We start from the raw sequence: 55,681 nt of genomic DNA on the forward strand, positions 1-55,681 counted from the left end.
GCGCTTGGGTGAAAGGAGGAGGGTGAAATCTCCCACGGTCTGTACTGCGCTAACAGTCAGAATCGAGCCTTGTCCCTCCTCCTCCCTTCAAGTCCTACCATACAAGCGAGCCTGCTCGCGAAGAGGCCACCGCCTTACCTCAAACCGGCAAGCTTGTGGTGGACTTGATCTCCGACAACGCCACGATCGAATTCACTTCCTGAATCCCCGGCACCAGCGACAGCTTCTCGAAGAAGAACCGCTCATACGCCTCGATGTCCGCCGCGACAATCCGCAACAGAAAATCCACCGCGCCCATCAGCACATAACACTCCAGCACCTCCGGAAAACCGCGAATCGCCTCGGTGAACTCAGTGAAGTTCGAACGCCCGTGCGCGTTGAGTTTGATCTCGGCGAAGATCTGCGTGTTCAGGCCAATCTTCTTGCGATCGAGCAAGGTCACCTGGCCGCGAATGATCCCCTCCTCCTTCATCCGCTGAATCCGCCGCCAGCACGGCGATTGCGACAGGCCGACCTGCTCGGCGATCTGCGCGCTCGACAGTGAAGCATCCTCTTGCAGCAGGGCGAGAATCTTGCGGTCGTAGCTGTCCAGCTCGCTGTGCATAGAAAAACCTCAATAACAGGATTATGCGAATTGATCTTTGCGATCAGCCGTCATTAACGCCGATCATAGCCAAGAAATACCCCGCGCCGAATGTAAAAATTCCTCCAGAGATTTTGGAGACTCGTCATGCCGCACCTCGAAGCCGTAACCACCTCGCCAACGCGCGCCGATGTCTGGAACGTCAGCAACGCCCATTGCCTGGCGCAATATCAAATCCTCGCCGAGGCCGAGCCGGACTTGCTGGTGCGGGTGCTCAACCTGTTCGCCCTGCAATTCCTCACACCCGAGCAGGTCAACGTGCAGCGAATGGATGACTTGATGTCGATCGACATCGTCATCGGCGGTTGCAGTTGGCATCGCGCGCAAGTGATCGCAGAAAAACTTCGTAACCTGATCAGCGTCTGCTCGGTGAACCTGCAAAACGCCGATAGCGTTTGGGATGCGCCGGCACAAGCGGCCGGCTGACAAATCCGGCAACGGCTTCGTCGGGTAGTGGCCCAACGGTCTGCGGGGTCACGACTATTCTTTTGCGCACTGTCGCTCAAAAGGAAGCCCGCATGTCCGTTCAACTCGCCACTCAGGACCGCTGGCTGGAACTCAACGAGGTGTTGCGTGAACTGGTCGCCCAAGGCTTTATCTGCCAGGACTCGGCGGAGCAGGCGCTGAATGCCCGCCGCCGCCATGCAGCACATGGCCAGATGCACCCACTGGAATTTATCGCCAGCCAGCAACTCGACGACCTCAGCCGTCCGGGCAAGCATCTCGACCTGGAAAGTCTGACCCTGTGGCTGGCACAGCAGGCCGGTCAGCCGTATTTGCGCATCGACCCGCTGAAGATCAACGTCGCCGCAATCACGCCATTGATGTCCTACGCCTTCGCACAACGGCACAAGATTCTCGCCGTGGCGGTCGACCGCGATGCGGTGACCGTGGCCAGCGCCCAGCCCTACGTCACCGGCTGGGAAGCCGATCTGACCCACGTGTTGAAACTGCCGATCAAACGGGTGGTGGCCAACCCGGCGGACATCCAGCGCTTCAGTGTCGAGTTTTTCCGCTTGGCCAAATCAGTGAGCGGCGCCAGCAATGCCGACGCCCAGAGCGGCAATCTCGGCAACTTCGAACAACTGCTCAACCTCGGCGCCAGCGATCAGGAGCCGGACGCCAACGACGCGCACATCGTCAACATCGTCGACTGGCTGTTCCAGTACGCCTTTCAGCAGCGCGCCAGTGATATCCACATCGAGCCACGGCGTGAACAAGGCACCGTGCGCTTTCGCATCGACGGCGTGCTGCACAACGTCTATCAATTTCCCCCGCAGGTGACCATGGCGATTGTCAGTCGCCTGAAAAGCCTCGGGCGGATGAACGTCGCCGAAAAGCGCAAACCCCAGGACGGCCGGGTCAAGACCAAGACCCCGGATGGCGGCGAAGTGGAGCTACGGCTTTCAACGCTGCCCACCGCGTTCGGCGAAAAAATGGTCATGCGGATTTTCGACCCGGAAGTGCTGCTCAAGGATTTCGACCAGTTGGGTTTCAGCGCTGACGATTTGCGCCGCTGGCAGGACATGACCCGCCAGCCCAACGGCATCATTCTGGTCACCGGGCCGACTGGTTCGGGCAAGACCACCACGCTGTACACCACGCTGAAGAAACTGGCGACGCCGGAAGTGAACCTCTGCACCATCGAAGACCCGATCGAAATGGTCGAGCCGGCGTTCAACCAGATGCAGGTGCAGCACAACATCGACCTGAGCTTCGCCGCCGGCGTGCGTGCACTGATGCGGCAAGACCCGGACATCATCATGATCGGCGAGATCCGTGATCTGGAAACCGCTGAAATGGCGATTCAGGCGGCGCTCACCGGACACTTGGTGCTGTCGACCCTGCACACCAACGACGCGCCCAGTGCGATCAGTCGTCTGCTCGAACTCGGCGTGCCGCATTACCTGATCAAAGCCACCGTGCTCGGGGTCATGGCCCAACGACTGGTGCGCACCTTGTGCCCGCATTGCAAGGCGCCGCTGACGCTGGCAGAGGAAGACTGGCAAACCCTGACCCGCCCGTGGCAGGCGCCGTTGCCGAGCAACGCACAACGCGCCATCGGCTGCGTGGAATGCCGCGACACCGGCTATCGCGGCCGCGCCGGGGTCTACGAAATCATGCAACTGAGCGATAGCCTCAAGGCTTTTATCACCCCGGACACCGACCTCACGGCGATTCGCCGCCAGGCATTCAAGGAAGGCATGCGCAGTTTGCGTCTGTCCGGTGCGCAGAAAGTCGCGGCGGGGTTGACCACGGTTGAAGAGGTATTGCGCGTGACGCCGCAGAGCGAGCTCAAATGAGCAAATTGCCATCAATCTGTTTTTAACCCCGGGCCACGCCGTTACACTTGCGCCACTGATCTATCCAACAAGGAATCGTTATGCAGACCGGAAGTGTACTTTTACTGTTTGTGGCCCTGGCCGTCGCCATCCTGTTCATGGGCTTCAAAGTCGTGCCGCAAGGCTTCGAGTGGACGGTCGAGCGCTTCGGTCGCTACACCAACACCCTCAAGCCTGGGCTGAACATCATCATTCCGGTGATGGACCGGATCGGGCGCAAGATCAACGTGATGGAAAGCGTGCTGGATATCCCGCCGCAGGAAGTCATCACCGCCGACAACGCCACGGTGCAGATCGATGCGGTGTGCTTTTTCCAGGTAGTGAATACCGCCCAGGCCGCGTACGAGGTGAACAACCTTGAGCACGCCATTCGTAATCTGCTGCAAACCAACATCCGCACCGTGCTCGGCTCGATGGAACTCGATGCGATGCTCAGCCAGCGTGACAACATCAACGAACGTCTGCTGCGCACCGTCGACGAAGCCACCGCGCCGTGGGGCATCAAGATCACCCGAATCGAAATCAAAGACATCAGCCCGCCTGCCGATCTGATGGCGGCGATGTCCGGGCAGATGAAAGCCGAGCGGATCAAACGCGCGCAAATCCTCGAGGCCGAAGGCTTGCGCGCCTCGGCGATCCTCACCGCCGAGGGCAAGAAGCAGGCACAGATTCTCGAAGCCGAAGGGAGTCGTCAGGCCGCATTCCTCGAGTCGGAAGCCCGTGAGCGTCAGGCCGAAGCCGAAGCTCAGGCGACCAAAGTGGTGTCTGAGGCCATCGCTGGCGGTAACGTTCAGGCGGTCAACTATTTCGTTGCACAGAAATACATCGACGCGCTGGGCAAACTGGCGTCGGCCAACAACAGCAAAGTGATCCTGATGCCGCTGGAAGCCAGTTCGATGATCGGCGCCGTGGGCGGGATCGGCGAAATCGTCAAGGCGACCTTCGACGGCAAGAAGGCCTGAGTCATGCCCACCGAACTGTTCACCTTCTGGAGCTGGCTGGGGCTGGGCACCGTGTTGCTGATCCTCGAAGTGTTCGGGGCGGGCGGCTACCTGTTGTGGATTGGCATGGCAGCGGCCGCTGTCGGCGTCACCACGTTCGTGTTGCCAACCCTGCCGTGGGAGATTCAACTGCTGCTGTTTGCCGTGTTTTCGATTCTCACGGCGCTGTATTGGTGGCGCCGCCAGCGCACGGCAGTGCGCAGCAGCGATCAACCACTGCTGAACCTACGCGGTCAGGAATTGATCGGCAAAGTGTTCGTGGTCAGCGAGGCGATTGTCGATGGTCGCGGCAAGATCAAGGTGGCCGATGGCGTGTGGATCGCTCGCGGGCCGGACACAGCGCTCGGCGAACGCGTGCGCGTGACCGGGCAGCAGGGTGCGGTTTTGCTGGTGGAAAGCGCCGAATAGCCGGGTACGGAACTGGATCGTGGAAATGGCGATCCAACGCCGTAGTTAACCCCTAGGAGTCATCTCATCATGCGTCTCAAATTTGCTGTCGCCACTCTGGCCTTGCTGTCCCTTCCCGTTGGTTCGGCCATGGCGGACAGCTTTTGGCGTAACGTCATTTCGTCCGGTGCGACTACCGGTTCGACCTATCTGACCTTCAAGGATCACAAGCTGATCATCGCCGCACAGGACGATGCCGGCAGTTTCGTTGCCAGTGACGGCGGCATTCGTGGGCCGTATCTGGAAGCCGCGATGCAGAAAGTCCGCGCCGACAATCCGGGCCTGCAGGCGACAGACATGGAACTGGCGAATGCGATTCTGGCGAAGAACGCCGTGGCTTCCGAGTAAGCCGTTCGCCGAAGCAAAAATGCCGCTCAATCGAGCGGCATTTTTTTGCCTGTCTTCTGACCCCAGCACAAAACCCTGTGGGAGCGAGCTTGCTCGCGAAGGCAATTTCACATCCGAAATATGCGGCGACTGACACGCCGTCTTCGCGAGCAAGCTCGCTCCCACAAGGACCGCATACAGTCTGAATGTCAGCGGTAATCATCGACCGGGACACAAGCGCAGAACAGATTGCGATCGCCGTAAACGTTATCCACCCGATTCACCGCCGGCCAATACTTGTGCGCCTTGGTGTGCGCATCCGGGGTAATTCCTTGCTCGATGCTGTACGGCCGCTCCCAGACTCCGGTGACATCCGCGAGGGTATGCGGCGCCCGTTTCAGCGGGTTGTCCTCGGCCGCCCAGTTGCCGTTCTGCACTTCGGTGATTTCTGCACGAATGCTCAGCATGGCGCCGATAAACCGATCCAGTTCAGCCTTGGATTCACTTTCGGTCGGCTCGACCATCAAGGTTCCCGGCACCGGGAAGGACATGGTCGGCGCATGGAAACCGTAATCCATCAGGCGCTTGGCGACGTCTTCCTCACTGATTCCGGTCTGCGCCTTCAATGGCCGCAGATCGAGAATGCATTCGTGAGCCACGCGCCCGTTGCGCCCGGTATATAGCACCGGGAAGGCGCCGGATAAATGCTGCGCCAGGTAATTCGCCGCCAGGATCGCCACTTCACTGGCGTCCGCCAGTTGCGGGCCCATCATGGCGATGTACATCCAGCTGATCGGCAAAATGCTCGCGCTGCCCCACGGCGCCGCGCTGACGGCGCCGTTCTGCGCCAACGGCCCATCGATTGGCACCACCGGATGATTGGCGACGAACGGCGCCAGATGCGCGCGAATGCCGATGGGCCCCATGCCCGGGCCGCCACCGCCGTGTGGGATGCAGAAGGTCTTGTGCAAATTCATGTGCGACACGTCGGCGCCGATGTCCGCCGGTCGCGCCAGCCCGACCTGCGCATTGAGGTTGGCGCCGTCCATGTACACCTGACCGCCGTGTTTGTGGATAACTTCGCAGATCTCGCTGATGCCCTCCTCGTACACACCGTGAGTCGACGGATAGGTTGCCATCAGGCACGACAACTTATCCCCAGCTTCGGCGGCTTTCGCTTTCAAATCCTCAAGGTCGACGTTGCCCGCTTCATCGCACTCGACAATCACCACACGCATGCCGGCCATCTGCGCCGAAGCCGGGTTGGTGCCATGGGCCGAGGACGGAATCAGACAGATATCCCGCGCGCCCTGCTGACGGCTCTCGTGATACTTGCGAATCGCCAGCAGCCCGGCGTACTCACCTTGGGCGCCGGAGTTGGGCTGCATGCAGATCGCATCAAACCCGGTGATTGCGCACAGCCAGCGCTCCAGTTCTTCGATCATCAAGGTGTAACCGAGTGCCTGCTCTCTCGGTACGAACGGATGCAGGTTGGCGAACTGCGGCCAGGTGATCGGGATCATTTCGCTGGTGGCATTGAGTTTCATCGTGCACGAGCCCAATGGGATCATTGACTGGTTGAGCGCCAGATCCTTGTTCTCCAGTTGTTTGAGATAGCGCAGCATCTCGGTTTCGCTGTGATGGGCGTTGAATACCGGATGGCGCAAGTAAGGTGTCTTGCGCTGGAGGTTGTCAGGGATACCGGAAACCAGCACTTCGACGTCGAGTTCGTCGACGTTCAATCCATGATCGGCGCCGAGCAGCACATCGAACAGCTTGGCCACGGTGCTCTCATCGCATGTCTCATCGAGACTCAGCCCCACACGACCGCGCCCGAGAATTCTGAGGTTGATCTGTGCGGCTTGAGCGCTTTCAATGATCGCCGTTTGCGCACCGCCGACTTCCAGCGTCAGGGTGTCGAAGAACTGCGCATTGACCCGGCTGATTCCTTTGCGCTCAAGCCCCGCCGCCAGAATGCAGGTCAGCCGATGGACGCGCTGGGCGATACGTTTCAGGCCTTCCGGACCGTGATAGACCGCGTAGCAACTGGCGATGTTGGCCAGCAGCACCTGCGCCGTGCAGATGTTCGAATTGGCCTTCTCGCGGCGGATATGTTGCTCGCGGGTCTGCAACGCCATGCGCAGCGCGACGTTACCCCGGGCGTCTTTCGACACACCAATGATCCGCCCCGGAATCGCCCGTTTGTATTCCTCGCGACTGGCAAAGAACGCTGCGTGTGGCCCGCCGTATCCCATCGGCACGCCGAAGCGCTGGGATGCACCGAACACCACATCGGCACCCAACTCGCCCGGCGGTGTCAGCAATAGCAGACTCAGTAAATCAGTGGCGACGCAGGCCAGCGCTTGCTGCGCATGCAGGTGATCGATCAATGGCCGCAGATCATGAATCTCGCCGTGGGTGTCGGGATACTGCAACAACGCACCGAACACCTGGTGCTGCTTCAAGTTGTCCACCGCGTCGATGATCAACTCGAAACCGAAGCCTTCGGCGCGGGTCTGCACCACCGAAATGGTCTGTGGATGACAGTTCTCATCGACGAAAAACAGATTGCTCTTCGACTTCGCCACACGCTTGGCCAAAGCCATGGCTTCGGCCGCCGCCGTGGCCTCATCGAGCAGCGAAGCGTTGGCCAGTTCGAGGCCGGTGAGGTCGATGGTCAGTTGCTGGAAATTCAGCAGCGCTTCGAGCCGGCCCTGAGCGATCTCGGGCTGATATGGCGTGTACGCGGTGTACCAGCCGGGATTTTCCAGGACGTTGCGCAGGATGACGGTCGGCGTCAGGGTGCCGTGGTAGCCCATGCCGATCAGACTGGTCCAGACCTGATTCTGCTCGGCATAACCGCGCAGTTTGGCCAGTGCTGCTTGTTCATCCAGCGCGGGGGGCAAATCGAGCGCGCGGTTGAAGCGAATGCCCGGCGGCACGGTCTGTTCGATCAGTTCGACGCGGCTGCCGAGGCCGAGGCTGTCGAGCATGGCTTGTTGCTCGGCGGCGTCGGGACCGAGGTGGCGGCGCAGGAAGGCATCGGGGTCGCGTAACTGGCTCAGGGACGGCAACTGGGACATGACGGGCTCTCTCTTGGCTGGCGCTCGGCGTCAATGCAACACGGTCAAACCAGCATAGCAGCCCATGCCAAGGCTAAATTTTCAAGATCAACACTGACCCTGTGGGAGCGAGCTTGCTCGCGAAAGCGGTGTGTCAGTCGCGGAAGATGTTGAATGTAAAACCGCCTTCGCGAGCAAGCTCACTCCTACAGGGGATTTGTGCCGCCCATGAAAAAGCCCCGACGGGTCGGGGCTTTGGGTATTGCTTAACGCTTACTCGCCGATGGCAGCCTTGTAGGCAGCGGCATCGAGCAGCTTGTCCAGCTCAGCCTTGTCGGTTGGCTTGAGCTTGAAGATCCACGCGCCGTACGGGTCGGAGTTCAGCAGTTCAGGCGAACCACCCAGCTCGTCGTTGACGGCAATCACTTCACCGCTGATCGGCGAATAGATGTCCGACGCGGCTTTCACCGACTCAACCACACCGGCCTGATCTTCGGCAGCGAACACCTTGCCTACTTCAGTCAGCTCGACGAACACCACATCGCCCAGCGCTTCCTGCGCGTGATCGCTGATGCCCACGGTGACGGTGCCGTCAGCTTCCAGACGTGCCCATTCATGACTTTCGGCAAAACGCAGTTCAGCGGGGATATTGCTCATCTTCGGTGTCCTCGGGAATTGGGTCAGCGGTCATGCCCGCCAAAAAAGGTTAGATCAAAGTTTTGCCATGGCGTACGAACGTCGGTTTGACCACCCGTACCGGGTACCACTTGCCACGGATTTCCACTTCGGCGCGGTCGGCGGTTGCCATCGGCACACGCGCCAGGGCAATCGATTTGCTTAGCGTAGGAGAGAAACTACCACTGGTGATCTCCCCTTCGCCAACATCAGCGATACGAACCACCTGATGAGCGCGCAAAACACCGCGTTCTTCCAGCACCAGGCCGACCAGTTTGTGCGCAACGCCGGCGGCTTTTTCCGCCTCCAGAGCAGTGCGACCGATGAACTGGCGCGTGGCCGGTTCCCAGGCAATGCTCCAGGCCATATTCGAGGCCAGCGGCGAAACGTCCTGATGAATGTCCTGACCGTAAAGGTTCATCCCGGCTTCGACGCGTAGCGTGTCACGGGCGCCGAGGCCGATCGGGGAAATGCCGGCGCCGACCAGATCGTTGAAGAACCCCGGCGCCTGACTGGCTGGCAGGCAGATTTCCAGACCATCTTCACCGGTATAACCGGTACGGGCGATGAACCAGTCGCCGTCGGTGTAGCCTTCGAAGGGTTTAAGGTGCTGGATCAGCGTGGCGCGCGACTGGGTCACCAGTTCGGCAATCTTGTGCCGGGCCTGCGGGCCTTGAATGGCGAGCATCGCCAGTTCGGCGCGTTCGTGCAGTTGCACGTCGTAACTACCGCGCTGCGCGTTCATCCAGGCCAGATCCTGATCGCGGGTCGAAGCGTTGAACACCAGACGATACGCATCGTCGAGGCGGTAAACGATCATGTCATCGACGATGCCGCCGCGCTCATTGAGCATGGTGCTGTACAACGCACGGCCGGGGCGGTGCAGACGATCAACGTCATTGGCCAGCAAATGCTGCAGCCAGGCCTTGGCCTGGGTACCGGTGACGTCGATTACGGTCATGTGGGAAACATCGAATACCCCGCAATCGCGACGCACCTCGTGGTGCTCCTCGACCTGCGAGCCGTAATGCAGGGGCATGTCCCAACCGCCAAAATCGACCATCTTCGCGCCAAGGGCGAGATGCAGGTCATACAGAGGCGTACGCTGTCCCATGGGTTTCTCCTTCCGGGCGTGGCGAAGGTGCGGACAGTCGCTGCACAGCGTGAAAGCCTCGTAATAGAAGGCTTTCAACCAATTTCAGCGAAAAGATCTGTCAGACGAACCGCACCGAATGCCGCGCATTGTAGCCGCATGATTCAGGACTCACTACTAAGTGTTTCGATGGGCAGAGCGGCGAATCAGGCCGATGACCGGTAACAACCCGACCAGAACCAGGGTCAGCGCCGGCAATGACGCCCGTGCCCATTCGCCTTCGCTGGTCATTTCAAAGATGCGTACGGCCAGCGTGTCCCAGCCAAACGGGCGCATCAGCAGGGTCGCGGGCATTTCCTTGAGCACATCGACGAACACCAGCAGCGCCGCGCTCAGCGTGCCGGGCAGTAACAGCGGCAGATACACTTTGAAAAACAGTCGCGGCCCACTGACACCCAGGCTACGTGCCGCTTCGGGCAAAGATGGCCGTATACGCGCCAGACTGTTTTCCAATGGTCCATAAGCCACGGCAATAAAACGCACCAGATAGGCCATCAACAATGCCGCCAGACTGCCGAGCAGCAACGGCTTGCCGGCGCCGCCAAGCCAAGCGGAGAGCGGAATCACCAGTTCGCGATCCAGATAACTGAACGCCAGCATGATCGACACCGCCAGCACTGAACCCGGCAAGGCGTAGCCAAGATTGGCCAGACCAACTCCAGAGTTGATCGCCCGAGTCGGCGCCAAGCGCCGGGCAAACGCCAGCAGCAGCGCAACGCTTACGGTAATCAGCGCCGCCATGCCGCCCAGATAAAGGGTGTGCAGAATCAGCCCGGCGTAGCGTTCATCGAGATCGAAACGCCCGCGCTGCCAGAACCAGACAACCAGTTGCAGCACCGGAATCACGAAGGCGCAGGCAAACACCATTGCGCACCAGCTCATTGCCGCGAGCGCCTTGAACCCGCGTAAGTGATACAGGGCTTTGACCCGTGGCCGCTCGTTGCTCGCCCGATTGGCGCCACGCGCACGACGCTCGCCATACAGCACCAGTATCACCACCAGCAGCAACAGACTCGCCAGTTGCGCCGCACTCGGCAGGCTGAAAAAGCCGTACCAGGTCTTGTAGATGGCCGTGGTGAAGGTGTCGAAGTTGAACACCGACACTGCGCCGAAATCAGCGAGGGTTTCCATCAGCGCCAGCGCTACGCCGGCGCCAATCGCAGGACGCGCCATTGGCAACGCCACTCGCCAGAAAGCTTGCCACGGCGACTGACCGAGTACTCGCGCGGCTTCCATCAGGCCTTTGCCCTGCGCGAGAAACGCGGTGCGCGCCAGCAGGTAAACGTAGGGATAGAAGACCAGCACCAGCACGATGATCACCCCGCCGGTGGAGCGCACGCGCGGCAGGCGCAGGCCTGTGCCGAACCATTCACGCAGCAGGCTCTGTACGGGACCGGCGAAGTCGAGCAGGCCTACGAAAACGAAGGCCAGCACGTACGCGGGGATGGCGAAGGGCAGCATCAGCGCCCAGTCGAGCCAGCGCCGCCCGGGGAATTCGCAGAGGCTGGTGAGCCAGGCGAGGCTGACGCCGAGCAGTGTCACACCGACACCGACGCCAACGACCAGCGTCAGGGTGTTGCCGAGCAGACGCGGCATCTGGGTTTGCCACAGGTGCGACCAGATTTGTTGGTCGATGGTCTGCCATGAGAGCAGCAGAACGCTCAGCGGCAACAGCACCAGCGCGGCGATGGTGAAGACGATGGGGTACCAGCGGCGTTGGGCGGGGTGGGCCACTTTTGGGTCTCTGGGGGGATTGGGGTGTTCTTGGATGAGGTGTTTCAGGTTGAGATTGCTGCCCTCACCCTAACCCTCTCCCAGAGGGAGAGGGGACTGACCGAGGTGCTCTTTCGATTTACGCCGACCTGAATTATCGAGCCGAACTCAAGTGTCGAAAACAACACAAGTCGACTCCCTCTCCCGTGGGAGAGGGCTGGGGTGAGGGGCTGGTTTTTGAATCAAACAAATCTTTCGAAACGATTCAGTTCCAACCCGCCCGATCCATCATCCGGATCGCCTCGGCCTGACGCTTGCCCGCCACTTCCACCGGCAAGGTATCAGCAATGAACTTGCCCCACGCCGCCACTTCTTCGGAAGGCGCCACCGCCGGGTTGGCCGGGAATTCCTGGTTCACGTCAGCAAAAATCTTCTGCGCCTCAGGCGTGGTCATCCACTCGACCAAAGCCTTGGCCGCTTCCGGGTGTGGCGCATGCTTGGTCAGACCGATGCCCGACAGGTTTACGTGTACGCCACGATCCGCCTGATTCGGCCAGAACAGTTTTACCGGCAGCTCCGGCTTCTGCTTGTGCAGGCGACCGTAGTAGTAAGTGTTGACGATGCCGACGTCGCACTGGCCGGCGTTGATCGCTTCCAGCACCGCTACGTCATCGGAGAACACGTCGGTGGAGAGGTTATTCACCCAGCCCTTGAGGATTTCCTCGGTCTTCGCCGCGCCGTGGACTTCGATCATGGTCGCGGTCAGCGACTGGTTGTAGACCTTCTTCGCCGTGCGCAGGCACAAGCGCCCTTCCCAGTTCTTGTCGGCCAGCGCTTCGTAAGTCGTCAGTTCACCCGGCTTCACCCGTTGAGTCGAATAGGCGATGGTCCGCGCGCGCAGGCTCAGGCCAGTCCAGGCATGAGTCGAAGAGCGATATTGCAGCGGAATGTTGGCGTCGATGGTTTTCGAGGTGAACGGCTGGAGAATGCCCATCTGCTCGGCTTGCCAGAGGTTGCCAGCGTCGACGGTAAGCAGCAGGTCGGCGGTGGCGTTTTCACCTTCGGCCTTGATGCGCTGCATCAGCGGCGCTTCCTTGTCGGTGATGAACTTGATCTTCACCCCGGTCTTGGCGGTGTAGGCATCGAACACCGGTTTGATCAGTTCATCGATGCGCGACGAGTAAACCACCACCTCATCAGCGGCCTGAGCGGTTGTACTGCCGATCAGGGTCAGGGCCAGTGCGGTCAGAAGACGCTTGGGTGCCAACATGGGAGTGGTCTCTCGGTCGGAAAATGTGGGCCAAATGATAAGGACTCACATTTACCACCTCAATCGAACTCTTTTTGAAGGAGTTACCAGATGTTGCACAGCCTGAAATCTTTGGTGTCGGCTCTGGCCCCTTCGCGAGCAAGCTCGCACCCACAGGGTTTGATGTGTTCACAAAATTGATGTTTCACACCGACCACTGTGGGAGCGAGCTTGCTCGCGAAGAGGCCGTCAGCCTCAATACAGATGTCAGGCCTTGGCGAGTGCCGGCAGATCCCCGGTCAACCCCAAAGCCTCCCGCACAAACAGCGCCTTCGCCTCCGGCATCTGCTCCACCAGCTTCAAACCGGCATTCCTCAACCAGCGCACCGGCAACGGATCCGCCTGGAACAACCGCTCAAACCCTTCCATCGCTGCCATCAGCGCCAGGTTATGCGGCATGCGCCGACGTTCGTAACGGCTCAGCACTTTCACATCCGCCAGACGCTCACCGCGCTCCGCAGCCTGCAACAACACTTCGGCCAGCACCGCCGCATCGAGGAAACCAAGGTTCACACCTTGCCCCGCCAACGGGTGAATGGTGTGCGCCGCATCGCCAATCAGCGCCAGACCTTCGGCCACATAACGTTTGGCATGCCGCTGACGCAGCGGCACGCACAGTCGCGGATCGGCACTGATGACTTCGCCGAGACGGCCTTCAAAAGCGCGCTCCAGCTCACGACAGAAATCCGCTTCGTCCAGCGCCATCAAGCGCTCGGCCTCACTCGGCGTGGTCGACCAGACAATCGAGCACCAGTCCTGCTGCCCGTCACGTTCCAGCGGCAGAAACGCCAGCGGCCCGTGATCGGTAAAGCGCTGCCACGCGGTCATCTGGTGCGACTTGCTGCTGCGCACGCTGGTAACGATGGCGTGATGCAGGTAATCCCACTCACGCGTCGCCACACCGGTCAGACGTCGCACTGCCGAGTTGGCACCGTCAGCGGCAATCACCAGCGGCGCGCGCAACTGTCGACCATCGGCCAGCGTCAGCAGCCAGTCATCACCGGAGCGACGCATCTGTTCCAGCCGCGCATTGGCCAGCATGCCCAGATCGCAATCGTGCAAACGGTCGAGCAAGGCATCCTGCACCACACGGTTTTCGACGATGTGGCCAAGCACCTCGGCATGCACGCTGCTCGCCGAAAAGTGAATCTGCCCGGTGCCGCTGCCATCCCACACGTGCATGTCGGTGTACGGGCTGCTGCGGCGTGCGGCGATGCCATCCCACACACCGAGGCGTTCAAGAATGCGCTGGCTCGCCGCTGACAGGGCGCTCACGCGCGGTTCAAACGCAGCTTCAGCGTCGAACGGTTTGACGCTCAGTGGGCTGCCGTCGAGCAGCAGGACTTCGAGCCCGCTGTTCTGCAACGCCAACGCCAGGGCGCTGCCGACCATTCCGGCTCCGACAATCAGCAGATCTGCGCGCATGTCCATGCTTTAAGCCTGTCTCGCTTGCGGCTTGAGCCGCACATAAAGGGTTTTACCGACCCGCGCCACCAGATTGCCGGCGCCGTCATGAATGTCGACCTGCAACTGCGGCAGGTACTTCTCGCCATTGGCGGTTTGCCGGCGAATCTCGGCGAGCAAGGTCTCGTCGATATTGAACCGGGCGAACACCGGGCCTTTGCCCGGTGCAATGAAATCGATGTCGGCAGCCTTGTCCCAGACGATGTACTTCGAGCCAAGGTTTTCCATGAGCATCAGCATGAAGAACGGATCGACCATCGAATACAGACTGCCGCCAAACTGCGTGCCGACGTAGTTGCGGTTGTACCAGCCAAGGCCCATCGACACCTGAACGTCGCGGAAATCATCGCTGATGTGCCGAACGCGTACGCCAGCGCCGAGGTAGGGCGGGTAGAACGTCATCACCCAGCGCATCAACCGCGCCTTGCCGAATTTAGCGGTCAACCACTTAAGCATCCGGACGCGTTCCCAAACCCATGGCCTGACGCGCAAACCAGCGTTTGGCCGGCGGCAACAGGTCGAGACCGAGCAAACCGATGTTGCGGCCCAGCGACACCAATGGCTGCGTGCTGCCGAACAGCCGCGTGACCTGATCGGAGAAACCGACGGTAAGGTCCTGATCAAGACGCTGACGCTCGCGATAAGCCTGCAATGTGGCGAAGTCGCCCAGCGGCTTATCGCTGGCCAGCAGCGCAGCGGCCAAGGCATCGGCGTCACGCAGCGACAGATTGAAACCCTGCCCGGCGATCGGGTGCAGGCTATGCGCGGCATTACCGAGCACGGCCAGATGCGAACGCACTTGCTCTTCGGCCTCGACCAGCGTCAACGGGTACAAATGTCGCGCGCCGACCTGTTTCAGCGTACCGAGGCGATAACCGAATACGCCTTGCAATTCGCTGAGGAAATCGCGCTCGCTCAAATCGGCCAGACGCTGCGCGTCCATACCCAGACGGGTCCAGACCAGAGCGCAGCGGTTCTCCGGCAGCGGCAGCAGCGCCATCGGCCCTTCGTCGGTGAAGCGCTCGAAGGCCATGCCGTTGTGCGCTTCGCTCGGGGTGATGTTGGCGATCAGCGCGCTCTGGTTGTACGGACGCTTGCGCACGTTGATGCCCAGTTGTTCGCGCAGCCCGGAGCGCCCGCCATCGGCAAGTACCGCGAGATCGCATTCAAGCGTGGTTTCATCGTTGAGGGTGAGGCGATAGCCATCGGCCAGCGGCTCCATGCGCGTGACTTCCGCCGGGCAGCGCCAGCTGATCACGTCTTTGTCGATGTGCTGCCAAAGGCACTGGCCGAGCCAGGCGTTTTCCACCACGTAACCGAGTGCCGGCACGCCCTCTTCCATCGCCGACAAACGCGCGGTGGAGAAGCGGCCACGGTCGGAAACGTGAATCTGTTTGATCGGCTCGGCACGGCGGGAGATTTCCTGCCACACGCCCAGCCGTTGATAAATCTGCCGCGAGCCGAAGGACAGCGCCGACGAACGTGCATCGTAGCTCGGCTGCCAGCTGTCGCCGGGGGCGAACGGCTCGATCAGGACGATCTTCCAGCCACGGGACTTGGCCCCGGTCTGCAAGGCCAACGCCAGACTGGCGCCGACCAGACCGCCACCGATGATTGCCAGATTGACTCGACTCATGCCGCGTGTGTCCTTGCTTGCGCCATCAGCGCTTCGATTTCAACGACGGTTTTCGGCACGCCGTGGGTGAGGATTTCACAACCGGTTTTGGTCACCACCACGTCGTCCTCGATGCGCACGCCAATGCCGCGCCATTTCTTCGCGACGTTTTGATTGTCCGGGGCGATGTAGATGCCCGGCTCGACGGTCAGCGCCATGCCGACTTCCAGCACGCGCCATTCGCCGCCGACCTTGTACTCGCCGACGTCATGTACATCCATGCCCAGCCAGTGGCCGGCGCGGTGCATGTAAAACGCCTTATAGGCTTCGCTGGCGATCAATTCGTCGACCTCGCCTTGCAGCAAACCGAGTTTCACCAGCCCCGTGGTAATGACTCGAACCGTGGCTTCGTGCGCCTGATTCCAGTGCTTGTTCGGGGCGATTTCGGCGAACGCTGCTTCCTGCGAGGCCAGGACCAATTCGTAGATCGCTTTCTGCTCGGGCGAAAACTTGCCGTTGACCGGCCAGGTACGAGTGATGTCGCTGGCGTAGCAATCGATCTCGCAACCGGCGTCGATCAACACCAGATCGCCGTCCTTGAGCACCGCGTCATTCTGCTGGTAATGCAGGATGCAGCTGTTGCGCCCGGCGGCGACGATCGAACCGTAAGCCGGCATCTTCGCCCCGCCCTTGCGGAATTCGTAGTCGAGTTCGGCTTCGAGGGTGTATTCGTGGAGCCCGGCCCGACTGGCCTGCATCGCGCGGATGTGGGCTTGCGCCGAGATCCGTGCGGCTTCGCGCATCACCTTCACTTCTGCCGCCGATTTATACAGGCGCATGTCGTGCAGCAGATGATCCAGGGCAACGAATTCGTTCGGCGGCTGGGCGCCGAGGTGCGCCTTGGAGCGGATCACGTTGATCCAGTCCATCAGGTGACGATCAAATTCGGGGTTGCTGCCCATCGCCGAATACACCCGGTCGCGGCCTTCGATCAGGCCCGGGAGGATGTCGTCGATGTCGGTAATCGGAAAGGCGTCGTCGGCACCAAAGTCGCGGATCGCGCCTTCTTGCCCCGCGCGCAGACCGTCCCACAATTCGCGTTCGGCGTTGCGTTCACGGCAGAACAGCACGTATTCGCCATGTTCACGGCCGGGCATCAGGACGATGACAGCCTGCGGCTCGGGAAACCCGCTGAGGTACTGGAAGTCGCTGTCCTGACGATAGACGTGCTCGACGTCGCGATTGCGAATGGCCACCGCGGCGGCGGGCAGGATCGCGATGCTGTTGGGTTCCATCTGCGCCATCAGGGCCTTGCGGCGACGGCTGTATTCCGCTTTCGGGATATGGGTCATGGGCAGATGGCTTTCCCTGGCACGCGATTAATGCAGCGACGGCTTGGCGGCTGGCGGCACGTCGGTTTTCTTGGTTTCCGAGAACAGCAGCAGCGGCGCGACGCGCAGGTACTCCATGACTTCCATGTAGTCGGTTTCGCCGTCTTCGGATTCTTCGAGGGCGTCTTGCACTTGGGAAATGGCGGCCAGATCCTGCAGCACTTCGGTGGCTTCAGTGCTGAGCATGCTGCTGTCGCGGCAGTTCAGGCCGAACCCGCTGAGGAAGCCCTGGCACCACTCGCCCAGTGCAGCGGCGCGGTCGGCCAGCGGCGCGTCATCGGTCGGCAGCAGCAGAACGACAGTGACGTCGTCGCCGGTCAGCTCGCCTTTGACCATCTCTTGCAGGCCGATCAGGGCGTTGCGGACGTTGTCCTGGATGTCGCCTTCGAGCAGTTCGGCGGCGTCGATCAGCCAGCCTTCGTTATCGAAGCCGGCACCGGCGCAACTGCGCCCGAGCAGCACGCCGTGCAGTTCGGCAGGCGAGACGTTGTGGCCGCTGGAGGTCAGCAGGGTGGCAAAGGCTTGGTACGGGGAATTCGCAATGGTCATGGGCAGCTAGGCGCCAGACGGCGCTATGTCTAGAATGAAGGCCTTGTATCCTACATCGACAGACTCGCCAAGACTATTAAAGGCTGTCCGCCAGCTAACCCATCAGACAGTGAAACCAATGGAAGACAACGACCTGCAAGCGCTGATGGCCAGACTCGAACTGCTGATTGGCCGAGTCGAGCAACTAAAGAGTCAAAATGCACTCTTACTAGCTCAGGAAAAGACCTGGCGCGAGGAACGCGCTCACCTCATTGAAAAAAACGAAATCGCCCGGCGTAAGGTCGAATCGATGATTTCGCGCCTCAAGGCCCTGGAGCAAGACTCATGAGTTCAAGCAATAGCGTCACCGTGCAGATCCTCGACAAAGAGTATTCGATCATCTGCCCGCAGGAAGAACGCAGCAATCTGGTCAGTGCCGCGCGTTATCTGGATGGCAAGATGCGCGAGATCCGCAGCAGCGGCAAAGTCATTGGTGCCGATCGTATCGCCGTGATGGCCGCGCTGAACATCACCCATGACCTCTTGCACAAAGAAGAGCGCCCGGACATCCAGGCCAGCGGTTCGACCCGTGAACAGGTGCGTGACTTGCTCGATCGTGTCGATCTGGTGCTCGCCGACGATCCGGACATCAGCAAGGGCTGATTCGCCAGGCCGCTTGAGGTATACTCGCCGCACTCCCTGGGGTGCTTGCCAGTTGACGATGTCCCTGAGCCGATTCGCACTACCCTGGAAGTTGCACGTTGGGCTGGTGTGCATGTCCGCCAGACGGAAAGCCTTAAAGTCTACTGCATCTTCCACCTTGAACTTTCGGGTTCAAGGGCTAAGTTGACAGCGGTTCATCCGGGGAGCCTGATTCGAATCCGATGTCGGTGAATGCCGACATCGGATTTTTTATGCGTACGTTTTCGTCCAACCTGCCGAAGCCGAACCATGACCGAACCCGCGCTGCTGCCCCGCCCGCAACTTCGTCGCCTGCTGCGCAAGGCGCGCCGCGCGCTCACGCCGGGCGAGCAACGCCAAGCGGCCAAAGGCCTGTTCCGGCAATTGGCCCAAGACCCGCACTTTCGTCGGGCGAAACACATTTCCCTGTACCTGCCCACCGACGGTGAAATCGATCCGCGCCTGCTGCTGCGTGAAGCCCAGCGCCGAGGCAAAGCCACGTACCTGCCAGTGCTCAGTGCCTGGCCGCGAACCAAAATGGTCTTCCAGCGCATTCGCCCCGGCGAGAAGCTCAAAGCCAATCGCTTTCGCATTCTTGAGCCGCGGGCCAATCTGGCCAGGCAACGCAAGGTCTGGGCGCTGGATCTGGTGTTGTTACCGCTGGTGGGTTTTGACGACGTCGGCGGACGCCTGGGGATGGGCGGCGGATTTTACGATCGCAGCCTCGCGTATCTGGCCCGGCGCCAGAACTGGCGCAAGCCGACGCTATTAGGGCTGGCTCATGAATGTCAGAAGGTCGAACGCTTGGCGCAAGCAAGCTGGGATGTACCGTTGCAAGGCACGGTCACCGATAAGGCGTGGTATTTCGCGGGATAGGACGCCGCACGGAACAGCGGCGTCGAGAAAGCAGTTTCAGCGCTTGAAAGCGGTCGACTGTTGAACCTGTTGCGCGACTTCAATCGGCGCGTCGGCCTTGTTCGACCACAGGCTCTGCGCGTAACCGGTGGTCACGACACCCAAGCCAAACAAAATTACCAAAGTCCATAGTAAATCCGGTTTGCGTTTCATCGATTGCCCCCCTCAAGGCACATCATCACGATGACAGCAGCGGTTTCCGTTTGTAGGCCGTGCAGCAGCGTCAAGCTTTAAAGGCCGGCATTTTGCGGCAACGTGAACCTGTGCGCAAACGCTGACGTCAACCGACTGTCGGTTTGTCATAAAATTGCCCGACAACCTGCCCAATGACCGTTTCAGGAGCAAAAAACCATGGCCTATTGGCTGATGAAGTCCGAGCCCGACGAACTTTCGATCAAAGGCCTGGAAAAACTTGGCACAGCGCGCTGGGACGGGGTGCGCAACTATCAGGCGCGTAACTTTCTGCGGGCGATGGCGGTGGGCGACGAGTTCTTTTTCTACCATTCCAGCTGCCCGGAGCCGGGAATTGCCGGGATTGGCAAGATTATCGAGGCGGCGTACCCGGATCCCACCGCACTGGAACCGGAGAGCCATTACTTCGATCCCAAGGCTACGCAGGAGAAGAACGCGTGGAGTGCGATTGACGTTGAACACGTCGAGACGTTTGCGCGGGTGTTGAAGCTGGATTATCTGAAGCAGCAGACCACGCTGGCGGAGATGCCGTTGGTACAGAAGGGCTCGCGGCTGTCGGTGATGCCGGTAACGCCGGAGCAGTGGGCGGCGGTGATTGCGCTTAAACCCTGAGGGAAATGTCGCCTGAAACATTGCCATCGCGAGCAGGCTCACTCCTACAGGGGAACGCATTCCAACTGTAGGAGTGAGCCTGCTCGCGAAGAGGCCCGCCCGGACAACAAATGACTTACTGAATGATCAGGTTGTTGAACAACAGATCTTCAACCACCGGCTTGCCGGTCTCGTCATTCATCACTTGCTGGGTCTGCTTCAACGCTTCCTGACGCAGCTTTTCCTTGCCTTCAATGCTACCCATTGCCTCAGTGGTCTGCTGAGTGAACAGCGCTACCAGCTGATTGCGGATCAGTGGTTCGTTGGCCTTGACCAGTTTGCTCGCCTCTTCACCGGTCACACGCAGTGCCACATCGGCCTTGTAGACCTTGAGCTTCGGCGTGCCGTCCAGCCCATAGTTACCCACGAACGGCGGGCTCAGGGTGATGTAGCTTACCTTCGGCGCCTCGCCTTCTTTGGCTTCTTCGGCCAGCGCTGCCACAGGCAGAGACAGGGCCAGCAACAACATGATCCACGCTTTCACAATTCGCTCCTTATCCGGTTTGCGGCCTAGCATAACGACCCGCCGCGCAAGCACAAGCTTATGGCTGACTATCAGGGCCGGGTATGCTCGTTGACCCGTTGACTGACACACCTACACTTATCGGCCATCACTCCCAAAGGAATAGCCCTGATGAAAGCCGTGCTGTGCAAAGCCTTCGGCCCTGCCGAATCGCTGGTGCTGGAAGACGTCGCCAGTCCCGCCCTGAAGAAGAACGAAATCCTCCTGGACGTGCACGCCGCCGGGGTCAACTTCCCGGACACGCTGATCATCGAGGGCAAGTACCAATTCAAGCCGCCCTTTCCGTTTTCACCGGGTGGCGAAGCGGCCGGCGTGGTTCGCGAAGTCGGCGAGAAGGTCAGCCACCTCAAGGTCGGTGACCGGGTCATGGCCCTGACCGGTTGGGGCAGTTTCGCTGAACAGGTCGCGGTGCCGGGCTATAACGTACTGCCGATTCCGCCGTCGATGGATTTCAACATCGCTGCCGCCTTCAGCATGACCTACGGCACCTCGATGCACGCGCTCAAGCAACGCGCCAACCTGCAACCGGGCGAAACCCTGCTGGTGCTCGGTGCGTCCGGCGGTGTCGGCCTGGCCGCCGTGGAGATCGGCAAAGCCATGGGCGCCCGCGTCATCGCTGCTGCCAGCAGCGCGGAGAAACTCGCGGTGGCCAAAGCGGCCGGCGCCGATGAGCTGATCAATTACAGCGAAGCCAGCCTCAAGGACGAAATCAAACGCCTCACCGACGGCCAGGGTGCCGATGTGATTTACGACCCGGTCGGCGGCGACCTGTTCGACCAAGCCATTCGCGCCATCGCCTGGAACGGCCGCCTGCTGGTGGTCGGCTTCGCCAGCGGTCGGATTCCGGAACTGCCGGTCAACCTTGCCCTGCTCAAAGGCGCGGCGGTGCTCGGCGTGTTCTGGGGTTCCTTCGCCCAGCGCCAGCCGCAAGACAACGCGGCGAACTTCCAGCAGTTATTCGGCTGGTTTGCCGAGGGCAAGTTGAAACCGCTGGTGTCGCAGGTCTATCCGCTGAGCAATGTGGCGCAGGCGATCAATGATCTTGGCCAGCGCAAGGCTGTCGGCAAGGTGGTGGTGCAGGTTCGCTGAGACTCTTCAACGACCGGGCGACGCCGCTATGTCGCCCGGCATCAGATGTTCCTGAACCTTTTCGCTCTGTGACTCAACAAGCTTTCCCTTGTCATCGAAGCGCAGAACGATCAGCCAATCGTAAACATCGACCGGCCATTTCGGCTGGCCGATCAGCATCGGGCCATCACCGCCGAAGGCGGCAATCAGTTTGTTGATATGGCTGTGGTGCCATGCAATCAGCACGGTTTTCGCCTGATTGCTCTTGCGCAGCGAACTGACCAGATTGTCGACGTCGTTATTGGCAAACGGCTGTTCGATGGGCAATTGCAGGCGCTGGGACAGCGGAATCAGTGTCTGACGCGGTCGGATGCTTTCCGGGCTGTCGGCGGTAGCGATCAGACGTTGGGGCGTGAGTGCCTGGTCGTCCAGTTGCAACGAGGTGAAATAGTCCGCGTAGGCAACGGCGCGCTGCTCGCCCCGGGCATTGAGTTCACGGCCCACCTCAGGCTTTTCCGCATGGCGGACGATCAATACGGTGACATTGCGCAGGCCTGGCGCTGCAGAACCCTGCGCGAAGCTCAACACCAGCACTGAAGCAGCCACAACAGCAACCATCAACAGTCTGGGCAATAGCCTGCGAACTTTCGGGGTCATCGTTTATCTCGCGAAATCAGTCGATCTGTAGATCGCGAGTCTAAGCCACAACGTCCCGACCGCCACAAAAACGCCCTGTTCTTACAGCTGAGCGACAGGTTCGTAAAGGAACGCGCGACTTCCAACATTTTCCGCTATTTGCTCGATGCGAACCGGTGCTATTTTCGGTAACGAAACTGTAACATTCGCATCCGCAGTCAAAACAAGAAATCTGGAGCTCTTGAATGTTTGCTTTCTTTCGTCCTGCCGCACATCAGGCTCCATTGCCTGAAGAAAAAATAGACAGCACGTACCGACGTCTGCGCTGGCAGATCTTCGCCGGTATTTTCTTTGGCTACGCGGGTTATTACCTGCTGCGCAAAAACTTCTCCCTGGCCATGCCGTACCTGATCGACGAAGGCTACAGCCGCGGCGATCTGGGCCTGGCGATGTCGGCGATCGCCATTGCTTATGGTTTGTCGAAATTCCTCATGGGCCTGGTGTCCGACCGTTCCAACCCGCGCTACTTCCTGCCGTTCGGCCTGCTGGTGTCGGCCGGGGTGATGTTCATTTTCGGTTTCGCACCTTGGGCAACGTCCAGCGTGACCATGATGTTCATTCTGCTGTTCATCAACGGCTGGGCCCAGGGCATGGGCTGGCCGCCAAGTGGCCGGACCATGGTGCACTGGTGGTCGCAGAAGGAACGCGGCGGCGTGGTGTCCGTGTGGAACGTGGCGCATAACGTTGGCGGCGGTCTGATCGGCCCGCTGTTCCTGCTCGGCATGGGCTTGTTCAACGACTGGCATGCAGCGTTCTACGTACCGGCAGCGGTGGCGCTGGGCGTGGCGGTGTTCGCCTTCATCACCATGCGCGACACCCCGCAATCGGTTGGCCTGCCGCCAATCGAGAAATACAAGAACGATTACCCGGAAGGCTACGACGCCAGCCACGAAGACGAATTCAGCGCGAAAGAGATCTTCGTCAAATACGTGCTGCGCAACAAAATGCTCTGGTACATCGCCATGGCCAACGTCTTCGTCTACCTGCTGCGCTACGGCGTGCTCGACTGGGCACCGACCTACCTGAAAGAAGCCAAGGGCTTCACCGTGGATAAAACCTCGTGGGCTTATTTCTTCTACGAGTGGGCGGGGATTCCGGGCACGCTGCTGTGCGGCTGGATGTCGGACAAGATCTTCCGTGGCAACCGTGGCCTGACCGGCATGGTGTTCATGGCGCTGGTGACCGTGGCAACGCTGGTTTACTGGCTGAACCCGGCCGGCAACCCGACCGTCGACATGATCGCGCTGTTCTCGATCGGCTTCCTGATCTACGGCCCGGTGATGCTGATCGGCCTGCAGGCGCTGGAACTGGCACCGAAGAAAGCCGCTGGCACTGCTGCGGGCTTCACCGGTCTGTTCGGTTATCTGGGTGGTTCGGTCGCGGCGAGTGCGGCGATGGGCTACACCGTTGACCATTTCGGCTGGGACGGTGGTTTCGTGCTGCTGGTGGGCGCTTGCCTGCTGGCGATGGCCTTCCTCGCCCCGACGCTATGGCACAAGCAAGTCGCCAGTCAGAGCCGTGAAGCAGTCGCTTGATCGCTTTGTGATTTACAGCGCTTGAGCCGCGCCTCCAGATTACGGTCTGGCATGGCGTGGCTGCGCAGGGCGTGGGCGGTCTGCTCGACATAATCGCGAGTGGTGCCGTAACGCCCGCAAGCGCTTGCGAACACCTGGCTCAGCACGTGATCCGGCAAGTTGCCGGCATAGCTGGGCAGGTGTCGCTCCAAAACGAATCCCAAGGCCTGCACCTGGCTACCGTCGGCAAGACGGCAGTTGAGCCAGTGTGGCCGATAGGATGGCACCGGCATCTCGCGTTTCCACAACGCGTACAGCGCCGCATCGAGATTGTCTTCCGGCAAGCGATAAGCGAAGCCGCTGCACGAACCGCCACGATCCAGACCAAACACCAGTCCCGGCATTTCCGGCGTACCGCGGTGCTCGTGGGACCACAGGTACAAGCCGCGATGGTAGCCATGCACGCGCCCGCGAACCCGCTCCACCGCCGAACATTCCGGGCGCCATATCAGCGAACCGTAGGCGAACAGCCACACCGGCCCGCCCTTGTGGCGCGCCATGGTCGATTGCATGGAAGCGAGAAGTTGTTCATGCGTCAGCTGCGGCCCAAGATCGAGCCGCGGAGGGTAATTCAAATTCAGAAAAGCGTTTTCAATGGCGCTCATGGCGAATAGCGTTCAGCTCCCCGCGGGTGAAGAATTACTTAATAGAACGCACCGCTGTAACAATAAGGCACATATGTTTTAAGGCAATTTGAGTGCCATGGCACAGTTCTTAATTGATTGCCTGATTGATATATAACCTAGCGGTATTTATGCAATTAGATAAATACCGATCGGCTATATAGAGAGTTATAACGAATTCAGGAACGAGGGGCGTACGCGAACACATCGGCGCGCATTTGATGGGCATCCATCCCAGCTTCGACCAAGGCGTCGAGTGTGCCGTAGACCATGGCCGGCGAGCCGCTGGCGTAGACGTGCAGCGGTTTCAGGTCAGGGAAGTCCTCGCAGACCGCCTCGTGCAGCATGCCGCAGCGCCCTTCCCAACCGCATTGATCACTGACGACTTTGTGCAGGAACAGGTTGGGCAACTTCAGCCATTCGTCCCAGTGTTCGATCTCATAGAAATCTTCTGGGCGGCGCACGCCCCAGTACAGATGCACCGGGTGCTTGAAGCCGTTGGCGCGGCAGTGCTCGATCAGGGCGTGAATCTGGCCCATGCCGGTACCGGCGGCGACCAGCACCAGCGGCCCATCCGGCAGCTCGGCCAGATGCGTATCACCGAATGGCAGCTCGACCCGCACCATCGCGTTGCGTTGCAGCTGTTCAATCAGGCTCAGTGCACTGGCTTCGCGCGCCAGTACGTGGATTTCCAGATCACGCCCGCCGTGCGGTGCCGAGGCCATGGAGAATGCTGATTTCTCACCGTTCTCGCGCTCGATCATCAAATACTGCCCGGCGTGATAGCGCGGTGGCTTGCCCGCTGGCGCACGCAGACGCACGCGCCAGGTGTCGCCGCCGACGTCGCGGCATTCGATGACCTGACATGACAGGCTGCGCACCGGCAGTTCTCCCAGCGCGAGCACGCCATCCCACAGCAGGATGCAGTCTTCCAGCGGCTCGGCTATGCAAGTGTAGAACTCGCCGTGGTCATGCACCTTGCCGTCCTGCGCGACACTACCTTCAACCAGCAGCGCCGCACACACATGACAATTGCCGTTGCGGCAGCTTTGCGGGCATTCGTAGCCCAGGCGCCGCGCGCCATCGAGAATCCGCTCACCGGGCTGTATCTCAAGCACTGCTCCGGAGGGCTGCAGGGTTACACGCATCAATCTATTCCTAACTGATTCCAGATGGCATCGATCCGTTGGGTGACGGCGTCGTCCTTGACGATCACACGACCCCACTCGCGAGTGGTTTCGCCCGGCCACTTGTGGGTGGCATCGAGGCCCATTTTCGAACCCAGGCCGGAAATCGGCGAGGCGAAGTCGAGGTAGTCGATCGGCGTGTTATCGATCATCACCGTGTCGCGCTTGGGGTCCATGCGCGTGGTGATGGCCCAGATCACGTCGTTCCAGTCACGGGCGTTGATATCGTCGTCGGTGACGATAACGAACTTGGTGTACATGAACTGTCGCAAAAACGACCAGACACCGAGCATCACGCGCTTGGCATGCCCCGGATACGACTTCTTCATGGTCACGATGGCCATGCGGTACGAGCAGCCTTCCGGCGGCAGGTAGAAATCGGTGATTTCCGGAAACTGCTTCTGCAGGATCGGCACAAACACTTCGTTCAGCGCCACGCCAAGGATCGCTGGCTCATCCGGCGGACGGCCGGTGTAGGTGCTGTGGTAGATCGGCTTGATCCGGTGGGTAATGCGCTCGACGGTGAACACCGGGAAGCTGTCGACTTCGTTGTAATAACCGGTGTGGTCGCCGTACGGGCCTTCATCGGCCATTTCGCCCGGATGGATCACACCTTCGAGAATGATCTCGGCAGTGGCCGGCACTTGCAAGTCGTTGCCCCGGCACTTGACGAGTTCGGTGCGGTTACCGCGCAAGAGGCCCGCGAATGCATATTCGGAGAGGCTGTCCGGCACTGGCGTCACCGCGCCGAGGATGGTCGCCGGATCTGCGCCCAGCGCCACGGACACCGGGAACGGCTGACCCGGATGCTTCTCGCACCATTCGCGATAGTCCAGCGCGCCGCCACGGTGGCTGAGCCAGCGCATGATCACCTTGTTGCGGCCGATCACTTGCTGACGGTAGATGCCGAGGTTCTGGCGTTCTTTATTCGGGCCTTTGGTGACAGTCAGGCCCCAAGTGATCAGCGGACCGACGTCGCCGGGCCAGCAGGTCTGCACCGGCAGCATCGCGAGGTCGACGTCGTCGCCTTCAATGACCACTTCCTGGCAGACCGCGTCTTTGACGACTTTCGGCGCCATCGAAATGATCTTGCGGAAAATCGGCAGTTTCGACCACGCGTCTTTCAAGCCCTTCGGTGGCTCCGGCTCCTTGAGGAAGGCCAACAGCTTGCCGATTTCACGCAGCTCGCTGACCGACTCGGCGCCCATGCCCATGGCCACCCGTTCAGGCGTACCAAACAGGTTGCCGAGCACCGGAATGTCGTAGCCAGTCGGTTTTTCGAACAGCAGCGCCGGGCCCTTGGCCCGCAGCGTGCGGTCGCACACCTCGGTCATCTCCAGCACCGGCGAGACGGGAATCTGGATGCGTTTCAACTCTCCGCGCTGCTCAAGCTGCTGCACGAAATCCCGAAGATCCTTGAATTTCATTGACGATGGCACCCTCAAAATAGGCGTACATCCTACCTGCTCTGACGGGCAAACAGCAGCCCGTCAGGCACCGGCATCGCTCAATTGTGGCTCGTGCCCAGCAGCAGCGGTGCAAACAGCGGGCTCAGTCGGGCACTGCCGGCATCCGACAGGTGATCCTCATCCTTGTACTGCGAATGACCATTGACCTCGATACTGCAGATTCCGTTCGCACACATCAGCGGTGTTGGATCGATCACGTGAACCCCCGGATCGGCGGCGCTCATGGCGTCGAACAAGGTACTGAGGAACTGCTGTCGCGCCAGATGCTCTTCAAGCGGACGGCCCAGCCCTTCGGCCGAACGCCCGATGCGCGCCAGACTGGTCAACCGGTTGATGATGCCTTTACGTTGTAAAGGCACTTCTTTGAACAACCAGACTTGCGCGCCCGCTGCTCTCAGCGCAGCCACTCGCGCCTTGAGTGCTGCGGCCATGCGTTGCTCGGCCTGGGCAGTAGTGTCGTGAGCGTTGAGCAGTACTTTTTTATCGCCGTCTTCACGGCCGTACACATAAAGGCTCCAGTTCGAGGCCAGCACAACGTCCTTGATACCCAGACTGCGCACACGCTCCATGGTTTGTTCGTTGAAGTCTTTGCAACGCTGACGCGGATCATCGCTCAGAATCGGTGGGCAGGCACTCATGCTGTACAGCCACACCGGACGTCCTTCGCGGCGGGCATTGCTTTCGATGGCCGGCAGCAACGCAGCGGTGTGGCTGTCGCCCCAGAACAATTGCGTGGCCGGGACATCCTCGCGACCACCTACCAGGCACGCCTTGTCCAGCGACTTGTCCTGGGTGACCAACATGCACTTCATCTGCCCGGCGCGCCATTCCCTCGACTGTGCATATTCCAGCGCTTTGCCGGTCAGCCGTTGTGGCACACCGTCAGCTGAACGGATCGCCGAGCCCGTCGCCACCAACACGACAATCGCAGCCACAGCCCCAGCCAATATGGCGTTACGCCCGGCCAGCAGGCGTTTTTCCCGAAACGGCAACTCGACATAGCGCAGGCTCAGCCACGCCAGTCCCAGCGCCATGGCCATCCAGGCGAACGCCTCGACAGGCTGAATACCGTCGATGGAAATCGCGTTGGCGTAGACAAAGACCGGCCAATGCCACAGGTACAGCGAATAGGAGAGCAACCCGACCCAGACCAACGGCCGCAGGCTCAAGAGTTGCGCGGTCCAGCTCTGACCCTGCGCGCCCGACCAGATCAATGCCGTGGTACCCAGTACTGGCAGCAACGCCGCCCAGCCCGGAAACACCGTAGATTTGTCGAACGTCAACACCGCAAACAGCACGGCAGCCAGACCCGCGATGCCAACCGTTTGATACAACCACGGGCGCACCGCCTGCTTCGGCGCCGGCGTCACCGCGAGCATCGCGCCGCAGAGCAGCTCCCAGGCCCGGGTCGGCAGCGAGAAAAAGGTGAATTCCGGTTTGTGTTCGATATACGCGATATTCAAGCCAAACGACACCAGCAACACCGCGAACAACATCCAGCGCCAATGCCGGACATAACGGATCAGCACCGCCATCAGCAATGGAAAGAAGATGTAGTACTGCTCTTCTACCGCCAGCGACCAGGTATGCAGCAGCGGCTTCAGATCGGAGGCCGGCTGGAAGTAGCCATCCTCACGCATGAACAGGATGTTGGAGATGAACAATGACTGATAGCGCACTGTTCGCCCAAGCTCGGAGAAATCCTTGGCCGTCAGCAACAGCCAGCCCAGCGCCAACGTGACCAGCATGACCACGCTCAGCGCAGGAATGATGCGACGGGCACGGCGCGCCCAGAAATCAATGAAACTGAAGCGCTGTGCGCTGATTTCACGGAACAGAATGGTGGTGATCAGGAACCCGGAAATGACGAAAAAGACGTCCACCCCGACAAAACCACCACTGAATGTACTGAATCCGAAATGAAACAGTACGACAGGAATAACCGCCAGTGCCCGTAATCCGTCGATATCACGGCGATTGCCAAACGTGTGCATGAAAAACCTTTCTCTTTTTGGATACAGCGTCCCTGGAAAGCGCGAAAGTTATCAGCAGCGTACATTTCAATCCAGACACAAATAATCCGGCGCAAAAAAAAACGCCCCTTTCGGGGCGTTCTTTTTCAAACCGCTTACGTATTACTTGCGCTTCATCGACAAGAAGAACTCGTCGTTGGTCTTGGTCGTTTTCAGCTTGTCGACCAGGAACTCGATGGCCGCCACTTCGTCCATCGGGTGCAGCAGCTTGCGCAGAATCCACATACGCTGCAGTTCGTCGTCAGCAGTCAGCAACTCTTCGCGGCGGGTGCCGGAGCGGTTGATGTTGATGGCAGGGAACACGCGCTTCTCAGCGATCTTGCGATCCAGAGGCAGCTCCATGTTGCCGGTACCCTTGAACTCTTCGTAGATCACTTCGTCCATCTTCGAACCGGTTTCAACCAGCGCGGTGGCGATAATGGTCAGCGAGCCGCCTTCTTCGATGTTACGCGCAGCACCGAAGAAACGCTTTGGCTTCTCCAGGGCGTGGGCATCGACACCACCGGTCAATACCTTGCCTGAGCTCGGGATCACGGTGTTGTAGGCCCGGGCCAGACGGGTGATGGAGTCGAGCAGGATCACCACGTCTTTCTTGTGCTCGACCAGGCGCTTGGCCTTCTCGATCACCATTTCGGCAACCTGCACGTGACGGGTCGGCGGCTCGTCGAAGGTCGAGGCAACCACTTCGCCGCGCACGGTGCGCTGCATTTCGGTCACTTCTTCCGGACGTTCGTCGATCAGCAGCACGATCAGGTGAACTTCAGGGTTGTTACGGGCGATGTTCGCTGCGATGTTTTGCAGCATGATCGTTTTACCGGCTTTCGGCGGTGCAACGATCAGACCACGCTGGCCTTTGCCGATCGGGGCACACAGGTCGATCACACGACCGGTCAAGTCTTCGGTGGAACCGTTGCCGGCTTCCATCTTCATGCGCACGGTCGGGAACAGCGGGGTCAGGTTCTCGAAGAGAATCTTGTTTTTCGCGTTCTCGGGACGATCGAAGTTGATCGTGTCGACCTTGAGCAGGGCGAAATACCGCTCGCCTTCCTTCGGAGGGCGGATCTTGCCAACGATGGTGTCACCGGTGCGCAAGTTGAAGCGGCGGATCTGGCTTGGCGAGACGTAGATATCGTCCGGGCCGGCCAGGTAGGAAGCGTCAGCGGAGCGCAGGAAGCCGAAGCCGTCCTGGAGAATCTCCAGCACGCCATCACCGGAGATTTCCTCGCCGCTTTTCGCGTGCTTTTTCAGCAGGGAGAAAATCACGTCCTGCTTGCGCGAACGGGCCATATTTTCTATGCCCATCTGTTCGGCCAATTCGAGCAGTTCGGTAATCGGCTTTTGCTTGAGTTCAGTCAGATTCATATAGGAATGACGTAATCATTTATGGAGGGGGGGAAATTAAGCTTTTGGCTTAATGAGGCCGCGCCGCAGAGAAGGCGACAGGATCGCGAACTAATTCGAAAAGGAGTGCGTCGGCGACGGCTAGCAGGGGGCAATGGAGAAACCAGTGCGGGGCCGAATGTACCACCTGAGTTTCGGAGCGTCTAGCCCTGAATACGCAAAAAGCCCCGCTAATTGCGGGGCTTTTTTTCAGGCACTTTACAGCGACGCTTAGATGTTGGCGTCGAGGAAAGCAGCCAGTTGCGACTTCGACAGGGCGCCGACTTTGGTCGCTTCAACGTTGCCGTTCTTGAACAGCATCAGCGTCGGGATACCACGCACGCCGTGCTTGGCAGGGGTTTCCTGGTTTTCGTCGATGTTCAGTTTGGCAACGGTCAGCTTGCCTTTGTAAGTCTCGGCAATCTCGTCCAGTACCGGAGCGATCATTTTGCAAGGACCGCACCATTCAGCCCAGTAATCGACCAGGACAGCGCCTTCGGCCTTGAGTACGTCGGCTTCGAAGCTAGCGTCGCTAACGTGTTTGATAAGATCGCTGCTCATGGAATTCTCCAGGTTGTAAGCAAAAAAACGTGGCCCATCATAGCCGCCCTTCCCCTGTTCAGGAAGCCGCAGTTGATTGAGTCTTGCTATGGCACTCGATGAGTTTGGGTATAGCTCAAGTCACGCCGTGGCGGGGGCGATGAAGGAAATTCCGGTACGCAGGGCGGCGTTGCGCACGTGTTCCTGCATGGCTTTTTGCGCCGCACCCGACGCCCGGCGCGCGAGAGCCCGGAGGATCTTGCGGTGTTCCTGCCAGGTTTCCATGGCGCGCTCGGCGCGGATGAACGGTAGTTTCTGGCTCTCCAGGAACATCTCGGCGCTGGCGGTGAGGATGTTCAGCATCGCCTGATTGCCGCTGGCCAACAGAATGCGCCGATGGAATTCGAAGTCGAGTTTCGCCGCTGCTTCAAAGTCACCGACCTTCAATTGCTCGCGCATGGCCGCGACATTGTCTTCCAGCGCATCCAGATCGAAGGTACTCAACGTCACCGCCGCCAGCCCGGCGGCAAACCCTTCGAGCGCATAGCGCAACTGAAAGATATCCAGCGGCGACGCCTGCGCAGCAAATGACCAGCCCGGCGCGCTGTCGCCGCGCGACAACTCCACTGGTGCCTGCACGAACACGCCTTTGCCTGGCTGAATACTGACCACACCCAACGCACTCAGCGACGACAGCGCCTCACGCAACGACGCCCGGCTGACGCCCAGTTGCAACGCCAGATCCCGTTGCGACGGCAAGGCATCGCCCGGACCGAAGCCCTGCTCGGTGATCAGTTTGCGGATCGCTTGCAGCGCCACTTCGGGTACCGCACGGGAAATCGAATTCATGGTTTTTCAGACGCGTCAGGCCAATGTGCGGCTAGTTGTAAAGCTATTCGCCGAGTCCGGCAAGTCGTGCCCCAGCGGGGTTCGGTTCGGCGGGTCGATGCGCGATAGCAGTGCGAAAAACAACCTGACTGTTCAGACCAGTAAGACCGAACAAACCCGCTAAAACCATGGCCTGCCGGGACGAAAACCGCGTATTGGCACGGCCCATGCTCTGTCCGATCGCAGAAATCACTTCCCGCCGATCCGGAGATTGTTCATGACCAAGCGTTACAGCGCCCTCCTCGCCGCCCTGTTTTCTTCTTTGTTGCTCAGCCAGGCTCCCGCTCACGCCGACGGTCTCGACGACGTGGTCAAACGCGGCACGCTGAAAGTCGCTGTACCTCAGGACTTCCCGCCCTTCGGCTCGGTCGGCCCGGACATGAAACCGCGCGGTCTCGATATCGACACGGCAAAACTGCTGGCCGAGCAACTCAAGGTCAAACTCGAGCTGACCCCGGTCAACAGCACCAACCGCATCCCGTTCCTGACCACTGGCAAAGTCGACCTGGTGATTTCCAGCCTCGGCAAAAACCCCGAGCGCGAGAAAGTCATCGACTTCTCCCGCGCCTATGCACCGTTCTACCTCGCCGTGTTCGGCCCGCCAGACGCCGCCATCGCCAGCCTCGACGACCTCAAGGGCAAAACCATCAGCGTCACCCGTGGCGCCATCGAAGACATCGAACTGAGCAAAGTCGCCCCAGAAGGCGTGACCATCAAACGCTTCGAAGACAACAACTCGACCATCGCCGCCTACCTCGCCGGCCAGGTCGACCTGATCGCCAGCGGCAACGTGGTGATGGTCGCGATCAGCGAGAAGAACCCGAAACGTGTGCCCGCGCTGAAAGTGAAGCTCAAGGATTCGCCGGTTTACGTCGGCGTGAACAAGAACGAAGCGGCGCTGCTGGCCAAGGTCAACGACATCCTGACCACCGCCAAGGCTGACGGCGCACTGGAAAAGAACTCGCAGACCTGGCTGAAAGAGCCGCTGCCGGCCGATCTCTGATCGACTGCGCGGGAGATTTTCATGGCTTATCAGTTCGATTTCATGCCGGTGGTGGAAAACACCGACCTGTTGCTGCGCGGGGCACTATTCACCCTTGAGCTGACCGCCATCGGCGCGTTGCTCGGGGTTAGCGTGGGGATTGTCGGGGCGTTGGTGCGGGCGTGGAACATCCGCCCGTTCTCGGCGATCTTCGGCGTCTACGTCGAGTTGATCCGCAACACGCCGTTTCTGGTGCAGTTGTTCTTCATCTTCTTCGGTTTGCCGTCGCTGGGCGTGCAGATTTCCGAGTGGCAGGCGGCGGTGCTGGCGATGGTGATCAACCTTGGCGCCTATTCGACCGAGATCATCCGTGCGGGTATTCAAGCAATCCCGCGCGGACAGCTGGAAGCCGCAGCGGCATTGGCGATGACCCGCTTCGAAGCGTTCCGTCATGTGGTTTTGCTGCCGGCGCTGGGCAAGGTCTGGCCGGCCCTGAGCAGCCAGATCATCATCGTCATGCTCGGTTCGGCGGTGTGTTCGCAGATCGCCACCGAAGAGTTGAGTTTTGCCGCCAACTTCATTCAGTCGCGCAACTTCCGCGCTTTTGAAACCTACGCGCTGACCACGCTGATCTATCTGTGCATGGCGCTGCTGATCCGCCAGTTGCTCAACTGGATCGGTCGCCGCTACATCAGCAGGAGCCGAGCATGAGCGATTTCACCTTCTGGGACATCCTGCGCAACCTGCTCGTCGGCCTGCAATGGACGCTCGCGTTGTCGCTGGTGGCGTTTATTGGCGGCGGGATTGTCGGGCTGCTGATCCTGATCATGCGCATCTCGAAAAACTCTCTGCCAAGCAGCATCGCCCGCACCTGGATCGAACTGTTCCAGGGCACGCCGCTGTTGATGCAGTTGTTTCTGGTGTTCTTCGGCGTGGCCCTGGCCGGGATCGAAATCTCGCCGTGGATGGCCGCAGCGATTGCCCTGACCTTGTTTACCAGTGCCTATCTGGCAGAGATCTGGCGCGGCTGCGTCGATTCGATCGCGCATGGCCAGTGGGAAGCTTCGGCGAGTCTGGCGCTCAATCCGCTGGAGCAACTGCGCTACGTGATCCTGCCGCAAGCGCTGCGCATTGCCGTGGCGCCGACCGTGGGTTTCTCGGTGCAAGTGGTCAAAGGCACCGCCGTGACCTCGATCATCGGCTTCACCGAGCTGACCAAGACCGGCGGCATGCTCGCCAACGCCACATTCGAACCGTTCATGGTCTACGGTCTCGTCGCCCTCGGCTACTTCCTGCTCTGCTACCCCTTGTCCCTCAGTGCGCGCTACCTGGAAAGGAGACTGCATGCCTCTGCTTAGAATTTCCGCCCTGCATAAATACTACGGCGATCACCACGTGCTCAAAGGCATCGACCTCAGCGTCGAGGAAGGCCAGGTCGTGGCGATCATCGGCCGCAGCGGCTCGGGCAAATCCACCCTGCTGCGTACGCTCAATGGTCTGGAGTCAATCAACGACGGCGTGATCGAAGTCGATGGCGAATACCTCGACGCCGCCCGCGCCGATCTGCGCAGCCTGCGGCAGAAAGTCGGCATGGTGTTTCAGCAATTCAACCTGTTCCCGCACCTGACCGTCGGCGAAAACGTGATGCTCGCGCCGCAAGTGGTGCAGAAAGTGCCGAAAGCCAAAGCGGCGGAACTGGCGCGCGAGATGCTCGAGCGCGTGGGTCTTGGGGAAAAGTTTGATGCGTTCCCGGATCGACTCTCTGGCGGTCAGCAGCAGCGCGTGGCGATTGCTCGGGCACTGGCGATGTCGCCGAAGGTTCTGCTCTGCGACGAGATCACCTCGGCGCTCGACCCGGAACTGGTCAATGAAGTGCTCAGCGTGGTGCGGCAATTGGCCAAGGAAGGCATGACGCTGATCATGGTCACCCATGAAATGCGCTTTGCCCGCGAGGTCGGCGACAAACTGGTGTTCATGCACCATGGCAAGGTGCATGAGGTGGGGGATCCGAAGGTGTTGTTTGCCAATCCGCAGACGGCGGAGCTGGCGAACTTTATTGGCACCGTCGAAGCGACAGCCTGAAGATCTTCTGATGCAGTGATGGCCTCTTCGCGAGCAAGCTCGCTCCCACATTGGAATGCGGTCACCTGTGGGAGCGAGCTTGCTCGCGAATGGCCGCGCCGCGATCTCCAGACTTCTGCGCTGAATCAACGGTTTGAACCATGCGCGTTGGCGCCAGCGTTTGATCGTGGCACGATGTCGAGGTTATCGACCGAGACCCCCTGACCATGCCGCAATCCCAAGCCAAGAATCTGTCCCTGATCGCCGCAATCGACCTGGGCTCCAACAGCTTTCACATGGTCGTGGCCAAGGCCCAGAACGGCGAAATCCGCATTCTCGAGCGCCTCGGCGAGAAGGTTCAACTGGCCGCCGGCATCGACGATGAGCGCAAGCTCAACGAAGAATCGATGCAGCGTGGCCTCGATTGCCTCAAGCGCTTTGCCCAACTGATCAACGGTATGCCGCTGGGCGCCGTGCGCATCGTCGGCACCAACGCCCTGCGTGAAGCGCGCAACCGCCTCGAATTCATCCACCGCGCCGAAGAAATCCTCGGCCACCCGGTGGAAGTCATCTCCGGCCGTGAAGAAGCGCGCCTGATTTATCTGGGCGTGTCGCACACCCTCGCCGACACACCGGGCAAACGCCTGGTCGCCGACATCGGCGGCGGCAGTACCGAATTCATCATCGGCCAGCGCTTCGAGCCGCTGCTGCGCGAAAGTCTGCAAATGGGCTGCGTCAGCTTCACCCAGCGTTACTTCAAGGACGGTAAGATCACCCCGGCCCGCTACGCCCAGGCGTACACAGCGGCACGGCTGGAGATCATGAGCATCGAACACGCTCTGCATCGGCTGACCTGGGATGAGGCCATCGGCTCCTCAGGCACCATCCGCGCCATTGGCCTGGCGCTGAAGGCCGGCGGCCACGGCACTGGCGAAGTGAACGCCGAAGGCCTGGCTTGGCTCAAGCGCCGCCTGTTCAAGCTCGGTGACGTCGACAAGATCGATTTCGAAGGCATCAAGCCTGATCGCCGGACCATTTTCCCGGCGGGTCTGGCGATTCTCGAAGCGATTTTCGACGCCCTCGAACTGCAACGCATGGATCACTGCGACGGCGCGCTGCGTGAAGGCGTGCTCTACGACCTGCTCGGCCGCCATCATCACGAAGACGTGCGCGAACGCACCCTGACCTCGCTGATGGAGCGCTACCACGTCGATCTGGAACAGGCCGCGCGAGTTGAACGCAAAGCCTTGCACGCGTTCGATCAGGTCGCGGTGGACTGGGAGCTGGATGACGGCATCTGGCGCGAACTCCTCGGCTGGGCGGCGAAAGTGCACGAAGTCGGCCTCGATATCGCGCACTATCACTACCATAAGCACGGCGCCTACCTGATCGAACACTCGGACCTTGCCGGGTTCTCCCGCGAAGACCAACAGATGCTCGCGCTATTGGTGCGCGGCCACCGCCGCAACATTCCCAAGGACAAGTTTGCCGATTTCGGTGACGACGGCGACAAGCTGATTCGCCTGTGCGTGCTGCTGCGCTTTGCGATCCTGTTCCACCACATTCGTGGGACACAGGCGATGCCGCAGGTGGTGTTGCACGCTAAGGGCAATACTTTGGATGTGGAATTCCCGGAGAACTGGCTGGACGAAAATCAGCTGACTCAGGCGGATTTCGGGCTTGAGGCGGATTGGCTGACGCGGGTGGGGATTGTGCTTACTGTCCACTGATACACCGCAAATCCCCCCTACAAGGAATTTCAGGTACGAAAAAGGCGATCCGCAGGGATCGCCTTTTTTATTGGGTTCGGTTTTGAGATGGGAGGTGGGCCTGCCCCTCACCCCAGCCCTCTCCCGAGGGAGAGGGAGCCGATCTCCGTTGGCTTCGAAGCCTGAGTTCGACTCGATTTCTCAGGTCGACGTAACTCGCCTATCCAACACGGTCAATCCCCTCTCCCTCTGGGAGAGGGCTAGGGTGAGGGGCTTTTGACCTTCAAGGCTTCAACTGCTCACCGGCAAAATCGGGCTACCCAACCGCTCCAGCAACGTCGCCTGCGCACTGCGCGGGTTCTGGTTACCGGTTGGCGTATTGCGAATGTAACGGCCATCCGACTGCAAGCTCCAGCTATGAGTGTTATCAGTCAGATACAGCTCCAGCTCTTTCTTCACCCGGGTCAGCAGCTTCTTGCCTTCCACCGGGAAGCAAGTCTCGACACGCTTGTCGAGGTTGCGCTCCATCCAGTCGGCACTGGAGAGGAACATCTGCTCGTCGCCGCCATTGAGGAAGTAGAACACGCGGGTGTGCTCAAGGAAGCGGCCAATGATCGAGCGCACGTGGATGTTGTGCGAAACCCCGGCAATCCCCGGACGCAGACAGCACATGCCGCGCACCACCAGGTCGATACGCACACCGGACTGGCTGGCCTTGTACAGCGCGCGAATGATCTTCGGATCGGTCAGCGAGTTGAACTTGGCAATGATGTGCGCCGGTTTGCCTTCGACGGCGAACTGGGTCTCGCGGGCAATCATGTCGAGCATGCCCTTTTTCAGGGTAAACGGCGCATGCAGCAGCTTCTTCATGCGCAGGGTTTTACCCATGCCGATCAACTGACTGAACAGTTTGCCGACGTCTTCGCACAAGGCGTCGTCGGAAGTCAGCAAGCTGTAGTCGGTGTACAGCTTGGCGTTACCGGCGTGGTAGTTACCGGTGCCGAGGTGCGCGTAACGCACGATCTCGCCGGCTTCGCGACGCAGGATCAGCATCATCTTGGCGTGGGTCTTGAAGCCAACCACACCGTAAATCACTACCGCACCGGCCGCTTGCAGGCGGCTGGCCAGTTGCAGGTTGGATTCTTCGTCGAACCGCGCACGCAGCTCAATGACCGCCGTCACTTCCTTGCCGTTACGCGCGGCATCCACCAGTGCATCCACGATCTCGGAGTTGGCGCCGGAGCGGTACAGGGTCTGACGCACAGCGAGAACGTGCGGGTCTTTGGCGGCCTGACGCAGCAGGTCGACCACCGGGGTGAACGACTCGAACGGGTGCAGCAGCAGGATGTCCTGCTTGCTGACCACGCTGAAAATGTTTTCGCTGTTCTGCAGCAGTTTCGGAATCTGCGGGGTGAACGGCGTGTATTGCAGCTCCGGATGGCTGTCCAGACCGGTGATGCTGAACAGCCGCGTCAGGTTGACCGGGCCGTTGACCTGATACAGCTCGCTCTCGCTCAGGTTGAACTGCTTGAGCAGGTAGTCCGAGAGGTGTTTCGGGCAGGTGTCAGCGACTTCCAGACGCACCGCATCACCGTAACGACGCGAGAACAACTCGCCACGCAGCGCGCGGGCCAGGTCTTCTACATCTTCGGAGTCGAGCGCCAGGTCAGCGTTTCGGGTCAGACGGAACTGGTAGCAGCCTTTTACCTTCATGCCCTGGAACAGGTCATCGGCGTGGGCGTGGATCATCGACGACAGGAACACATAGTTGTCGCCCGGGCCGCCGACTTCTTCCGGCACCTTGATGATCCGTGGCAGCAAGCGCGGCGCCGGGATGATCGCCAGACCGGAGTCGCGACCGAAGGCGTCGATACCTTCGAGCTCGACAATGAAGTTCAGGCTCTTGTTCACCAGCAACGGGAACGGGTGCGTCGGGTCGAGGCCGATCGGGGTGATGATCGGTGCGATCTCGTCGCGGAAATAGCGGCGCACCCAGGTCTTGAGCTTGACCGTCCAGTTGCGGCGACGGATGAAGCGCACCTGATGCTTTTCCAGCTCCGGCAACAGAATGTCGTTGAGGATCGCGTACTGACGGTCAACATGACCGTGGACCAACTCGCTGATCCGCGCCAGCGCTTGATGCGGTTGCAAACCGTCGGCACCCGCCTGTTCACGGGCGAAGGTGATCTGCTTCTTCAGGCCGGCGACGCGGATTTCAAAAAATTCATCAAGGTTGCTGGAGAAGATCAGCAGGAACTTCAAGCGTTCCAGCAACGGATAGGACTCGTCCAGCGCCTGTTCCAGCACGCGGATATTGAATTGCAGTTGCGAGAGCTCGCGGTGGATGTACAGGCTGCTGTCATCCAGGCCCGGAATGGCAATCGCCGGCACCGCCGCCGCAGGTTCGGCCGCCGGCGCGGGTGGCGCTGGCTCCAGTTCCGGCGGGGTCTCGGTGATTTGCTCGACCACCGGTTGAGCTTCTTTTACTGCAACTTCCGTGAGTCCTTCGGTATTCATTGAATGTTCCTGGGAGGGCTATTTCTGCTCTCGTAACAATTGAGCGGCGCGGACAGCAAAGTAAGTCAGGATGCCATCAGCGCCGGCACGTTTAAAGGCGGTCAGTGATTCGAGAATCACCGCCTCGCTCAACCAGCCATTCTGGATCGCCGCCATGTGCATGGCGTATTCGCCGCTAACCTGATAGACGAAGGTCGGCACTTTGAAGGCATCTTTTATCCGGAAAAGAATGTCCAGGTAGGGCATGCCCGGTTTGACCATGACCATGTCCGCGCCTTCAGACAAGTCCGCACCCACTTCGTGCAGCGCTTCGTCGCTGTTGGCCGGATCCATCTGATAGGAGGCCTTGTTGGCCTTGCCGAGGTTCGACGCCGAGCCGACGGCATCGCGGAACGGGCCGTAATAGGCGCTGGCGTACTTGGCCGAATAAGCCATGATCCGCACGTTGACGTGACCAGCGATTTCCAGCGCTTCGCGAATCGCTTGAATGCGACCGTCCATCATGTCCGACGGCGCCACCACCTGCGCACCGGCTTCGGCATGGGACAGGGCCTGGCGGACCAGCGCGTCGACGGTGATGTCGTTCTGCACGTAGCCTTCTTCGTCGAGAATGCCGTCCTGGCCGTGGGTGGTGAACGGGTCAAGCGCGACGTCGGTAATGACACCCAGTTCCGGGAAACGCTCACGCAGCGCGCGGGTGGCGCGCTGGGCGATGCCTTGAGGATTCCAGGCTTCGGCGGCGTCGAGGGATTTCAGTTCAGGAGGGGTGACCGGGAACAGCGCCAACGCCGGAATCCCCAGCTCGACCCACTTCGCCGCTTCTTCGAGCAGCAGATCGATAGTCAACCGCTCTACCCCGGGCATCGAAGCCACGGCTTCGCGGCGGTTTTCACCGTCGAGCACGAACACCGGCAGGATCAGGTCATCGACCGTCAGCACATTTTCCCGCACCAACCGACGTGAAAAGTCGTCGCGACGATTGCGGCGCAGGCGCGTGGCAGGGAACAGACGGTTGGCTGGGGTAAAGCTCACGGCGGACTCCTGAGCCCGCGCAAACGGGCGAGCGTGACAGTTATAGACGGCCATTATGACCAACAGATGACAGTTGTGTGAGACCTGTGACGCGTAGCCGCATTCCATTCTCAGTGTAGGAATTGTTCACGTCGAGACACATTTGGACACTTTCATGAATGTGTCCGAAGGGTTAGGCTGCGCGTTCATTTCGCCAGCACCCAGACAATGCTCCAACAATTTCTGCATGACTTTGGCTACTTTGCCTTGTTTCTCGGCACGTTCTTCGAAGGCGAAACCATTCTGGTGCTCGCGGGCTTCCTCGCGTTCCGTGGATACATGGACATCAACCTGGTGGTGGTCGTGGCGTTCTTCGGCAGCTATGCCGGCGATCAGCTGTGGTACTTCCTGGGACGCAAGCACGGGCGCAAATTACTCGCGCGCAAACCGCGCTGGCAGCTGATGGGCGACCGCGCGCTGGAGCACATTCGCAAGCATCCGGACATCTGGGTGTTGAGCTTCCGTTTCGTTTACGGTCTGCGCACAGTGATGCCGGTGGCGATCGGCCTGTCGGGGTATCCGCCGGGCCGTTATCTGCTGCTCAACGGCATCGGTGCAGCGATCTGGGCAACCGCACTGGCTGCCGCCGCTTACCACTTCGGCGCGGTGCTGGAAGGCATGCTCGGCAGTATCAAGAAGTACGAGTTGTGGGTACTCGGTGCGCTGCTGATTCTTGGCGTTGGCCTGTGGCTACGCCGCCGCTTCAAGAATGCGCGGCTGGCCAAGCAGGTGTACGCCGACGAGCAAGCCGCGAAAGCTGCATTGCTGAATCAGGCCGAAGCGGCCAAACCTGCCGAACCGAATACGCCAGCCGAGTAACGCGCTGGCGACTGGCGTACAGCCCTGTGCACAGCGCGGGCTGGCGGCCTCTTTCAGTCATTTGCTCCCTCTGCGCTAGCGGACTCCCGTTCGTCAGCGGCGTTCTCACGCCAAAAATAACCCGCTCGTCACGCGACAGACATGCCAAATAATGAACACCCCGCCGTTGTTGCGATCCATGTAGAAAGCGTTCCATGCAGGTGCCGCCACCACTTGAGCCTATGGCAACGCGCGACAATTTAGTGGACATTTAGCGCCATGAATCTGGAGAGAAACCCATGAGCAAAAAAGTTGCAGTGATCCTGTCCGGCAGTGGCGTTTACGACGGCGCCGAGATCCATGAGAGCGTGATCACCCTGCTGCGCCTCGACCAACGCGGCGCCCAGGTACAGTGCTTCGCCCCGAACATCGCGCAATTGCACGTGATCAACCACCTGACCGGCGAAGAAATGCCCGAGTCGCGCAATGTGCTGGTGGAATCGGCGCGCATCGCTCGTGGCAACATCAAGGACATCCGCGAAGCCGACGTCGACGATTTCGATGCGCTGATCGTGCCGGGCGGTTTCGGTGCGGCAAAAAACCTGTCGAACTTCGCGGTCGAAGGCGCTGGCTGCACTGTGCAGCCTGAAGTGCTGGCGCTGGCCGAGGCATTTGCCGAAGCAGGCAAACCCGTCGGTCTGATGTGCATTTCGCCGGCATTGGCCGCGAAGATCTACGGCCCGGGTGTGACCTGTACCATCGGTAACGACGCCGACACTGCCACGGCAATGAACAAGATGGGCGCAACCCATGAAGACTGCGCGGTGACGGAGATTATCGAGGACAAGGCGCGCAAACTGGTGACGACCCCGGCTTACATGCTGGCGCAGAACATCAGTGAAGCGGCTTCGGGGATCAATAAACTGGTCGACCGCGTCCTTGAACTGACTCACGAAAACGACGCCTGATCCCCCGCAGCACACAAAACCCAATGTGGGAGCGAGCTTGCTCGCGAAAGCGGTGTGTCATTCAACACAGCGTTGCCTGATTCGGCGCCTTCGCGCGAGCAGGCTCGCTCCCACAGGGGATTTGTATAGGGCTTAAGGTTTGCGCGTCAGTCGGGTGAGAATCCGGTCCAGCGCATTGGCGAACGCCTGCTTCTCGCGATCGCCAAACGGCGCGGGTCCGCCGCTCATCTGGCCTTGTTCGCGCAGATCGGTGAACAGGTTACGCACGGCCAAGCGTTCGCCCATGTTCTGCGCATCGAACTCCTTGCCACGTGGATCCAGCGCCGCGACGCCCTTCTTCACCAAACGATCGGCCAATGGAATATCGCTGCAAATCACCAGCTCACCCGGTACCGCGTGCTCGACCAGATAATCGTCCGCCGCATCCGGGCCGCTCGGCACCACGATCAACTTGACGATGGCCAGCCCCGGTTTGATCTGCGGCTGCCCGGCCACCAGCACCACTTCGAACTGGCGCTTGAGCGCAAACTTCACCACCAGATCCTTCGCCGCCCTCGGGCAGGCGTCGGCATCGATCCATACACGCATTTTTCTAACCTCCAAAAACAATTCGCGAGCAGGCTCGCTCCCACAGAATACACACCGTCCCTGTGGGAGCGAGCTTGCTCGCGAATGTGAGCGCAGCGAATGCTGTTAAGCGACTACTCGCTTCTTCTCCGCCATCCAACTACGCCCATACAACACAACAATCGCCACAATCGCCACCGCCTGCGCTGTCAGCGAATAGGCATCGGCATGAATCCCCAGCCAGTCGAATTCAAAGAACGCCACCGGCCGCGTGCCGAAGATCCCGGCTTCCTGCAAGGCCTTCACGCCATGCCCGGCAAACACCACCGACAGCGCGCACAGCAGCGCCGCGTTGATGCTGAAGAACAGCGTCAGCGGCAGTTTCGCCGAACCGCGCAGAATCACCCACGCCAGACCCACCAGCAGCACCAGTGCGGTCGCGCCACCGGCGAGCACCGCGTCATGCCCGGCCGGGCCGGCTTGCAGCCACAGGGTTTCGTAGAACAGGATCACTTCGAACAACTCGCGATACACCGAGAAGAACGCGAGGATCGCGAAACCGAAACGTCCGCCGCCACCGACCAGACTGCTCTTGATGTAATCCTGCCAGGCCGCTGCGTGGCGACGATCGTGCATCCACACGCCGAGCCACAAGACCATGACACTGGCGAACAGCGCCGTCGCGCCTTCAAGCAATTCACGCTGCGAGCCGCTGACGTCGATCACATACGCCGCCAGCGCCCAGGTGCCGAGGCCCGCCAGCAGCGCCAGGCCCCAACCGACGTTGACGCTGCGCACCGCCGATTGCTGGCCGGTATTGCGCAGGAAGGCGAGGATCGCCGCCAGCACCAGAATCGCTTCCAGCCCTTCGCGCAGCAGAATCAGCAGACCGGAGATGTAGCTCAGCGACCAGCTCAGACCATCGCTGCCAAGCAGGCCGGCGGACTCTTTCAACTTGGCCTTGGCCGCCTCCAGACGCTGCTCGGCCTGCTCGACCGGCAAGCCGTCCTGCAACGATTGCCGATACGCCATCAGGGATTTTTCGGTGTCCTTGCGCACATTGGCGTCGACGTTATCCAGCGAGCTCTCGACCAGTTCGAAGCCTTCCAGATAGGCCGCGACCGACAGGTCGTACGCCTGATCGTGTTCACCGGCGCGGTAGGCGGCAAGACTCTTGTCCAGGGTTGTCGCGGTGTAGTCGAGCAACTGCGCCGGGCTACGCTTGACCTGCGGCGGCTGCGCGCGTTGCGCACGGAACGTCGCCGCCGCTTGCGGGCCTTCGGCAGCCTGCACTTCGGCCGGGGTCTGGCGCGCCAGATCGGCGATGTTGTAGCTCTTCTCCGACTTGGCCGCCGCCGGATCGGCGCTGAAGCCGGCGATGTAAGTCGCCAGATCCCAGCGCTGACGATCGTCAAGTTGATCGGCAAACGCCGGCATGTCGGTGCCTTCGACGCCTTGGCCGAGGGTGTTGTAGATCGCATAAAGACTCAGGTGATCCAACCGCGCCGCATCCCGCAGATTGGCCGGTGCCGGGGTCATGCCGAGTCCCGCCGGGCCGTCACCGGCGCCGCTGTCACCGTGGCACACCGAGCAATTCTGCGCATAGAGCGGTGCACCCCGGGTTGGGTCAGGCGTGATGATCGGCGCTTGGCTGACTTCATACGCCACCGCCAGTTGCGCGCCCAGTTGCCGCGCCTGACGGGCCACTTCGGCGCCGTCCTGCTTCGCGGTGATCGCTGCCTTCAATGCGCTGACACCTTGCTCCAACGCAGCTTTTTCAGGCTTGGCCGGCATGCCGGCGATCAAGCCTTGCAGCGCTTGGGTGAACTCCAGTTGCTCGCGGTATTCGGAATCATCGACAACCTTGCCCGCCGCTACCGTCGGCGGGTAATCCGCACTGATGTAATCGAGCAGGTGCAGCGCTTGCGGCGCGCCTTCCACGGTATCGGCCAGCAGATTGAAGCTGCTCAGGGCAAACAACGGGAGCACCAGCCAGGCCAGAATTCGGGACGAGGCAGTCATGAACGGATCTCAAATGGAAATGCGAAGTTACATATTGTTCACTTCGAACGCGTTTCCCTCAAGCTTTGTCGGTATTCAGCGCAACGCCGCGGCGTGCAGCGAGCTGATTGAATCGGCTTTGAAGCGTCATCCATATCACCCCGGCAGCTGCAAAGCGCCCGTATAATGCGCCATCATTTCGCCCTCTCCGTTCAAGGAAGAACCCGCTATGCGCCACTGCCTGCTGCCGTCCCTTCTGATCGCTACGCTTGTGCAACTCAGTGGTTGCGCCGCTTACCGTGATTACGACCTGGAACTGCAACAGACCACGCAACAGCTCAAGGCCGGCAACATCGATGGCTCACTGGCGTTGATCGAGGCGCACAACCCGGGTGAAGAGAAGGATTTGCTCTATTACTTCGAGAAGGGCGCGGTGCTGAGCGCTGGCGGTGAGCTGCCACAGAGCCAGGTTGCCTGGCGCAGCGCGGAACAGATGGTCATACAGCGCCAGGACACAATCGAAACCAGCGGTGACAAGCTGCTGTCCGCCATGGGCGATCACTGGGGTAGCATCATCAATGACAAGCTGCGCCGCTACGATGGCTACGACTACGAAAAAGTCATGCTGACCACGCAAATGGCCCTCAACCAGTTGGCCACGAATGATTTCGACGGCGCCCGTGCCGACATCAAGAAAACCCACGAGCGCGAAGCGCTTATCGCCCGACAGCGGGAGCTGGAGTACGAACGGGTCGAAGAAGCGGCCAAGGCCAACGGTGCCCGCGTCCATTACAAGGATCTGCAAGGCTACCCGGTGGTCATGCTGGAATCTTCCGCCGTCATTGCCTTGAAAAACGGCTACCAAAGCGCGTTCAGTCACTACCTCGCCGGTTTCACCTACGAAGCGCTCGGCGAAAAAGATCTGGCGGCACCCGGCTATCGTCAGGCGATCGAACTGCGCCCGGACATGGCGTTTTTCCAGCAGGCATTGCGCGACCTCGACAGCCCGGGACTGAAGGCAGACGAAAGCGATGTGCTGATCATCGTGCAGAGCGGCCTGGCGCCGGCCCGCAGTTCCGTGCGCGTGCCCTACCCGGTGAAGCTCGCGGACGGGCAAGTCATCGTCGCCAATGTTTCATTTCCCGTGATGGTCCCTGACACCTCGACCCCGGCGTTCAATCAAGTGGCCATTGATGGTCGACAGAAAAAGCTGATCGCGGTCAACAGCATTACCGACATGTCCTTGCGCACCCTGCGTGACGACATGCCGGGTATTATCCAGCGCACAACCTATCGGGCATTTCTGGCGGCCGATATTCAGGCTACGGACAATCGACGCGATCCGAGCAAAGCCTCCTACGTCACTCACTGGGATGGCTTCGAGCAGGCCGACACCCGCACCTGGCGCACCCTGCCCAACCTCACTCAGGTTGTGCGCCTGCGCCTGAAAAAAGGTGACCACCTGATCAGCCTGCCTAACGCGTCCGGGGCTGCGCCACTGAAAATCCGCATCGACCAGAACCGCCAGGTCATCGGCCTGCGTGCCTTGGGTGATCGGGTGTTTGCCAATGGCAGCGCATTCCAGTCGGACGGGTTGCCGGCAAAGGGCGTGGTATCCAACCTGAAATAACTAATGGCACCAAACTAACAAGTGCGATTAAAAAGCTATTACATAGCCACCACCGCCTGCTTATAATGCCGCGCCCGCGTTATTGCGATCGGGCATTAAAGCTCCTCAGGTTATGAGGAATTGGCAGGAGGCCAACGCCACTGTCGATGGGTCAAACCAGCCCGACCAGCATTCGCGGCTGTATTACTCCAGGGAAGAAGTACCCCCATGGCATTCCGCGCCCCCACTCTGATCGCGCTCAGCGCCGTCACTTTGCTGTCCGGCTGTTCAGCGTTTCGAAACTACGATTCCGAACTGGCACAGACCAACCAGCAACTGGCCACCGGCAACGTTGACGCCGCGCTGACCCTGCTGGAAAAGAACAACACCGGCCCCGACAAAGACCTGCTCTATTACTTCGAGAAGGGTGAGTTGCTGCGCGCCAAGGGCGACCTGTCCGGCAGCCAGAATGCCTGGACCAGCGCTGATGTGGTGGTGGGTCAGTGGGAAGACTCGGTCAAGCTCGACACCGGTAAGTACCTGGCCCAGTTCGGCAGCTTCATCGTCAACGACAAAGTGCGTCGCTACGAAGGTTACGACTACGAAAAAGTCATGCTGACCACGCAGATGGCCCTGAACCTGCTGGCGGTCAATGACTTCGACGGCGCGCGTACCGCGATCAAGAAGACTCACGAGCGCGAAGCGGTGATCGCTGACCTGCGCGACAAGGAATACCTCAAGAGCGAGGAAGAGGCCGAGAAAGAAGGCATCAAGACGCAGTACAAGGATCTGCAAGGCTATCCGGTCGCCAGTCTCGACGCGCCGGAAGTGGTTGGCCTGAAAAACAGCTACCAGAGTGCGTTCAGCCATTACCTGTCCGGCTTCGTTTATGAAGCGCTGGGCGAGAAAGGTCTGGCTGCACCGGGCTACCGCAAGGCCGCCGAGCTGCGTCCGAACACGCCACTGCTGGAACAGGCACTGGTCAACCTCGACAAACCGAGCAAGTCCGATGACAGCGACATTTTGATCGTGGTGCAAAGCGGTCTGGCGCCGGCCCGCGACTCGATCCGCGTACCGCTGCCATTGCCGATCTCCAACAACGTGGTGATCACGCCGCTGTCGTTCCCGATCATCAAACCTGATACCTCTACGGCGACTTTCGCGCAAATCGGCGTCGACGGTCAGCAGGTCGATCTGACCGCGCTCAACAGCACCACCGCGATGTCCCGCCGCGCCCTGCGTGACGACATGCCGGGGATCATCCTGCGCACCACTGTGCGGGCAATCACCAAGGGTGTTGCGCAGAAGCAGATCAACGAAACCAACCCGCTGGCAGGTCTCGCCGTCGGTATCTCTTCAGCTGTGCTCGAAGGTGCCGATACCCGTACGTGGCGCACCCTGCCGGACTACACACAAGTGGTGCGTCTGCGTCTGAAAAAAGGCGAGCATCAGGTTACCCTGCCAAGCGCCGTGGGCGGTTCGGTGGTCAAGGTCACTGTCGATCAGCGTTATCAGGTGATCACCCTGCGCGCCGTGGGCAACCAGGTGTTCGCCGGTGGCCTCGCCGCACACGTCATCCCGAGCGCCAGCGCGACCAACGTCGCCAGCCTCAAACAACCTTAAGAACGGAGTCTTTGCATGCGCTTCAAACTCATCGCCGTCGCCGCCCTCGCCTTGCTGGCGAGCGGCTGCGCCACCCCGCCACCGCCAGAGCCGGGCAGCGCCGCGAGCAAAGTCGTGGCCATGGGTCCGCAGAAACACATCGTCGTCGGCGCCATGCGCGTCGCCCGCGAAAACGGCTTCATGACGGTCAACGTGCAGTTGAGCAACACCCTCAACAGCAACAAGATTTTCTACTACCGCTTCGCCTGGCTCGGTGCGGAAGGCTTCCCGATTGCCGAAGAAGAAGTGTGGAAAAGCCAAATGATGTACGGCGCCCAGACCAGCTTCATTCAAGGCATCGCCCCGACCCCGAAAGCCGTGGACTTCCGTCTGGAAATCAAGACGCCGTAAGCCTGTCACCCTATTCCTGTTTTAGAGAGCATTCCCATGTTTGCACGCTTTTCCTGCATCGCCGTCATCGCCCTGCTGGCCTCCGGTTGCGCCAACACTTCGCCGACCCTGGGCAGCAAGAACATCAGCTACGGCGACACCAAAGCGGTTGAAACCGTGACCAACGAATTCGGTTCGACCGACCTGCAAATGATCGCCGAGTCGATGACCCGCTCGCTGGCTCAGTCCGGCATCCTGCAAGGCCGTCCGGTGGTTCAGGTCTACGACGTGAAGAACAAGACCAGCGAATACATCGACACCCGCGAAATCACCACCAGCATCAAGACTCAGCTGATGAAAACCGGCGTGGCCCGCTTCGCCAGCGACAACAACGCGATGCAGAGCCAGGTTGACCAGCTCAAGCTGCAAAACCAGAGCGGCCTGTACAAGAAAAGCACCGTGGCCAAGACTGGCAACATGGTTGCCGCCAAGTACCGCATCGAAGGCTCGATCAGCTCGATCGTCAAGCGCAGCAGCGACTACAAGGACGTCTTCTACAAATTCAGCCTGCAACTGATCGACGTTGAAAGCGGTCTGGCCGAGTGGATGGACGAAAAAGAGATCCGCAAAACCACGGAGCGTTAATTGATGCGCGCATGGATTGGCATGATGGCCCTGGCTTGCGCGTTCAGCGCGCAAGCGGCCCCGAAAGTCGCGGTGACGGATCTGGCGTATCAGGAACGTGTGGAGCAATACATCCACATCGTTTCCGCCCAGAGCAATCATCGCGAGGGTTACTACAGCTCCAGTGGCTCTTCGAGCTACAACGAGATCGAAGCGAGCACCAGCTACATCGAGCAAGGCGAGCTGCGCAAATTCACTGGCGACATCAAGGGTGAAATTCTGCGTACCGGCATGTTCCAGCTGGTGCAGGGCACGCCGTACACCGCGTCGTCCAAGGGTGACGTCTACGACGTGATCAAGCGCATCAAGGCCGGCAACTTCAAAGGCGCCGACTATGTGCTGTTCGGCACTGTTTCGGACATCGACTTCACTCAGGACATCAACGAGCTGGCGAACACCGACAGCTATTCGGCGGTGCTGGGCCTGACATTGGTGGCGGACTTCAGCCTGATCAACACCAAGACCTTCGAGATCACCTCAGCCTTCACGGCGATGGGCGAAGCGCAGGACACCAAACTGGTGAACCACCGCGACATCAAGATCTCGCTGAACCGCCCACGGGTGGTGCGTGACGTGTCCAAGGCCTTGGGTGAAGACGTGGCCGGGCAACTGAGCATGCAGCTCGGTGGCGGCGGTTACGAGCAGCCGCGCGAAGCACCGCAGCGCAACAACCTGCCGCGTGATACCGCGCCAGTGATCTTGCGCTGATGACTGGCTCCTGATCATTCCCATGCTCCGCGTCGGAATGCATCCCGGAACGCTCCGCGTTTCAGCCACAAAAAAGGCGACCCGCAAAGGTCGCCTTTTTTCTGCCCGCGATGTTTACGCCGCCGCTTTGCGCAACGTTGCCATAAACGCCGCCGCGCCGATGAACAACCCGGCAAACGTGCGGTTCATGCGCTTCTGCTGCTGCGGTGTGCGCAACAGACGCAACACCTTCGACGCCAGACCGGTGTAGCCGGCCATGACGATCAGGTCGACGCAGACCATGGTCACGCCAATCACCAGATACTGAATCAGCAACGGCGCATGTGGATTGATGAACTGCGGCAGCACCGCGAGCATGAACACCAGCGCCTTGGGGTTGCTGATATTCACCAGAAAGCCGCGGAAGACCAGCGCCAGCGGCTTGCCGATCGGCCGTACCGCCGCGTCATCGCTCATGTCCATGGGCTGCGCACGCCATTGCTTGATAGCCAGGTACACGAGGTAAGCGACACCAAACCATTTGATCGCATGGAACGCCGTGGCCGAAGCGGTCAGGATCGCGCCAACACCGGCGCCGACAATCGCAATCTGCACCGCCAGGCCGATCTGCAGGCCGAGGGCATTCCAGTAACCGCGCCAGAAACCGTATTGCAGACCGCTGGACATCGACGCAATGGCGCCGGCACCCGGGGACAGACTGATCACCCAGCAGGCGGCAAAAAACGCCAGCCATGTTTGAAGCTCCATCGCACACCTCGACTCATGCTCGTGACAAGACGTCAAAGCTAATGCGGTTTGGGGCTAAAAGCAAAAGATCGCAGCCTGCGGCAGCTCCTACACGGGATTGACGTTCACCCTGTAGGAGCTGCCGAAGGCTGCGATCTTTTGATCTTGCTTGGAAAATCTACTTCTCGAACCCGCTCGACGGAAACACATCCGTCCCACGCCAACGCCGCACCGAACGCTGGAAGAACAAGCTGTTCGGCACCTGCACCATCGCGCTGCCAGTCCCCAGCTCTTCAGCCTCGATCAACGTGGTGTAGAGCAGATTGATCGCCACCACTCGCCCCTTCACGCCTGGCTTGTCCGTGGTGTCCACCAGCTCAACGATATCGCCCAGGCGAAACGGCCCGACCGTGAAGATCAGAATCGCGCAAAGCAAATTCGACAACACACTCCACATCGCGAAGAACGCGACTGCTGCCACCGCAACGAAGCCCGACAGCGCCGTCCACAACACCGTGGCCGAAACCCCGAGGCGTTCCAATACGAAGATCAGCGCGCTGCCCATGATCAGCCAGCGCAACACACCGCGCAGCGGCATCAGCAACTGCGGCGGAAACGGATAGCGCTCACCCAACCGGGTCAGGCCTTTGGCGACGAAGCGCTGGGTGAGATAGCCGGCCAGCAGAATCAACAGAATCTGCACCGTAAACCAGATCGGCTCGACCCACACCGCCGGCAGCGGCAGCTTGAACGCTTCCATCAGGACAGCGCCTCCAGCTCCGCTTGCATGCTTTCCAATACCTCGAGGGCTTCCATCCACGCCTCTTCCAGCTCGCCTTCGCGAACCTTCAGCTTGGCCTGCTCGGCGAGCAGATCACGCAGCTCGCTCTTGCGCGCCGGCTCGTAGATGTCGCTGTCACCAAGGCTGGCGTCGACCTTGGCCAGTTTCTCGTGAAGCTTGCCAAGCTCAGCTTCAAGCTTGTCGGCTTCACGCTTGTGCGGGGCCAGTTGCTGACGCAACGCAGCCGCCGCCTGACGCTGAGCCTTCTTGTCGGTCTTGTCCGGGTTCACCGGGGTGTTGCTGACCGGCGCATTACGCTGGCGGTATTCCACCAGCCAGCGCGCATAGTCTTCGAGATCGCCATCGAACTCTTCGACCTTGCCGTCAGCGACCAGGTAGAAGTTGTCGGTGGTGCTCTTGAGCAAGTGCCGATCGTGAGACACCACCAGTACCGCACCGCTGAATTCCTGCAGGGCCATGGTCAGCGCCAGGCGCATTTCCAGATCGAGGTGGTTGGTTGGTTCGTCGAGCAGCAACAGGTTCGGGCGTTCCCAAGCGATCAATGCCAGGGCCAGACGCGCCTTTTCACCACCGGAGAAATTCAGCACCGGCTCATCGATGCGGGCGCCACGGAAGTCGAAGCCGCCGAGGAAGTCGCGCAGGGTCTGCTCGCGTTCGGTCGGCGCCAGACGCTGCATGTGCAGCAACGGACTGGCCTTGGAATCCAGCGAATCGAGCTGATGCTGAGCGAAGTAGCCGACCACGGTGTTCTCGCCACGGGTCAGGCGCCCGCCGAGCGGTGACAGCTCGCCGGCGAGGTTCTTGATCAGGGTCGATTTACCCGCACCGTTCGGCCCGAGCAGGCCGATACGCGCGCCCGGGGTCAGTTGCAGCTTGACCTTCTCGAGGATGGTTTTGTCGCCATAACCCAGACGCGCATCGGACAGGTCGATCAGCGGGCTGGAGATCTTCGTCGACTCGCGGAAGACGAAGTCGAACGGCGAATCGACGTGGGCCGCCGACAGCTCTTCCATCCGCTCCAGGGCCTTGATCCGGCTCTGCGCCTGACGGGCCTTGGTGGCCTGGGCCTTGAAACGGGCGATGTAGCTTTCCATGTGCGCACGTTGCGCCTGCTGCTTCTCGTAGGCCTGTTGCTGCTGGGCCAGACGCTCGGCACGGGCGCGTTCGAACGCGGTGTAGCCGCCGCGATACAGGGTGATTTTGCGCTGATCGACATGGGCCACGTGATCGACGACTTCATCGAGGAAATCACGGTCGTGGGAGATCAGCAGCAAGGTGCCCGGATAGCTTTTCAGCCACTCTTCGAGCCAGATGATCGCGTCGAGGTCCAAGTGGTTGGTCGGTTCGTCGAGCAACAACAGGTCCGACGGGCACATCAATGCCTGCGCCAGATTCAGACGCATCCGCCAGCCACCGGAGAAATCCCCGACCTGACGATCCATCTGCTCGTTGGTGAAACCGAGACCGGCGAGCAACTTGCGCGCCCGCGCATCGGCGGTGTAACCGTCGGCGCTGTCGAGTTCCGAGTGCAGGCGGGCCTGAGCGGCACCGTCGTGCGCGGCTTCGGCAGCGGCGAGGTCACGTTGCACCTCGCGTAGACGCAGGTCGCCATCGAGCACATAGTCGACGGCAAGGCGCTCGAGCGTCTCGATTTCCTGGCGCATGTGGGCGATGCGCCAGTCAGCCGGCAAGAAGCAATCACCCGAGTCCGGGTGCAGCTCACCCCGAATCAAGGCGAACAGGCTGGATTTGCCGGCGCCGTTGGCACCGATGAGGCCGGCTTTGTGGCCGGCGTGCAGGGTCAGCTCGGCGTCTTCTAGCAGACGTTGCGGGCCACGCTGTAAAGTCAGGTTCTGAAGTCGGATCATAATGGCGGCGGAGTCTACCAGCTTCGCTCACAACTGGCGCGAGTAGCACGATGTCCTCTGACCTGTGGAGCTTTTCCCTTGCCACCTACGCCCGACCGGGCGTGGAAGACGCCTGCCTGCAACTGCAAACGGCGGGCGCCAATGTGTGCCTGCTGCTGTGCGGTTTATGGCTGGAGCAGCGCGCAGTGACCTGCGATGAACAACGCGTTCGCCAGCTTCAGGCGCTGACCGAACCATGGGATATCGAGGTGGTGCAGCCGCTGCGCACACTGCGTATGCGATGGAAAGCGCGGGCGCTTGATGATGCGGTGTTGAAAGGCATGCGCGAGCAGATCAAATCACTTGAGCTGGAAGCTGAGCGAGCGTTGCTGTCACGGCTTGAGGGGGTGGCGCAGGAGTGGCTGCGAAACGACGCAGGTTCAATAACCTGGCTTGAAGAATTGACCGGCACGGCAGCCGACCCGAACCGCGACGCGCTGCGAGTGCTGCGCGTCGCGGCAACCGGCACTTAGGAAGCGCTGGTCGGGTTGTTGCTGACGCTCGACGCAGCGGCTGGCGATGGCGCAGTCGAAGGGGTCGAGGTAGTAGCGGCTGGTGCAGCGGCGGCTGGCGTGGCCGGAGTGGCTGGCGCAGCAGGCTTGGCAGCTGGAGTGGTAGCCGGTTTGGCGGCAGCTGGTTTGGCAGCGGCTGGCTTTTTAACGGCGGGTTTTGCAGCAGGTTTTGCAGCTGGCTTGGCGGTAGTTTTTGCAGCAGCAGGCTTGGCAGCAGCAGTTGCTGGTTTAGCAGCAGCGGCTGGCTTGGCGGCAGGTTTCGCAGCCGCTTTCACGGCTGGTTTGGCTGCTGGTTTAGCGGCAGGCTTGGCAGCCGGTTTGGCAGCCGGTTTGGCAGCGGCAGTCTTGGCAGTTGGTTTTGCCGCAACTTTAGCAGCAGGTTTAGCGGCCGGTTTGGCAGCGGCGGTTTTTGCTGGAGCAGCTTTGGCAGTGGCTGGCTTGGCAGCTGGTTTAGCAGCGGCGACACGGGTAGCGGGTTTAGCAGCGGCAGTACGCACAGCAGGTTTTGCCGCAGTGGTTTTAGCCGCTGGCTTTGCAGCACTTGCCGCAGCTGGTTTTTTCGCTGCAGGTTTTGCGACAGCTTTGGCAGCTGGTTTTGCAGCCGCTTTCACCGGTGCTTTGGCAGCAGGCTTGGCGGTGGATTTAGCAACAGCTTTTGCAGCAGGCTTGGCCGCTGCGGTTTTCGCTGGAGCTTTTGCAGCAGCCGGTTTCGCAGCTGCTTTCTTCGCCGGTGCAGCTGCCGGTTTGGCTGCGCGGGTGGACAATACTTTGCCCACGGCTTCTTGAACGCGACCAACACCTTGAGCCAGTTTCAGGCTCTCCTGGGCATCGCGCTTGAGTTGCAGAATGTAGCTGCGGGTGTCGGACTGACGATCCTTCAAGGCATCGAGCAGGTCTTCCAGTTCTTTCACTGCGGCCTTGGCTTTGTTCTGCGCCTTGGCTTTGCCGGCGGCAGCTGCGTCCTGCAATTTGGTGCGGGATTTATGCAGTTTTTCCTGCGCCTTGCCGCGTTGCTTTTCCAGTTTGGCGAGCAGTTTTTCAGCATCAGCCAAGGCTTGGGAGCAAGCGTTTTCCAGATGCTCGAGCAGGCTGCCCGAGAGTTGTTGGAGTAAGTGCAACGGAGTATTTACAGGCTTCTTGGTGGCCGACATGGTTTACCTCCTGGCTGACGTGAGTGCGGCTCATACTAGACCTCTGCAGTTACCGCCGCTAGGGCATCTTGACAGTATCGATTGCGTTGCGTTGCACCGAAGTGAAAATGTTCTGCGCGAAGGCAAAAGCAGTTCACCGTTGCAGACGTTCACGCTGGCATAATCCACCGCATCTCAGGACGGAGAGTGCCCATGTCGCGCTACTTTTTTTTATCCCTCTGCATGGTTTTTTCGGCCGTTCACGCTGACGAAAAAACCACCGCAAACGACGCTCACGATCTGGCCTACAGCCTCGGTGCCAGCCTCGGTGAACGGTTGCGGCAGGAGGTCCCGCAATTGCAGATTCAAGCGTTGGTCGATGGCTTGCAGCAAGCCTATCAGGGCAAGCCGCTGGCGCTGAGCGAAGCACGCATTGAACAGATTCTGGCTGATCACGAATCGCAGAATGCCGAACATTCGGCACAGCCTTCGAGCGACGCGGCGATGGAAAACGAACAGCGTTTTCTCACCACTGAAAAAGCCAAACCAGGCGTGAAGGAACTGGCCGACGGCATCCTGCTCACCGAGCTGACGCCTGGCAACGGCGCCAAGGCGGGTCCCGATGGAAAAGTGCAGGTGCTGTATGTCGGACGGTTGCCGGACGGCACCGTGTTCGATCAGAACACTCAGCCGCAATGGTTCAATCTCGACAGCGTGATTGCCGGTTGGCGCACGGCGTTGCAGAACATGCCGGTGGGCGCAAAATGGCGGCTGGTGATTCCATCGGATCAAGCCTACGGCGCCGACGGTGCCGGCGACCTGATCGCACCGTTCACCCCGCTGGTGT

General features: G+C 60.3%; 54 protein-coding genes and 1 other RNA gene (1 of these 55 cut by a window edge). 26 read left to right on the top strand and 29 right to left on the bottom strand.

Features of this window, described 5'->3' with window-relative positions; translation table 11 throughout:
- Nucleotides 1-139: 139 nt before the first annotated feature.
- Nucleotides 140-604, bottom strand: a complete 465-nt coding sequence (locus GTU76_RS02405) for an Lrp/AsnC family transcriptional regulator (protein ID WP_016983809.1) — start codon at nucleotides 602-604, stop codon at nucleotides 140-142.
- A 126-nt stretch (nucleotides 605-730) separates the two neighbouring features.
- Here GTU76_RS02405 and GTU76_RS02410 point away from each other — a divergent pair, with 126 nt between their 5' ends.
- The 5 genes from GTU76_RS02410 to GTU76_RS02430 all read left to right on the top strand — a co-directional run bounded on the left by GTU76_RS02410 (nucleotide 731) and on the right by GTU76_RS02430 (nucleotide 4,781).
- Complete coding sequence (locus GTU76_RS02410) at nucleotides 731-1,069, top strand: hypothetical protein (protein ID WP_016983810.1); 339 nt, start codon at nucleotides 731-733, stop codon at nucleotides 1,067-1,069.
- Between the two features lie 92 nt (nucleotides 1,070-1,161).
- Complete coding sequence (tfpB, locus tag GTU76_RS02415) at nucleotides 1,162-2,946, top strand: type IV pilus assembly ATPase TfpB (protein ID WP_175555588.1); 1,785 nt, start codon at nucleotides 1,162-1,164, stop codon at nucleotides 2,944-2,946.
- A gap of 80 nt (nucleotides 2,947-3,026) precedes the next feature.
- Nucleotides 3,027-3,947: an SPFH domain-containing protein gene (locus GTU76_RS02420; protein WP_016983812.1), complete on the top strand. Its 921-nt coding sequence runs from the start codon at nucleotides 3,027-3,029 to the stop codon at nucleotides 3,945-3,947.
- A gap of 3 nt (nucleotides 3,948-3,950) precedes the next feature.
- Complete coding sequence (locus tag GTU76_RS02425; protein ID WP_016983813.1) at nucleotides 3,951-4,394, top strand: NfeD family protein; 444 nt, start codon at nucleotides 3,951-3,953, stop codon at nucleotides 4,392-4,394.
- Between the two features lie 69 nt (nucleotides 4,395-4,463).
- A complete protein-coding gene (locus GTU76_RS02430) occupies nucleotides 4,464-4,781 on the top strand; it encodes a DUF2388 domain-containing protein (RefSeq protein WP_016983814.1) in 318 nt (105 codons plus the stop codon).
- Nucleotides 4,782-4,969: 188 nt separating this feature from the next.
- Here GTU76_RS02430 and gcvP read toward each other — a convergent pair whose 3' ends face one another.
- The 10 genes from gcvP to GTU76_RS02480 all read right to left on the bottom strand — a co-directional run bounded on the left by gcvP (nucleotide 4,970) and on the right by GTU76_RS02480 (nucleotide 17,691).
- Complete coding sequence (gcvP, locus tag GTU76_RS02435; protein WP_180698012.1) at nucleotides 4,970-7,843, bottom strand: aminomethyl-transferring glycine dehydrogenase; 2,874 nt, start codon at nucleotides 7,841-7,843, stop codon at nucleotides 4,970-4,972.
- A 252-nt stretch (nucleotides 7,844-8,095) separates the two neighbouring features.
- Entirely contained in the window at nucleotides 8,096-8,479 is a 384-nt protein-coding gene (gcvH, locus tag GTU76_RS02440; protein WP_016983816.1) for a glycine cleavage system protein GcvH, read from the bottom strand.
- Between the two features lie 49 nt (nucleotides 8,480-8,528).
- Nucleotides 8,529-9,611, bottom strand: a complete 1,083-nt coding sequence (gene gcvT, locus GTU76_RS02445; RefSeq protein WP_016983817.1) for a glycine cleavage system aminomethyltransferase GcvT — start codon at nucleotides 9,609-9,611, stop codon at nucleotides 8,529-8,531.
- 156 nt (nucleotides 9,612-9,767) lie between these two features.
- A complete protein-coding gene (locus GTU76_RS02450) occupies nucleotides 9,768-11,384 on the bottom strand; it encodes an ABC transporter permease subunit (protein ID WP_180698013.1) in 1,617 nt (538 codons plus the stop codon).
- Between the two features lie 244 nt (nucleotides 11,385-11,628).
- Entirely contained in the window at nucleotides 11,629-12,633 is a 1,005-nt protein-coding gene (locus tag GTU76_RS02455; protein WP_016985925.1) for an extracellular solute-binding protein, read from the bottom strand.
- Between the two features lie 246 nt (nucleotides 12,634-12,879).
- The gene (locus tag GTU76_RS02460; RefSeq protein ID WP_175555749.1) at nucleotides 12,880-14,097 is read right to left on the bottom strand and encodes a 2-octaprenyl-3-methyl-6-methoxy-1,4-benzoquinol hydroxylase; all 1,218 of its coding nucleotides are present in this window, start codon (nucleotides 14,095-14,097) and stop codon (nucleotides 12,880-12,882) included.
- A 9-nt stretch (nucleotides 14,098-14,106) separates the two neighbouring features.
- Nucleotides 14,107-14,592: a DUF4442 domain-containing protein gene (locus GTU76_RS02465; RefSeq protein WP_095049393.1), complete on the bottom strand. Its 486-nt coding sequence runs from the start codon at nucleotides 14,590-14,592 to the stop codon at nucleotides 14,107-14,109.
- The gene (gene ubiH, locus GTU76_RS02470; RefSeq protein ID WP_180698014.1) at nucleotides 14,585-15,772 is read right to left on the bottom strand and encodes a 2-octaprenyl-6-methoxyphenyl hydroxylase; all 1,188 of its coding nucleotides are present in this window, start codon (nucleotides 15,770-15,772) and stop codon (nucleotides 14,585-14,587) included. The genes GTU76_RS02465 and ubiH overlap by 8 nt, the downstream gene beginning before the upstream one ends.
- Nucleotides 15,769-17,103 carry a Xaa-Pro aminopeptidase gene (gene pepP, locus GTU76_RS02475; RefSeq protein ID WP_180698015.1) on the bottom strand — a complete coding sequence of 445 codons (1,335 nt, stop codon included), beginning with the start codon at nucleotides 17,101-17,103 and terminating at the stop codon, nucleotides 15,769-15,771. Before pepP ends, ubiH begins: the two co-directional genes overlap by 4 nt.
- 27 nt (nucleotides 17,104-17,130) lie before the next feature.
- Nucleotides 17,131-17,691 carry a YecA/YgfB family protein gene (locus tag GTU76_RS02480; RefSeq protein WP_016985920.1) on the bottom strand — a complete coding sequence of 187 codons (561 nt, stop codon included), beginning with the start codon at nucleotides 17,689-17,691 and terminating at the stop codon, nucleotides 17,131-17,133.
- Nucleotides 17,692-17,809: 118 nt separating this feature from the next.
- Between GTU76_RS02480 and GTU76_RS02485 the strand changes: the two genes are divergently transcribed.
- The 4 genes from GTU76_RS02485 (at nucleotide 17,810) to GTU76_RS02500 (ending at nucleotide 19,227) form a co-directional block, all read left to right on the top strand.
- Nucleotides 17,810-18,019: a TIGR02449 family protein gene (locus GTU76_RS02485; RefSeq protein ID WP_016985919.1), complete on the top strand. Its 210-nt coding sequence runs from the start codon at nucleotides 17,810-17,812 to the stop codon at nucleotides 18,017-18,019.
- On the top strand, nucleotides 18,016-18,333 hold the full coding sequence (locus GTU76_RS02490) for a cell division protein ZapA (protein WP_007967943.1): 318 nt from the start codon (nucleotides 18,016-18,018) through the stop codon (nucleotides 18,331-18,333). The genes GTU76_RS02485 and GTU76_RS02490 overlap by 4 nt, the downstream gene beginning before the upstream one ends.
- Before the next feature lie 30 nt (nucleotides 18,334-18,363).
- Nucleotides 18,364-18,542, top strand: a non-coding RNA gene (gene ssrS, locus GTU76_RS02495) — 6S RNA.
- A gap of 79 nt (nucleotides 18,543-18,621) precedes the next feature.
- Nucleotides 18,622-19,227 (top strand): 5-formyltetrahydrofolate cyclo-ligase, encoded by a 606-nt coding sequence (locus GTU76_RS02500; protein WP_016985918.1) that lies wholly within the window; start codon nucleotides 18,622-18,624, stop codon nucleotides 19,225-19,227.
- A 36-nt stretch (nucleotides 19,228-19,263) separates the two neighbouring features.
- Here the strand turns inward: GTU76_RS02500 and GTU76_RS02505 are convergent, their stop codons facing one another.
- A complete protein-coding gene (locus tag GTU76_RS02505; protein WP_016985917.1) occupies nucleotides 19,264-19,419 on the bottom strand; it encodes a hypothetical protein in 156 nt (51 codons plus the stop codon).
- A 198-nt stretch (nucleotides 19,420-19,617) separates the two neighbouring features.
- On the opposite strand from GTU76_RS02505, the gene GTU76_RS02510 reads away from it, so the two are divergent.
- Nucleotides 19,618-20,070 (top strand): EVE domain-containing protein, encoded by a 453-nt coding sequence (locus GTU76_RS02510; protein ID WP_016985916.1) that lies wholly within the window; start codon nucleotides 19,618-19,620, stop codon nucleotides 20,068-20,070.
- 115 nt (nucleotides 20,071-20,185) lie between these two features.
- On the opposite strand, the gene GTU76_RS02515 is transcribed toward GTU76_RS02510, so the two are convergent.
- Complete coding sequence (locus GTU76_RS02515) at nucleotides 20,186-20,593, bottom strand: flagellar basal body-associated protein FliL (RefSeq protein WP_026000663.1); 408 nt, start codon at nucleotides 20,591-20,593, stop codon at nucleotides 20,186-20,188.
- A 150-nt stretch (nucleotides 20,594-20,743) separates the two neighbouring features.
- Between GTU76_RS02515 and GTU76_RS02520 the strand changes: the two genes are divergently transcribed.
- Nucleotides 20,744-21,721 carry an NADPH:quinone oxidoreductase family protein gene (locus GTU76_RS02520; protein ID WP_016985914.1) on the top strand — a complete coding sequence of 326 codons (978 nt, stop codon included), beginning with the start codon at nucleotides 20,744-20,746 and terminating at the stop codon, nucleotides 21,719-21,721.
- Nucleotides 21,722-21,727: 6 nt separating this feature from the next.
- Here GTU76_RS02520 and GTU76_RS02525 read toward each other — a convergent pair whose 3' ends face one another.
- Complete coding sequence (locus GTU76_RS02525) at nucleotides 21,728-22,357, bottom strand: flagellar basal body-associated protein FliL (protein ID WP_026000662.1); 630 nt, start codon at nucleotides 22,355-22,357, stop codon at nucleotides 21,728-21,730.
- 224 nt (nucleotides 22,358-22,581) lie between these two features.
- On the opposite strand from GTU76_RS02525, the gene glpT reads away from it, so the two are divergent.
- Nucleotides 22,582-23,931 (top strand): glycerol-3-phosphate transporter, encoded by a 1,350-nt coding sequence (glpT, locus tag GTU76_RS02530; protein ID WP_016985912.1) that lies wholly within the window; start codon nucleotides 22,582-22,584, stop codon nucleotides 23,929-23,931.
- Here the strand turns inward: glpT and GTU76_RS02535 are convergent.
- The 7 genes from GTU76_RS02535 to GTU76_RS02565 form a co-directional block, all read right to left on the bottom strand.
- Nucleotides 23,907-24,575: a gamma-glutamylcyclotransferase gene (locus GTU76_RS02535; protein ID WP_175555596.1), complete on the bottom strand. Its 669-nt coding sequence runs from the start codon at nucleotides 24,573-24,575 to the stop codon at nucleotides 23,907-23,909. The two genes, glpT and GTU76_RS02535, sit on opposite strands and share 25 nt — an antisense overlap.
- A gap of 197 nt (nucleotides 24,576-24,772) precedes the next feature.
- Nucleotides 24,773-25,741: a CDP-6-deoxy-delta-3,4-glucoseen reductase gene (locus GTU76_RS02540; RefSeq protein ID WP_034151997.1), complete on the bottom strand. Its 969-nt coding sequence runs from the start codon at nucleotides 25,739-25,741 to the stop codon at nucleotides 24,773-24,775.
- On the bottom strand, nucleotides 25,741-27,207 hold the full coding sequence (gene ubiD, locus GTU76_RS02545; RefSeq protein WP_034151998.1) for a 4-hydroxy-3-polyprenylbenzoate decarboxylase: 1,467 nt from the start codon (nucleotides 27,205-27,207) through the stop codon (nucleotides 25,741-25,743). The genes GTU76_RS02540 and ubiD overlap by 1 nt, the downstream gene beginning before the upstream one ends.
- Nucleotides 27,208-27,287: 80 nt before the next feature.
- The gene (locus GTU76_RS02550) at nucleotides 27,288-29,243 is read right to left on the bottom strand and encodes an acyltransferase family protein (RefSeq protein ID WP_180698016.1); all 1,956 of its coding nucleotides are present in this window, start codon (nucleotides 29,241-29,243) and stop codon (nucleotides 27,288-27,290) included.
- 141 nt (nucleotides 29,244-29,384) lie between these two features.
- The gene (rho, locus tag GTU76_RS02555; RefSeq protein ID WP_003229334.1) at nucleotides 29,385-30,644 is read right to left on the bottom strand and encodes a transcription termination factor Rho; all 1,260 of its coding nucleotides are present in this window, start codon (nucleotides 30,642-30,644) and stop codon (nucleotides 29,385-29,387) included.
- Nucleotides 30,645-30,893: 249 nt separating this feature from the next.
- Nucleotides 30,894-31,223 carry a thioredoxin TrxA gene (gene trxA / locus GTU76_RS02560; RefSeq protein WP_003206727.1) on the bottom strand — a complete coding sequence of 110 codons (330 nt, stop codon included), beginning with the start codon at nucleotides 31,221-31,223 and terminating at the stop codon, nucleotides 30,894-30,896.
- Between the two features lie 120 nt (nucleotides 31,224-31,343).
- Nucleotides 31,344-32,051 carry a FadR/GntR family transcriptional regulator gene (locus GTU76_RS02565; RefSeq protein WP_180698017.1) on the bottom strand — a complete coding sequence of 236 codons (708 nt, stop codon included), beginning with the start codon at nucleotides 32,049-32,051 and terminating at the stop codon, nucleotides 31,344-31,346.
- Nucleotides 32,052-32,307: 256 nt separating this feature from the next.
- On the opposite strand from GTU76_RS02565, the gene GTU76_RS02570 reads away from it, so the two are divergent.
- The 5 genes from GTU76_RS02570 (at nucleotide 32,308) to ppx (ending at nucleotide 36,863) form a co-directional block, all read left to right on the top strand.
- Nucleotides 32,308-33,093 (top strand): transporter substrate-binding domain-containing protein, encoded by a 786-nt coding sequence (locus tag GTU76_RS02570; protein WP_016985907.1) that lies wholly within the window; start codon nucleotides 32,308-32,310, stop codon nucleotides 33,091-33,093.
- A gap of 21 nt (nucleotides 33,094-33,114) precedes the next feature.
- Complete coding sequence (locus GTU76_RS02575; protein WP_016985906.1) at nucleotides 33,115-33,783, top strand: amino acid ABC transporter permease; 669 nt, start codon at nucleotides 33,115-33,117, stop codon at nucleotides 33,781-33,783.
- Nucleotides 33,780-34,430, top strand: a complete 651-nt coding sequence (locus GTU76_RS02580) for an amino acid ABC transporter permease (RefSeq protein ID WP_175555599.1) — start codon at nucleotides 33,780-33,782, stop codon at nucleotides 34,428-34,430. Before GTU76_RS02575 ends, GTU76_RS02580 begins: the two co-directional genes overlap by 4 nt.
- Nucleotides 34,417-35,154: an amino acid ABC transporter ATP-binding protein gene (locus tag GTU76_RS02585; RefSeq protein WP_007911148.1), complete on the top strand. Its 738-nt coding sequence runs from the start codon at nucleotides 34,417-34,419 to the stop codon at nucleotides 35,152-35,154. Before GTU76_RS02580 ends, GTU76_RS02585 begins: the two co-directional genes overlap by 14 nt.
- A gap of 206 nt (nucleotides 35,155-35,360) precedes the next feature.
- Entirely contained in the window at nucleotides 35,361-36,863 is a 1,503-nt protein-coding gene (gene ppx, locus GTU76_RS02590) for an exopolyphosphatase (RefSeq protein WP_016985904.1), read from the top strand.
- 270 nt (nucleotides 36,864-37,133) lie between these two features.
- Here the strand turns inward: ppx and ppk1 are convergent, their stop codons facing one another.
- Both ppk1 and hemB read right to left on the bottom strand, forming a co-directional pair.
- Entirely contained in the window at nucleotides 37,134-39,359 is a 2,226-nt protein-coding gene (gene ppk1, locus GTU76_RS02595) for a polyphosphate kinase 1 (protein ID WP_016985903.1), read from the bottom strand.
- Nucleotides 39,360-39,377: 18 nt separating this feature from the next.
- Nucleotides 39,378-40,391 (bottom strand): porphobilinogen synthase, encoded by a 1,014-nt coding sequence (hemB, locus tag GTU76_RS02600; protein ID WP_180698018.1) that lies wholly within the window; start codon nucleotides 40,389-40,391, stop codon nucleotides 39,378-39,380.
- Between the two features lie 207 nt (nucleotides 40,392-40,598).
- On the opposite strand from hemB, the gene GTU76_RS02605 reads away from it, so the two are divergent.
- Nucleotides 40,599-41,249, top strand: coding sequence for a DedA family protein (locus GTU76_RS02605; protein ID WP_180698019.1), 651 nt, complete (start codon nucleotides 40,599-40,601; stop codon nucleotides 41,247-41,249).
- A gap of 278 nt (nucleotides 41,250-41,527) precedes the next feature.
- Complete coding sequence (gene elbB / locus GTU76_RS02610) at nucleotides 41,528-42,196, top strand: isoprenoid biosynthesis glyoxalase ElbB (RefSeq protein WP_016985900.1); 669 nt, start codon at nucleotides 41,528-41,530, stop codon at nucleotides 42,194-42,196.
- A gap of 132 nt (nucleotides 42,197-42,328) precedes the next feature.
- Here the strand turns inward: elbB and GTU76_RS02615 are convergent, their stop codons facing one another.
- Nucleotides 42,329-42,784, bottom strand: coding sequence for a YaiI/YqxD family protein (locus GTU76_RS02615; RefSeq protein ID WP_007911138.1), 456 nt, complete (start codon nucleotides 42,782-42,784; stop codon nucleotides 42,329-42,331).
- Nucleotides 42,785-42,889: 105 nt separating this feature from the next.
- On the bottom strand, nucleotides 42,890-44,785 hold the full coding sequence (locus tag GTU76_RS02620; protein ID WP_180698020.1) for an FTR1 family protein: 1,896 nt from the start codon (nucleotides 44,783-44,785) through the stop codon (nucleotides 42,890-42,892).
- A gap of 208 nt (nucleotides 44,786-44,993) precedes the next feature.
- Here GTU76_RS02620 and GTU76_RS02625 point away from each other — a divergent pair, with 208 nt between their 5' ends.
- The 5 genes from GTU76_RS02625 (at nucleotide 44,994) to GTU76_RS02645 (ending at nucleotide 49,757) form a co-directional block, all read left to right on the top strand.
- A complete protein-coding gene (locus GTU76_RS02625) occupies nucleotides 44,994-46,394 on the top strand; it encodes a COG3014 family protein (RefSeq protein ID WP_180698021.1) in 1,401 nt (466 codons plus the stop codon).
- 207 nt (nucleotides 46,395-46,601) lie between these two features.
- Nucleotides 46,602-47,996, top strand: coding sequence for a COG3014 family protein (locus GTU76_RS02630; protein ID WP_180698022.1), 1,395 nt, complete (start codon nucleotides 46,602-46,604; stop codon nucleotides 47,994-47,996).
- Nucleotides 47,997-48,011: 15 nt separating this feature from the next.
- Complete coding sequence (locus tag GTU76_RS02635; RefSeq protein ID WP_007911131.1) at nucleotides 48,012-48,386, top strand: YcfL family putative periplasmic lipoprotein; 375 nt, start codon at nucleotides 48,012-48,014, stop codon at nucleotides 48,384-48,386.
- Between the two features lie 36 nt (nucleotides 48,387-48,422).
- Nucleotides 48,423-49,010 carry a penicillin-binding protein activator LpoB gene (lpoB, locus tag GTU76_RS02640; protein ID WP_016772610.1) on the top strand — a complete coding sequence of 196 codons (588 nt, stop codon included), beginning with the start codon at nucleotides 48,423-48,425 and terminating at the stop codon, nucleotides 49,008-49,010.
- A 3-nt stretch (nucleotides 49,011-49,013) separates the two neighbouring features.
- Nucleotides 49,014-49,757, top strand: coding sequence for a penicillin-binding protein activator LpoB (locus GTU76_RS02645; protein WP_122604515.1), 744 nt, complete (start codon nucleotides 49,014-49,016; stop codon nucleotides 49,755-49,757).
- Between the two features lie 114 nt (nucleotides 49,758-49,871).
- Here GTU76_RS02645 and rhtB read toward each other — a convergent pair whose 3' ends face one another.
- The 3 genes from rhtB to GTU76_RS02660 all read right to left on the bottom strand — a co-directional run bounded on the left by rhtB (nucleotide 49,872) and on the right by GTU76_RS02660 (nucleotide 53,153).
- Nucleotides 49,872-50,504 (bottom strand): homoserine/homoserine lactone efflux protein, encoded by a 633-nt coding sequence (rhtB, locus tag GTU76_RS02650; protein WP_180698023.1) that lies wholly within the window; start codon nucleotides 50,502-50,504, stop codon nucleotides 49,872-49,874.
- 157 nt (nucleotides 50,505-50,661) lie between these two features.
- Nucleotides 50,662-51,243 carry a mechanosensitive ion channel family protein gene (locus GTU76_RS02655; protein ID WP_016985893.1) on the bottom strand — a complete coding sequence of 194 codons (582 nt, stop codon included), beginning with the start codon at nucleotides 51,241-51,243 and terminating at the stop codon, nucleotides 50,662-50,664.
- Complete coding sequence (locus GTU76_RS02660) at nucleotides 51,243-53,153, bottom strand: ATP-binding cassette domain-containing protein (protein WP_175555608.1); 1,911 nt, start codon at nucleotides 53,151-53,153, stop codon at nucleotides 51,243-51,245. The genes GTU76_RS02655 and GTU76_RS02660 overlap by 1 nt, the downstream gene beginning before the upstream one ends.
- A gap of 50 nt (nucleotides 53,154-53,203) precedes the next feature.
- On the opposite strand from GTU76_RS02660, the gene GTU76_RS02665 reads away from it, so the two are divergent.
- A complete protein-coding gene (locus tag GTU76_RS02665) occupies nucleotides 53,204-53,665 on the top strand; it encodes a TIGR02444 family protein (protein ID WP_180698024.1) in 462 nt (153 codons plus the stop codon).
- Here the strand turns inward: GTU76_RS02665 and GTU76_RS02670 are convergent.
- Nucleotides 53,662-54,855, bottom strand: a complete 1,194-nt coding sequence (locus tag GTU76_RS02670) for an AlgP family protein (RefSeq protein ID WP_180698025.1) — start codon at nucleotides 54,853-54,855, stop codon at nucleotides 53,662-53,664. The genes GTU76_RS02665 and GTU76_RS02670 overlap by 4 nt on opposite strands.
- A gap of 192 nt (nucleotides 54,856-55,047) precedes the next feature.
- Here GTU76_RS02670 and GTU76_RS02675 point away from each other — a divergent pair, with 192 nt between their 5' ends.
- A protein-coding gene (locus tag GTU76_RS02675) for an FKBP-type peptidyl-prolyl cis-trans isomerase (protein ID WP_016985890.1) crosses the window boundary here: on the top strand, nucleotides 55,048-55,681 show its 5' portion. 32 nt of this gene lie beyond the right edge of the window; the window shows 634 of its 666 coding nt (coding positions 1-634); its start codon is at nucleotides 55,048-55,050; its stop codon lies beyond the right edge, outside the window.

Source organism: Pseudomonas crudilactis (assembly GCF_013433315.1).
In the GTDB taxonomy this organism is placed as follows: Bacteria; Pseudomonadota; Gammaproteobacteria; order Pseudomonadales; family Pseudomonadaceae; genus Aquipseudomonas; species Aquipseudomonas crudilactis.

Bases quoted from the DNA above. Each gene is read 5' to 3' on its own strand.
- GTU76_RS02500 (WP_016985918.1), top strand. From the start codon at position 18,622: ATGACCGAACCCGCGCTGCTGCCCCGCCCGCAACTTCGTCGCCTGCTG.
- lpoB (WP_016772610.1), top strand. From the start codon at position 48,423: ATGTTTGCACGCTTTTCCTGCATCGCCGTCATCGCCCTGCTGGCCTCC.
- GTU76_RS02410 (WP_016983810.1), top strand. From the start codon at position 731: ATGCCGCACCTCGAAGCCGTAACCACCTCGCCAACGCGCGCCGATGTC.
- GTU76_RS02655 (WP_016985893.1), bottom strand. From the start codon at position 51,243: ATGGAAGCGTTCAAGCTGCCGCTGCCGGCGGTGTGGGTCGAGCCGATC.
- ubiH (WP_180698014.1), bottom strand. From the start codon at position 15,772: ATGAGTCGAGTCAATCTGGCAATCATCGGTGGCGGTCTGGTCGGCGCC.
- GTU76_RS02405 (WP_016983809.1), bottom strand. From the start codon at position 604: ATGCACAGCGAGCTGGACAGCTACGACCGCAAGATTCTCGCCCTGCTG.
- GTU76_RS02575 (WP_016985906.1), top strand. From the start codon at position 33,115: ATGGCTTATCAGTTCGATTTCATGCCGGTGGTGGAAAACACCGACCTG.
- elbB (WP_016985900.1), top strand. From the start codon at position 41,528: ATGAGCAAAAAAGTTGCAGTGATCCTGTCCGGCAGTGGCGTTTACGAC.
- trxA (WP_003206727.1), bottom strand. From the start codon at position 31,223: ATGAGCAGCGATCTTATCAAACACGTTAGCGACGCTAGCTTCGAAGCC.
- GTU76_RS02535 (WP_175555596.1), bottom strand. From the start codon at position 24,575: ATGAGCGCCATTGAAAACGCTTTTCTGAATTTGAATTACCCTCCGCGG.
- tfpB (WP_175555588.1), top strand. From the start codon at position 1,162: ATGTCCGTTCAACTCGCCACTCAGGACCGCTGGCTGGAACTCAACGAG.
- GTU76_RS02485 (WP_016985919.1), top strand. From the start codon at position 17,810: ATGGAAGACAACGACCTGCAAGCGCTGATGGCCAGACTCGAACTGCTG.
- gcvP (WP_180698012.1), bottom strand. From the start codon at position 7,843: ATGTCCCAGTTGCCGTCCCTGAGCCAGTTACGCGACCCCGATGCCTTC.
- gcvH (WP_016983816.1), bottom strand. From the start codon at position 8,479: ATGAGCAATATCCCCGCTGAACTGCGTTTTGCCGAAAGTCATGAATGG.
- ppx (WP_016985904.1), top strand. From the start codon at position 35,361: ATGCCGCAATCCCAAGCCAAGAATCTGTCCCTGATCGCCGCAATCGAC.
- GTU76_RS02645 (WP_122604515.1), top strand. From the start codon at position 49,014: ATGCGCGCATGGATTGGCATGATGGCCCTGGCTTGCGCGTTCAGCGCG.
- GTU76_RS02605 (WP_180698019.1), top strand. From the start codon at position 40,599: ATGCTCCAACAATTTCTGCATGACTTTGGCTACTTTGCCTTGTTTCTC.
- GTU76_RS02550 (WP_180698016.1), bottom strand. From the start codon at position 29,243: ATGCACACGTTTGGCAATCGCCGTGATATCGACGGATTACGGGCACTG.
- GTU76_RS02425 (WP_016983813.1), top strand. From the start codon at position 3,951: ATGCCCACCGAACTGTTCACCTTCTGGAGCTGGCTGGGGCTGGGCACC.
- GTU76_RS02665 (WP_180698024.1), top strand. From the start codon at position 53,204: ATGTCCTCTGACCTGTGGAGCTTTTCCCTTGCCACCTACGCCCGACCG.
- GTU76_RS02660 (WP_175555608.1), bottom strand. From the start codon at position 53,153: ATGATCCGACTTCAGAACCTGACTTTACAGCGTGGCCCGCAACGTCTG.
- GTU76_RS02580 (WP_175555599.1), top strand. From the start codon at position 33,780: ATGAGCGATTTCACCTTCTGGGACATCCTGCGCAACCTGCTCGTCGGC.
- GTU76_RS02570 (WP_016985907.1), top strand. From the start codon at position 32,308: ATGACCAAGCGTTACAGCGCCCTCCTCGCCGCCCTGTTTTCTTCTTTG.
- ppk1 (WP_016985903.1), bottom strand. From the start codon at position 39,359: ATGAATACCGAAGGACTCACGGAAGTTGCAGTAAAAGAAGCTCAACCG.
- GTU76_RS02615 (WP_007911138.1), bottom strand. From the start codon at position 42,784: ATGCGTGTATGGATCGATGCCGACGCCTGCCCGAGGGCGGCGAAGGAT.
- GTU76_RS02525 (WP_026000662.1), bottom strand. From the start codon at position 22,357: ATGACCCCGAAAGTTCGCAGGCTATTGCCCAGACTGTTGATGGTTGCT.
- GTU76_RS02585 (WP_007911148.1), top strand. From the start codon at position 34,417: ATGCCTCTGCTTAGAATTTCCGCCCTGCATAAATACTACGGCGATCAC.
- GTU76_RS02520 (WP_016985914.1), top strand. From the start codon at position 20,744: ATGAAAGCCGTGCTGTGCAAAGCCTTCGGCCCTGCCGAATCGCTGGTG.
- GTU76_RS02630 (WP_180698022.1), top strand. From the start codon at position 46,602: ATGGCATTCCGCGCCCCCACTCTGATCGCGCTCAGCGCCGTCACTTTG.
- GTU76_RS02670 (WP_180698025.1), bottom strand. From the start codon at position 54,855: ATGTCGGCCACCAAGAAGCCTGTAAATACTCCGTTGCACTTACTCCAA.
- GTU76_RS02455 (WP_016985925.1), bottom strand. From the start codon at position 12,633: ATGTTGGCACCCAAGCGTCTTCTGACCGCACTGGCCCTGACCCTGATC.
- pepP (WP_180698015.1), bottom strand. From the start codon at position 17,103: ATGACCCATATCCCGAAAGCGGAATACAGCCGTCGCCGCAAGGCCCTG.
- GTU76_RS02480 (WP_016985920.1), bottom strand. From the start codon at position 17,691: ATGACCATTGCGAATTCCCCGTACCAAGCCTTTGCCACCCTGCTGACC.
- GTU76_RS02490 (WP_007967943.1), top strand. From the start codon at position 18,016: ATGAGTTCAAGCAATAGCGTCACCGTGCAGATCCTCGACAAAGAGTAT.
- gcvT (WP_016983817.1), bottom strand. From the start codon at position 9,611: ATGGGACAGCGTACGCCTCTGTATGACCTGCATCTCGCCCTTGGCGCG.
- GTU76_RS02540 (WP_034151997.1), bottom strand. From the start codon at position 25,741: ATGCGTGTAACCCTGCAGCCCTCCGGAGCAGTGCTTGAGATACAGCCC.
- GTU76_RS02460 (WP_175555749.1), bottom strand. From the start codon at position 14,097: ATGCGCGCAGATCTGCTGATTGTCGGAGCCGGAATGGTCGGCAGCGCC.
- GTU76_RS02430 (WP_016983814.1), top strand. From the start codon at position 4,464: ATGCGTCTCAAATTTGCTGTCGCCACTCTGGCCTTGCTGTCCCTTCCC.
- GTU76_RS02510 (WP_016985916.1), top strand. From the start codon at position 19,618: ATGGCCTATTGGCTGATGAAGTCCGAGCCCGACGAACTTTCGATCAAA.
- GTU76_RS02635 (WP_007911131.1), top strand. From the start codon at position 48,012: ATGCGCTTCAAACTCATCGCCGTCGCCGCCCTCGCCTTGCTGGCGAGC.
- rhtB (WP_180698023.1), bottom strand. From the start codon at position 50,504: ATGGAGCTTCAAACATGGCTGGCGTTTTTTGCCGCCTGCTGGGTGATC.
- glpT (WP_016985912.1), top strand. From the start codon at position 22,582: ATGTTTGCTTTCTTTCGTCCTGCCGCACATCAGGCTCCATTGCCTGAA.
- rho (WP_003229334.1), bottom strand. From the start codon at position 30,644: ATGAATCTGACTGAACTCAAGCAAAAGCCGATTACCGAACTGCTCGAA.
- GTU76_RS02505 (WP_016985917.1), bottom strand. From the start codon at position 19,419: ATGAAACGCAAACCGGATTTACTATGGACTTTGGTAATTTTGTTTGGC.
- GTU76_RS02420 (WP_016983812.1), top strand. From the start codon at position 3,027: ATGCAGACCGGAAGTGTACTTTTACTGTTTGTGGCCCTGGCCGTCGCC.
- GTU76_RS02565 (WP_180698017.1), bottom strand. From the start codon at position 32,051: ATGAATTCGATTTCCCGTGCGGTACCCGAAGTGGCGCTGCAAGCGATC.
- GTU76_RS02625 (WP_180698021.1), top strand. From the start codon at position 44,994: ATGCGCCACTGCCTGCTGCCGTCCCTTCTGATCGCTACGCTTGTGCAA.
- GTU76_RS02465 (WP_095049393.1), bottom strand. From the start codon at position 14,592: ATGCTTAAGTGGTTGACCGCTAAATTCGGCAAGGCGCGGTTGATGCGC.
- ubiD (WP_034151998.1), bottom strand. From the start codon at position 27,207: ATGAAATTCAAGGATCTTCGGGATTTCGTGCAGCAGCTTGAGCAGCGC.
- GTU76_RS02620 (WP_180698020.1), bottom strand. From the start codon at position 44,785: ATGACTGCCTCGTCCCGAATTCTGGCCTGGCTGGTGCTCCCGTTGTTT.